The organism is Dysgonomonas sp. 37-18, assembly GCF_001899125.1.
GTDB lineage: Bacteria > Bacteroidota > Bacteroidia > Bacteroidales > Dysgonomonadaceae > Dysgonomonas.
This window is the reverse complement of the sequence record NZ_MKVC01000008.1, coordinates 1-57671: the sequence shown is the minus strand read 5'-3', so window position 1 is coordinate 57671 and position 57671 is coordinate 1. Positions and strand designations below refer to the sequence as shown.

The following is a 57671-nucleotide window of genomic DNA, read 5'->3' as shown; positions in this document are numbered from 1 at the left end:
TTTTTAGAAGTATATACAATTGTAAGTAATTTGGAGCAATCTAAACGCTTATCGCTATTAAGCCCTACACTCTTTTGAAACTTTATAATCTGGTCTCCTTCCCATGCATGAATCGTCGGTAAAGATTCGTTTACCTTTATTGCCGCCGGAGCAGTTACAGATGTTACATAAGGTATATTCTTTTGTATTGCAGCTACTGCTGCAGCAAATATCTGATGATCATTAATAATGATGTCAGGTTTATAAGCATCAATAAGTTTTTTTATGCCATCAAGCATACCCGCATTCATTGGAATTAATACCTCATCATACAGGAACTTCAAACTATCAAGACCATAAACAGCTTTTTTGCCTAGCTTCAGAATTTCATTTTTTATCTGTTCTTTATCGGCTTCACTTATATCTGCATCGAGTAAAAGAAATGTGCCGCCGTTGGGTATTCTTTCTTCTAATTGAGGATCAATGCTTATCCATGCCACTTCATGTTTATTTTTGAGCAATTCAGCCCCCAAACCTAAAGTAGGATTAACGTGACCTGTAAGTGGCGGAACTATAAATAAAAATTTGCCTTTCATTTCATAAATTCTAATAGTTTCTCAATAATCCATTGTGGTTTTTGAATAGGCAAGTTATGATCGCCACTCCCTTCTAATAAATAAGAATTTGGAATAATTTCTTTCAATAGATTTCCGGCTAATAAACAATCCGAATCAGAGCCATATAATAATAAGGTTGGCACTTTAATAGAATTGGTAGATAATATATCAAACAAATTATTATCTATATCAAAATCTTCCTTAATTGAAGTATGGTTGAATAAGTATTCATAGAGTTTTCTATTCTTTTCAATCTGCCTTTTTCCGGGCTGTAAAGATGTAGACTCAGCATAGTTATTCAAATACTGATCTATAAATTTATTTCCATATTTCTGGAGTACTTCAGGAGCATCACCTTCATCCGGCTTGGGAGACTCTATCAGGCTTAGTTTTTCCACCCTATCAGAGTAAAGTATTGCCGTTTTTAAGGCTATAAGACCACCATAGCTGTATCCAACCAAGTGTACTTTCTTTAAATTCAGAACATCAAGTAGAGCTATCAAGTCATCAGACATCGCCTCAAGATTATATCCACAGTCAACACGTTCACTCATACCGTGGCTTTGCAAATCATATAATACAACATGAAAATGTTTAGCCAGTTCGGGGGCCATGTTAAAGTAGAATACTGACATATTGGTAAACATACCATGAATCATCACAATAGCCTGAGATGCTTCACGATTCATTTCCAATACATGGATTTTCTTGTTATTTATCTGAATGATTGCCATCAACAATAAAGTTTACAATATCTCCTATATTCAACTTTACAATCTGATCAAGATCCATTGCTGACAACCATTTTGTAAAGTCTATATCCGTCCCGTATTTAATTCTAACTTTCTCAGCAAAAGCCACAAGCTCAATACTATCCATCTCCAAATCTTTTGTAAAATTGCTGTTTTGAGTTATATCAAGTTCTTCTGCTATATCCGCACCTATTATATCTGAAATAAACTGATGCAAAACTTCAAATACCAGATCTTTTTCTTCTTTTACGATTATTGTGTCCATCCTATTATGTAGTTTTTATATTTAAATATCCTTATTTCGCAATCTTCAATAAAAAGAATGTCATCATTTATTCTTTTTACTTCATATCGTTTAGGGTTCCCTTGAAGTCCCACGCCTAACATTTTTCCATAAGCTTCTTTTGCTACCCAAAAACGAGTGCTCCATTCTGTGATATCCTTGTCTTTAATCAATTCGAGTTCGTAAGGGGTGAATGAAATTTCCAAAAAGTCTTTTGTACGTTCCTCTATTGTTTCTATGTCGATACCAACAGATTTTTCTGAAACAATGCTCACACTGGCTCCATTCTTGTGGGCTAAAGAAATTTCTAATCCTTTTGTTTCTTCTATACCATACACATAAGGCTTGCCATAATCATCATATTTTATAAAGTATTCAATTGGATATGTTAATTTACCACTCTTATTCTGAACATACCACCTTAAACTATCTTTGAGAGCAATCCTGCTAGTAAGATAATCTTTCCGCTTATTTAGAGGCAGAGAAGCTTGTCGTTTCTTTTCGGGCTGATTTAAGTATCTTTTTCTAAGAAATTCTAAAACACCTGTTTTATTATATATACTTTCCGATAAAAATACTCCAGGTGCGATTTGTTGCGATATAAAATTTTTTCCAGGATTCAAAGTCATCTCCCATAGCAAACTATCAAATTCAAATCGTCTGTTTTGCCAGCCTTTGACAATACACCATACTTTACCTTCTCTTTTCAGTATCATTTCTGCTGTCGTAAAGTCTTTATCAATAGTTTTACTCAAACAGATACATTCAAATAATCCTTCTTGATCATGCATATCTTGATAAAAAGTAATTTCCTGAACTTTTACAGGAAAGGTTATATAGTTTATATCCAGAATAAGATGTAAATACAAACCATAAGTTTGCCCCATATTATCAAGGAGAGATCCTTTGCCTGCCTTTTTTCTTATATAAGATCTTATACCTTTTTCTGTGACATTTGTAACCATTTCTATTCCCTGATATTCAATTCCATGAAACATATACTTTTCATATATTTGCTCTGGTGTAGGTAATGGTCTGATATCTTCTCCCAGATCAATATAATCTTCATAATATGAATCAGGCTTAGAAAATGAGTTTCTTAATGTAACCTCGCCCGATGCATAATTCTTGATGTTTAAAGAAAGTAATTCATCAGACTTCCACACACCATTTATTTTCTGGACAAAGGGTGTATGAACTTCCATCCACTGATAAACACTGATAGGTCCAATTCTTACAATCTTTTTTGACAAATCCTGTCTATGTGCAGCTTCAGCTATCAACTCAAAGGTCATAGTCATTGGAATTACAGGGTTTAAGTCTTCCACATAGTTCCAATTTGCCGGTTGCTTAACTAATGAGTGCCCTATTAGTGTAGGGTGTGTATCTAATGATACGTATAAATCTTCTTCAAATGTTGATCCTGTCTTGGCCCCATTTCTTATAATGGTAGGTTTTAAATCTTTTTCGATAACAGGCGAAATGGTATTCGTGACTTGAGATTGAGTATTAGCAGAGATATTTTTATAGTTTATATTCCTTTCCTTTAATAGTCCGGCTAGTTCCATCTGCATTTGTGCCATCTCTTTGATATTCTCATTCAGAGCTGACATTATCGGATGAGAAGTTTCCATTGCTAATGAGTCAAAATCAACAGAAGTCGTTTTTTGTAGACGATTTCGGACATGTCCACTCAAAAGAGGAAAGTCTGATTGAAAGCCCATGAGCATTTGTAGATTCATTCCTTTTTTCTGTTTTTTCTTATTCAGTTTCTCTACATTAAGAAAAGACATATCAACATTCCGACCTTCTATATAAAGCAATGCCATCACGCGTCTCAATTGCTCTAATGTAGTTCTTTGTGTGCTGACCTCAGATATAGAACTATAGGGTTTGTTTACCAATATATCATCTACAAATCCGACAAGGCTTCCTCCTCCGACCTGAATAAATACGCGTACATTTTCCTCATCATAGAGTTTTTCAATAAGCTCTCTAAATCTCACACTTTCTATAAGATGTTTGACAGATAATGCTTTAATCTCATGAGATTCGGTTGGATAAGGTTCCAATGTATTCGATGACCACATTGGCACACTCGGATCAAGGAATTCGAGATGTTGGAACGAATCCTCAAGCAGATCAAGCCTGTCTTTTATGAAAGGAGTATGAAATCCAGATTGATATGGTAAAACCTGAAAGAAAATATCTTCCTGCCTAAGAGATTCGGACAACTTCTTAAGAGCATCTTCGGTAGCGCATAGTAATACTTGATTCGGACAATTATCATTAGACAAGTAAAGATTAGGTATTGAGTCTAGATACTTCTTAACCCTCTCCCGCCCTACACTGACAGCAATAAAGAAAACACCATCTATTTTATATTGACTCGCATCTAAGCAGTTGATAAGTTTTTTGATTGATTTACCTGATACCATACCTGATGCTTCCACACCGAACCACTCACCTAAGCTGTGTCCGACGTTCATATCTGATTTTATATTTAATACCTTCAACGACATATCCATCGCTTTGTTGATACGATACAATCTTAAGACATTGTCTATAATTTTACTTTCTGTTGATTTGTATTCCTCTTCAGGTAAAGAAAATTTAAAATAGTTAATCAGGCTCTCTATTTCAGGATTCACTCCGGGATCATAACCCGGATACATAAAAGCAATCTTTCCTCCATTCTTTATAAGTGGTTTATTTGTAAACCAAATATCTTGACGCCCTTTCCATATTAAATCTTTTTCAATAAACTTTATAGCTTTTTCTATCCTATCTGGAGTTGGGTTGAATAGAACCAAACGGTAGTCTCCTTCTTTATTAACAGATGCTGTTTGTCCATTACGTAAAGTCTTTATTAACTCTTCTTTGGAGGTAGAGCTAATCGCTATTACTTTATCATGAAATGGGCTTTTCTCAACATCATCGTCTAAAGATCGTTTATCTCCGTATGCTTCTAAGATCACATGTGCATTTATTCCTCCAAAACCAAAAGCATTTACCCCAGCAACTAATGGGTACTTATTTTCATCCCAATCCTGTAGTTTCTGTACAGGTCTGAAACGGGTATTTTCTATCCCTTTTAATGGATGCTCACAATGTAATGTTGGAGGAATCTTTCTAGTATATAAAGCCAAAACTGTTTTAATCAAGCCAAGAATACCTGCGGCAGGCATAGCATGACCAATATTAGATTTTACAGAACCAATCAGTACATCTTTGTCAGATTCTTCTTTTGGAAACACTTCTGATAAAGTTTGTAACTCTGTCTTATCTCCTATAGTTGTAGCAGTGCCATGTGCTTCTAAATAACCAATTTTAGATTTGTCTAAATCTCTATTAGCCCAAGCTTTTTCTATTGCAAGTTTTTGTCCCTTTACTGATGGAGCCATTACGGCAACTCCTGATCCATCACTACTCACTCCTACCCCTTTGATGACTGCATAAATACGATCTTTATCTGCAATAGCCTTATCCAGCGTTTTTAGAACAACGAAACCGCTACCTTCACCAATCAGTAGACCATCCGCATTTTCGCTGAATGGACAGATATGTTGTTTATGAGATAGAGCTCCAAGTTGTGAGAAAATACTCCAAAACGGAGCATTATGACCAACATGAACTCCCCCTGCAACTGCAATATCACATCTTCCACTTTCTAGTTCTTTCACACAATGATCCAATGCAATCAAAGAGCTGGCACAAGCTGCATCAACTACATATGACGGTCCCTGCATATCTAACTTGTTAGAAATAAGGGATGCTATCAGATTGGGTATAAGCCCAGGCATAGAATCCGCCTGATAACGCCCTCGTGACGCTTGATACTGTTCTTTTATTTTGTCGAGTTCTTCATCAGATAAATCGGGTAATGCTTTTTTTACTGCTTCTGTTATTTGATGACTGACATGAACAATATCCATAGCTCGCCATATAGCAGATCCCACATACGCTCCTTTTCCTATTACCAATGCGCATTTCTTTAAGGATATATTTTTTTCAAAGACCGATGCGTCTTCCAACGCTTCATAAACATTTTTTAATGCTAAAAGATGCGCCGTATCCATTCCTTCTACAGCCAATGGTAGGATCGAAAACTGCATGGGATCAAATAATATATCCGGAATAAAACCTCCTCGTTTGCAGTAAAATCGATCTACAGCCAGAGTCTTTGTCTCATCAAAATATCTAGGATCCAATCTATCTGCAGGAACATCCTTAATACAGTCCACCCCATTGATAAGATTGTTCCAATACTCAGTGTAATTACTTGCTTCAGGAGCAAAACAAGACATTCCTACTATTGCTATATCTTTTTTATTTTCCACTTCTGAGTCAATTATTTAAAAAGCTTTTCACATCATCTGCTCCACCCATTACCAGTATATGGCTCTCTTTTCCATATTTAAGCTCCTTTACAAAATATTCAGCTCCTTTTTTTAGAGGGATCAACGAAACTCCGCGTTTCTTGAATTCAGCTTCTAGTGTTTCATTCACCATCCCGGTTCCTTTCCAAGGTCCCCAGTTGATGGTTAGTATTCTGGCTTCAACTTTGTCATTTAGGATTGAAGCTATATGATCGAAAACACTATTTGCTGAAGCATAATCAGATTGTCCCTTGTTTCCATAAGCTGATGCAACGCTACTAAACATTACAAATAGCTTCAGGTCGGAACGTAGTTCATCCAATAAGACATGCAGTGGAGTAACTTTGGTAGAATACACTTTATAAAAAGATTCAAAGGTTTTATGTATAAATAATTTATCGTCCAACAAACCTGCCGCATGAAATATTCCGTCTATTCTGTTATAGGTATCATATGTTTTTTTGATAAAATCTCTCAGTGCTTCTTCATTTTTTATATCTAAGGATATATATGTTACTTTCGCTCCGTTTTGTTCTATTTTTGCAACATTTTCATTTATCTGATTAGTCTTGAATATCTTTTGTAGTTTCTTCTCTATTTCGCCGGGAGATTTCATATTTTCTTCAGTGATCAGATATCTGCGTATCTTATCCTTCGAGTCCAATGATTTATACTTATCAAATTCTTCTGTAGGAGCGTCAGAACGTCCTACAAGAATATAGTTACAGGGATATTCTTTTGACAGTTCGCTAATCAGTTCCGGCGTAATCCCTTGTGCACCGCCAAACACAACAACTACAGCATCTTTGTCGAGAGAAAAATGAGAACTTCCATTTTTGACAAGAGTGATAGGTTTAGGTTTTGCAAAATATCTCTTATTATCCTTATAGATTATTTCTGTATAAGTGTCATCTTCTGTTAATAATTCATCTACAGCAATTTGAGATAGAAGATTTGGGTCGAAGATAGAATGTGATACTATTGCCCGGAAATTAATTGTTGGAAACTCATGAGCAAGGCTCTTTATCAGTCCTGGGAAGCCTTGAATTTCTTTCAACTTAGATACCCCTTCGGTCATTTTAATATTACCAAGTACATCACTGAATGTATAGACCCATTTAATCTTAACAAGATCTACATTTTTGATCATACTAAACACTTCTTTGATACTGTATTTTCGAGGTGATTTAGAAGAGTTGAGTATAACAAGGCCATCATACTGAGTAAGATTCTCATCTCCTTGTATCAAGTCAACAATAGCTCCATTTGCCTCTATTGATGCTTTTATATTTTGAGCATATCCACCACCATCATCAGTAAGTGCAAACCGTTTTCCTTGTATCTGAATTTTTTCTGAGTTTAATGTTGTTTCTTCAAGTTCAAGGCTCATTCTTATCAATTCACCTTCAATGGTATCACTTTCTTTTACTGCTATCTGCTCAACTTGAATTGTTTGCCCTATTTGAGACTGGGATATAGAATCTTTATTCTCAACACCATTAGCCAACTCTCTTATCCAATCAATTAATCCATTAAGAGTTTTTACTGAAGCTAGTTTTTCAATTGTATCATCAGCATCCTCAATACTACCGGATATATTTAGTTTTTCTCTCAATGAGCCTATAATCTCCATACGTTTGATAGAATCAATACTTAGATCAGCTTCCAAATCCAAATCCAAACCAAGCATATCGGCTGGATAACCAGTTTTTTCACTAACGGTTTCAAGAAGCAAAGTCTTAATGTCATCAATTGTCACGGCTTGAGTTTGAATAGGAGCAACAGAATGAACTACATCTGGTATAATTGCACCTTGTGTCTGACTGATACTTGAATTGGCTAATTCCTTAATCCAATCGATCAAACCATTAAGAGTTTTTACAGAGGCAAGCTTTTCTACTGTATCTTCAGCATCTTCCATGCTCCCTGATATATTAAGTTTTTCTCTCAATGATCCAATAATTTCCATTCGTTTGATAGAGTCTATACTCAGATCTGCTTCTAAGTCTAAGTCAAGACCTAACATTTCGATCGGATAGCCCGTTTTTTCGCTAACGGTCTCGAGTAATAGACCTTTAATATCGTCTATAAATAAGGCTTGTGTTGATGTTCCAGCCGATTTAGAAGAAGATGTATTTATGTCCACAAATTCTTGTCTCTGCTCTACCTGTTGTGAAGAAGTGCTCATCGGTAACACTTGTACTTGTTGTACAGAGTTCGTTTGTATTGGAGTTGATATATTATTGTTAGGTGTATGTCCCAAATAGCCGAGCATGACATCACGCTGGCTTTGCATCATCATTCTCATACTATCCAGATACTCCAATATTACTTGATCAGAGGATGAAAGTCCTGAAGTGGAATTATTATTTAGATTATTCGTCATGTTTTTTAAGTTCATTATAGGTTGTGTTATCGGATATGCTCCTGTTGAAGGCATTCGTCCATTAGTAGGTATAGCATTATGACCATTAATATGCCAAACAATAGGACTCTTCTTATATTGTTCAGGCTTATCAATGTTTACTATAGATGTATTGCGCTTTTCAAAGAGTTTTTCAACGTCAACAGATTTTCCTGTTGACAAATATTTTGCAATAGTATGTAAGATGAAAGTTACTCCATTGAAACTTTTATTTTCTGTCTCAAAAGTAGAAACTTTGTCTCCTAATATGGATTGAACAAGTCCAGTAAGAACTCTGCCCGGTCCCACCTCAATAAACATACGTGCACCTTCATTGTACATATTTTCAACTTGCCGGTTAAAAAGTACAGGTTTAATAAGATGCTCCGCTAATCGATTTTTTATTTCTTGAGTTTTTTGAGGATAATGCTCTGCTGTTGTATTAGACCATACAGGTATATTTAGAGTCTTAAAGTCAACCTTGTGTAACACATCGGCATACAACTTTCTTGATTTGTGTAAAAGAGGACTATGAAATGCACATGCTACATTAAGCTCTTTATAAGCAATATTTTTATTACTTAGTTTTCGCATAAAAGAATTGATTCCTTCGGTAGAACCGGCTAGGACTATTTGTTTCGGAGAATTGAAGTTCACAGCCCATACATCCTTTTCACCATCTAGTAGCGTAATTATCTCTGTTTCGGGAAGACTAACGGCTATCATCTTTCCTTTGTCTTCTTCTATTGCATCTAATATAGATAAAGCTCTTTTATGACTTAATGGGACTAGCACTTCTGCATCAAAAGCACCAGCAAAACATAAAGCCGCCAATTCTCCATAGCTATGACCTGCTACCATATCAGGAATAATACCTAGTGATTTAAGAAACTCAGCAAAGGCAAAATCTACAATACCCAGTAATGGCTGGGCATTTAGTGTATCGGTGATAACTTTCTCTTGCTCTTTACGCGTTTCTTCATCGAAGGCTGAGTATGGAAATAGTATCTTCTCATATTCTTTATGCTTGGTAAGTAAGCGACGCATTGCGGGAAAGACAACAAACATATCCCGAGCCATATTTACTCTTTGGCTAACTTGTCCGGAAAACATAAATGCAACCTTTCCTTCTTTCGCATTTTTTAAATAAATTCCATATTCTTCTTTTCCGGCAAGAGCTACATTAATTCTATTGTGTAATTCTTTACAATCACTAGCAATTATAGACACTTGAACTTCTTTCTTGCTGTGTACTGCCAAACTGTAAGCGATATTTTTAATATTGATTGTATCATTGTAGTTTAGCAGTTCTTTTATTTTCTGTAATTGTTGTTTAGCTTCTATTAGTGAATCCCCGCGAAATACAAATAGTTCTGATGACCATAGAGGTAAACTGCTATTATGTTCTTCCTCTTTTTTATGATTTTCCATCACTACATGGAAATTGGTTCCGCCAAAACCAAAAGCACTAACTCCTGCAATTCTTTTTTCACTGTCCCAATATCCCGAGTGAGAATTAAACACAAAAGGACTGCTGTCCTTATCATAATAAGGATTTGGTTTATTCAGGTGCAATGTCGGCGGTTGAACTTTATAGTAGATAGACAAAGCAGTTTTGATAACGCCTGCAATACCTGCAGCACATTTAGCATGTCCTATTTGTGTCTTTACAGAACCTAGTAATGTTTGCCCTTTAATGGCGCCTGATTCAAGAAACATATCTGTTAATGCTCGCAGTTCTGTTCGGTCTCCTACTACTGTTCCCGTGCCATGAGCCTCTATCATTTCTACCTGTGATGGTAAAATTCCTGCATTCTGATAAGCTCTTTGTAATGCCTTTATCTGTCCTTTTCTGTTTGGAGCGGTCATTCCCAGGCTTTTTCCATCACTACTACCTCCCATTCCTTTGATAACAGCGTATATCTTATTTCCATCACGTTCAGCATCAGCTAACCGTTTCAGCACTAAAACGCCAATGCCTTCTCCCAAGGCAATACCATCCGAATCTGCATCGAATGAGGCAGAGTAACCTTTACGGGATAATGCATGCGTACATGAAAACATTAAGAAGTCGTTGATTCCGTTATGTAAGTCGGCTCCACCTAAAAGTACCATATCAGAGCGATTGGAGAATAACTCCTGACAGCCCAGATCCAATGCTGCAAGAGAAGAAGCGCAGGCTGCATCTACTGTATAGTTACGTCCTCCCAGATTTAAGCGATTGGCTATTCTACCGGATATCACATTTGATAATACTCCTGCAAAAGAATCTTCATTAAGGCGAGGTAGGGAGTTTTTCAATACATCGGGTAATTCTCCAAAAACCTGTTTTGCATAGCCTCTGAAACCATAACTTGCCGCTAGTTCTGTTGCTCCTTCTGCACCGAATATAACGGAAGTGTTTTCTAAATCAATTTCGGACAGGTTTTCATATCCTGCATCTGTTAATGCTTGCTTAGCCACCAAAAGGCTCAGTAATTGTGTTGGTTCTATAGATGCAAGTGATTGAGGTGTCATTCCGAACTCAAGAGGATCAAAATCTATGGATGGGATAAATCCGCCCCATTTCGAGACCACTTTATCTGTATCAGTAGAATTTGAATCATAATACAGATCTTTATTCCAGCGACTATCGGGAACCTCTGTGATACAATTTTTGCCAAGAACGATATTTCTCCAATATTCTTCAATATTATGCGCATCGGGGAAAATACTCGAAATTCCGACAATCGCTATATCTAATGGTTTTGTATTTGATGTTGGCAAAGCAATATCGGGCAGTTGAGAAAGTAGCTCGTTATTATCTACAGCTACATGCTTATGCAATTCATCCAGAGTCATTTCTTTTTGATTGAGAGCTGCTATTTGTCCTATCATGTAAAGACCTTTTTCTTTTTGCTCTTCCTCGTTCAATTTTACAAGATCAGTCCCTATACGTTCAATGCCTTTGGTTGCAATTCTTGAACGACCAAGATTAAGCTCCTCTAATCTGATCCAAATTTCTTTACTATCTAGGTTTTGCTGTTGTAGTTTTTCTTTTTCCTTACCGAAATATTCTGTAAATGGAGATTTTAGAGATTGTGTTTCTTGTCCGGGGGCAGCTTGCAGAATAACTGTTGCATTTTCTTCAATCGCCAACTTTTGGAATTCAGGGAGGATGGCTTTTGTCTCTACGGCTTCTTTTGTATAAAGATATGAAGACCCCATTAACACCCCTATTTTAGCACCTTTAGCATCGAGTGTGGAAGACATTATAGATACGAACGCAGAAGAAAATGCATCATGTATCCCACCCGCAAAAAAGACACTAAATGCAGACAGATTATCTTCTTTTAGTAATCTGTATATCTGTCTTTCCCATAAGATAAAGCTGGAAAGAGGGCCTATATGTCCCCCGCTTTCACGTCCTTCGAATACAAAGTTCTTCGCCCCTTCTTTAAGAAATATATCCAACAATGTTTGAGATGGAACATGAATAAAAGCTTTGATACCTTCTTTTTCAAATGGTTTTGCCAAAGCTGGGCTTCCTCCGGCGATAAGTACTACGGGTGGTCTGTACTCCAATATATATTTCGTTTGCTCTTCACGTTGTTTTGTAGGAATAAAGCCTAGTAGCCCCACGCCCCAGACTTTATCGTTGAGTAACCGACTGGATTCTGCTATCAGGTTGCGGGCGGCATCTCCGGTTGTCATACTCATGGCTATAAAAGGTAATGCTCCCGCATCAGCTACACTACAAGCAAATTCAGGGACATCGCTTACTCTAGCCATTGGCCCTTGTGCTATCGGGTATTTTATACCTAAGCTTTTTGCGAGTTTACTATCTGATTTGATTGTTTGCAGTCTTTTTGCTTGCTGTATATGACCGTATATAGCCTCATAGAAACTAGAAACGAAAGTGTTAAGGTTTTTATATTTTTCTACAAAGTCAATAGATAATGAAATATCTTGTCCCATAGGTAAGATATTCTTATTAATATCTAATCCTCCCAGTAATGGTATAACATCCGAATATTTAGTGTTTACAGGTAATTTAGGAGAATTTTTCCTCAACAATATTCTGAATTTGTCAATTACAGTAGTCTCACTCCCACTCAGTTTACTAAAAATATTTTTCTGATCTTTAGTTAATACACATTCAGGAAATAATGAAATCTGACTATCCAGAATAACCCCCTTTGCCCCTAAAGCTAGACAAGCGGCAGAAGTATGTATACCGATTCCTCCTTGTATATAAATATTTATTTCTTTTTTTAAATATTTATTCGCTATACTTTGGAAAAGGATGAATGAGGACTGCGCTGACACTTTTCCCGCTCCTTCATTTCCTTTTACGATAATATTACTGATACCGCTATCTATTACTCTTGCAGCTTCATCTAAAGAATGTACCTGACATAATTTTTCTATATTTTCGCTTACAGATATATCCATACCAGCAGGAAAAATCACTCTGCTTACATTCGGTGGAAGGTCTAATTTAAATGTAGTATTATCTACAAAACAAACCCCAAAAGATTCTGTTGTAGATTCACTCATGATATCTAAGGATTCTTGTGCTTTTTGCAGATTCCGACCAAGATGCAATACGGGATATGCACCGGTCTTGATCGTTTCTAAAGCTAAAGTAGTATTCGGTATCTCGAAAGGGGATACGATAAGTAGCTCTTTGTAATGTTGCATTATTAAATAGTTGTAGTTTGTTTTTGTTTGTCTTTCTTGTTTTATTATCTAATCTATTGCATATGTGTATTTTTCTTTAAGTTTATGTATTTGCCCAATATAAATAATAACAGCGAATATTGTTGATGCAACATCAGCTAATGGTATTGAAAACCAGACCCCATCCAATTGAAAAAAAAGAGGTAAAATAAACAACAACGGTACTAGAAAAAGAAATTGCCGTGTTAGACTTAGCATGATTGCTTTCGTGGGCATTCCTATAGATTGGAAAAAATTAGAAATGACCATTTGTAACCCACTAAGAGGTAATACAATCGTTATTATTTTTAAAACTCCGGAAGCTTTACTCGCCAATGCAGGAGTAGGATTAAATGGACTGACTGCAATATCTGAAAAGAATAATCCACCTATCAAACCGATAAATCCGATACCGATGCCGGCTTTTATTGCCTGATTTACTGTAGATATAACTCTTTCTATCTTGTTAGCTCCATAATTGTATCCAACTATAGGTTGCATCCCCTGTGTCAAACCAACAATAATAAGTACAATAATAAGATTTAATCTATTGGCTATGGCATATGCTTCTATGGCAATGCTGTCTCCATAAGTACTTAATCTGTTATTTATAAAAAAGACAACAATGGAAGCTGCTACTTGCATAAGAAATGGAGAGACACCAATACTCATTATAGCCCATACAATTTTTTTATCTAGATTTAACTTATGCTTATGTAGTGTTAATGTGTTATTTCTTTCAAGAAAATGAATCATAAAGATAACGAAGGAGATAAACGCTGCTATTGAAGTGGCAATTGCAGCACCTCTCATACCCCATTCGAATATAAAAATGAAAATAGGTGCAAGGATGATATTTAGAATAACACCAAGCAGCATAATATACATTGCTTTTTGAGGATAACCCGAAGCATGCATAACACTGCTCAATACGAACCCTAAATTAAGAAAGATACAACACGGTAGATAATAGATTAAAAACTCGCGAGCAAAATGATAAGTGTCTTGTGTTGCTCCGATTATATGTAATAGTGGATCGATAAAGATATAGGTCAAAAGAACGAAGAATCCTGTTAATAGTATTATCAAAACCAGAGCATTACCTAGTGCTCTATCCATCTTATCTTTGCAACCTTCACCCATATAAATAGCAACACGAGTGGCAGCACCTGTACCGACGAATGCTCCTAATGCAGTAAAGAATGTCATTATAGGAAAAACGAGTCCTAGCCCACCAATGGCATGATCTCCTAAATTAGGCCCATGTCCAATATAGATACTATCCACAATATTGTAGATGGCAACAACTAAGGAACCGATAATAGCCGAAATGGAATATTCTCTCAGTAGTTTTGTTGTTTGTTCTGATTCTAATCTATTTAGTATAGACCCCATTATTTTATCTGATTACTAAATGTTATCTAGGCAAAACATTAGTAATGTATGTAAAGTCAATGTTAAAGAAAAAATATATTTATAGTCTCAAGCCACAAACTTATATAAATATATTATACTAAACAAATAAAAATAATTATTGAACAAAGAATAAAGCCCCTACAAATTATCAGAGACGGAATCTAAATCTATGAAATTTATTGTTTTTTAATTTAAGGATATTATATCTACTTTCTTTTTGTATAGGTGCAAAAACATAAAAAGGACTCCTCTCTCTCCAGGATAAATAATCAGGTGAGAGAAGAGCATTTAGGGTTGTCTTATATATCTAAAAATATTAAATGAATAGATTTACATTCGCATTTTCTGCTCTATCGAGATAAGCGGCAACACCCCCAATCGTAATATTATCTATTAATTCCTCTTTTTTTATACCCATTACATCCATCGACATGGAACATGCAATAAATTCGACACCATTGTCTAAAGCCTGTTGCATAAGGCTTTCAAGGCTATCTACATTTTTGTTTTTCATGATACTACGCATCATTTTACTACCGATTCCTCCCATATTCATTTGAGATAGGCCTAGTTTTTTGCTGCTAGATGGCAACATCATGCCAAACATTTTTCCCATAAAGTCTTTTCTTACAGTAGGCTTTTTCTCCTTTTTTATTACATTCAGACCCCAGAAAGTAAAGAAGATACTTACTTTCTTTCCTGTCGCTGCAGCACCATTCGCTATCACAAATGAAGCTAAAGCTCTATCTAAATCGTCACTAAATACTATCAGCGTTTTATTATCTCTAGCGATAGCTGATGTGGTGCAAGAAGCATCTTCTTTTGCTATCTTTTCTACAATAGCAGTTATTACCCCACCGGAGTTATTCATACTTACTAGTTTTGCGCCAACCATACGGCACCAGCCATTTAAGTCTTCACCAAAAGCCTGATCTGTAACGCTGATTTCGAGGCGGTCGCCTAGATTTATTTCATCGTAATTTTTCTTCAATTGCATGATCGGACCGGGACATTGTAATCCACAAGCATCTATTTTGATTGTTTTAATCATTGTACTTTCTTTATTTTCCATCTCTCCATCATCTTTAATAAGTGTATCACAAAGACCTTCACTCGTTGTATTATCAGCAATAGCACAAGAGTAAGTTCGATATCCTCCCGAAAGATTATAAACGTCGGTATAACCGTGCTGCATAAGAATCCGCGAGGCAATATACCCTCGTAATCCAACAGCGCAATAAACTATAATCTTTTTATCTCTCGGCATTTCATTTAGACGACTTCTAATCTCATCGACTGGTATATTAATTGCTCCTTCAATATGTCCAAAATCATATTCTTCCTTTGTACGTGAATCTATGATCATAGCTTCTGCTTTATCTACGTTGAGGATGTCACGCCATTGTATAATATTTACTTTCCCTTTTAAAATATTCTCTGCTACAAATCCGGCCATATTTACCGGGTCTTTGGCTGACGAGTATGGGGGAGCATAAGCGTGTTCTATCTCCTGAAGATCATAAATTGTACCTCCTTTTTTTATAACCTGAGCAAATAGGTCAATACGTTTATCAACCCCATCATAACCTACAACCTGAGCTCCCAACAATCTGCCATCTTCAGGAGAAAAAATTATTTTGATAGATAATGGTAGTGCTTCCGGATAATAGCCAGCATGCGAACTTCCGTGCGTATATGATGATATATGCTCTATCTTCTCTCTGTTTAGTAATTTTGAAGAAGCTCCTGCTGCTGCGACAGTCAGATCAAAAACCTTAGCAATGGAAGTTCCTATAGTACCCTTATATATATACTTATTCCCTTCTAAAATATTATCGGCTACTATACGAGCTTGTTTATTTGCTGGTCCGGCTAGCGGAACTAGAGTATGTTTATCGATAATTGGATTAAATACCTCTGTAGCGTCACCTAGAGCATATACGCTACTATCTGATGTCTGCATATAGTCATCAACCTTGATGCCTCCCATAGAGCCAAGTTGCAAGCCTGCGTCTTTAGCCAATTTTACTTCGGGACGAACTCCGATGCTTAATATAACCATGTCTGCAGTAACTTTTCCTCCACTTTCCAATACGACGTTTATACCTCCCTCAATTGATTCGAACTGTGCAACACCCTCCTCGAGCAAAAGAGATACATTTTTTTGAATAAGGTGCCGGTGTACAATAGAAGCCATAGAAAAATCGATTGGAGCCATTACTTGGTTACTCTTTTCAATCAACGTTATATCTAATCCTGCATCATGTAGATTTTCTACCATTTCCAAGCCGATAAAACCACCGCCTATTACCACAGCTCTTCGGGGGTTATGTTGGTTTATATAGCTTTTTATTTTATCCATATCAGATACATTCCTTAAGGAGAATATACGACTATCTTCTATGCCCGGCATTGGAGGTTTGATAGGTTCTGCTCCTGTAGATATTATTAGTTTGTCATAACTTTCTGTATAATCTCTATTGGCGGCAATATCATGGACTTTTACTGTTTTATCTTTCAGGTCGAAACTTGTCACTTCGGATCTTACACGGATATCTATATTAAAACGATTGATAAAACCATCTACTGTTTGTACAAACAACCTGTCTCGTTCACTAATTGTACCGCCAATATAATAAGGAAGTCCACAGTTGGCATACGATACGTACTCTCCTCTTTCGAAGAGTATAATCTGAGCATTTTCGTCCATTCTTCTGAGTCGTGCAGCTGCTGTTGCACCACCTGCCACACCTCCAATTATAAGTATTTTCATAATTTATATTATAAATATTTGTTATTAGCAATTATGTGATTAAAAAATTATGCTGATATTTCTACCAGTTCTTTTATCAATGCAGATAAATTAATTTCATGTTTCATCATTTCTTTTATTTTCTTTCTCCCTTCCTCTGTCAAGGAAAAGATCATTTGTCTTTTATCTATTGAACCCATTTCTCGCAATATATACCCTTTTGTTTCTACAGTATTTATTATACGTGATACTCTGGAATTAGACAACCCCACAAATTCACAAATCTCATTTGCTGTTCTTGGCTTCTCATCCTTCATACAACATAAAACCATCCCTTCGTTAATGGTTATATTATTCTTTTCGGCAAACTCTTTCTCGAAAGTATAAAGAGATTTATATATGTTTTTTAGTTTACAAATTGACTCCATTAAAATATTTGCTATTGGAAAATATTTGCAAAGAAAAATAATATTTTTCTATTGACAAAATGTATATGAATAATATTCTAAATTTTTCAAAAGATGAAAATACTCCAATTTTATCGCATACCATACCTGCTATCTTTCTATTTAATATATGACTCTATGATTTATTTCAAATATGCTTTCTTCTGAAAAAAATTAGCAATACAAGGCTCCTTAAGCATATCAAAAAAATAAATTTATAAGCAAAAGTTGTATTTTCTAAATTTAATTATTCATCTTTATATCATCTAATTACAGAATTATATATTTTTTTAATGTTAAAATATCAAAAAGGTGTAACCTTTTTTAATTTTTAACGACATATATAGTAAATGTTTCTAGATACAATTTCATGAAACTTTATCAAAAGTTAATTCTGTGTGGCAGTAGGTTCTTCAAATATAATAAACAACAGCGAACGTGATAAGAATAAATAGTTTAAACAAAACTTATTGGGGAAAATCGCCTTTACATGTATTGAAAGGGATTAATATGGATGTGGAAAGAGGTGAGTTAGTCTCTATAATGGGAGCTTCCGGTTCCGGGAAATCCACCTTGCTTAATATTCTCGGCATTCTGGATACCTATGATACCGGTGAATATTATTTAGATAATGTCCTAATCAAAAATTTGAGTGAAACCCAAGCAGCTGAGTTGAGAAATAAAAAGATTGGTTTTATATTCCAGTCCTTCAACCTGATTACATTCAAAAATGCTGTAGAAAACGTAGCGTTACCGCTATATTATCAGGGAGTTTCTCGAAAAAAACGTAATAGCATAGCTATGGAATATCTGGATAAGATGGGACTAGCATCACATGCGAGCCATATGCCTAATGAACTCTCCGGAGGACAAAAGCAGCGTGTCGCAATTGCCCGGGCTCTAATAGCCCAACCCCAGATAATACTGGCCGATGAACCTACAGGAGCCTTGGATAGTAAGACCTCAAGAGATGTAATGCAATTACTTCGACAAATCAATAACGACGATGGTATAACCATGCTTATTGTAACCCATGAGCAATCTGTGGCTGATGCTACAGATCGAGTTATCCATATAAAGGATGGAATTATAGGTTCGATAGAAGTAAATGAGAACCCAGTAATAGCAATGTAAACCCGGATTACTTATGTTTGATTTTGATTCTATACGCGAAATATTTTCTACAATCGGCAAAAATAAGTTACGCACTTTTTTGACCAGTTTTGCTGTAGCATGGGGTATTTTTATGCTTATAATCTTATTGGCTGCAGGTAATGGGTTGAAAAATGGTGTTACTTCAAACTTTTCACGCAGAGCACAAAACTCTGTTACATTATGGCCCGGATGGACTTCAATGGCTTACAAGGGCCTTCCAACAAATAGACAAATAAAGTTTGATCAAAAAGATTATGATCTAATACGAAATAAGATACCGGAGGTAGAATATGTCTCTGTTCGCTTGAGCCAAAGAGTAACTCTATCTTATGAAAAAGAGTATGGTTCGTGGGATATAGACGGCGTGTCACAGGATGCTTCTATTATCAATAATCTGAAAGTTGCGAATGGAAATGGCCGATTTCTCAATAAAATGGATGTTGACAATCGTCGCAAAGTTATAGTTCTCAGCCCCGATATGAAAAAGGTATTATTTAAAGATAAAGATCCTATAGACCAATATGTGATTGCTGATAATAATATAGCTTATCAGGTGATTGGGGTTTATGATAATGAAGATATCTATGACAACAACCCTCCGGGCTATATTCCTTTCACAACAGCCCAGATGCTATATAACAAAGGTTATGGTTTTCGCAGGATTGACTTTACCGTAGTCGGATTGCCAACCAAAGAAGCAAACGAGAAATTTGTAGAAAAGCTCCGCCAACGAATGGGAACACTCCATAATTTTGACCCGGCCGACAGATCTGCATTGTATGTTCGCAATACGGCAGAAGACATGCTGGAAGCACAAAGTATATTCTTTATTATCACTGCTTTTATCATTGTCATCGGAATCGCTTCATTATTAGCGGGAATTGTTGGTGTAGGAAATATCATGCTTATAACGGTAAAAGAACGAACTAAAGAAATCGGTATTCGAAAGGCAATAGGAGCTACTCCTTTCTCTGTACTCAAGCTCATTATCTTTGAATCTATACTGATCACTACCGTAGCAGGCTACATTGGTATAGTCATTGGGGTTGGTATAACAGAAGGAATTAGTACAATTATGGCAAACGCACCATCGGATGGTCCTTCAATATTCAAAGATCCAACAGTAGATTTGTCTACTGTAATATGGGCAACAGTGGTTCTGATTGTTGCAGGAACAATTGCAGGTCTTATACCTGCCCTGAAAGCGACAAAAGTGAGTCCAATAGAAGCGATGAGAGCCGAATAATAAAAAAACCAGAACATGTTTGATTTAGACAATTTACAAGAAATATGGGTAACGATTACTCGAAATAAGCTTCGAAGTTTTCTTACTTGCATAGGCGTTTCGTGGGGTATTTTTATGCTTATTATCCTTATCGGTATCGGATATAGCTTTCAAGGTGGTATTATGAAAAACGTAAGCGGATTTGCATCCAACTCCTGCTTCTTTTGGACAGATGTTACCAGTGAACCGTATAAAGGATTCCGTAAAGGACGTTTCTGGTCGATGAACAGAAAAGATGTTACGCTGATCAGAGAGAAAGCCCAATCTGTGGAATATATTTCTCCTGTACTCTTTGGAAATAGCGGAGATAAAAATGTTGTACGTGGACGAAAATCAGGATCGTATGGAACAAGAGGTATATATCCCGATCATTTCAATATAGAACAACAGCACATACTCATGGGACGGGTATTCAACGAATTGGATATAGCGGGCACTCGCAAAGTATGCGTAATCGGACGAGAGGTTTATGAAACATTATTTCAGCCGGGGGAAAATCCCGAAGGACAATATATTAGAGTAAATGGAATATACTTTCAAGTAATTGGAGTGATTCGTCCTAAGTCGAACATGTCGATCGGCGGAGATGTAGAATCAACGGTTTTTATTCCATTCTCTACAATGCAACAGGCCTTTAACCAAGGAGACAAAGTATATTTTATGGCATGTACGGCTAAACCGGGTTATCCAGCCTCTGTTGTAGAAGAAGAGGTTACAGCGATAATAAAAACAGCGCATGACATATCTCCTACCGATGAAAAAGCCGTAGGTAGCTTCAATATAGAAAAACAGTTTCAGATTTTCAACAACTTATTTTTAGGTATTGATTTCCTTATATGGTTTGTGGGAATAGGAGCTTTGTTATCCGGCATTATAGGTATCAGTAATATTATGCTGGTAACAGTACGTGAACGAACCCGCGAAATTGGAGTGCGACGTGCTATCGGAGCGAAGCCAATAACAATAGTGAAGCAAATTTTAAGTGAAAGCTTTGTTTTAACGACAATCGCCGGATTTGCAGGCTTCTTTGCAGGAATAGCACTCATAGAAATCATCAGCTACGTCATGAGCAAAAATATAAGTGACGACGTATTTCTCATACCGCCACTTGTTTCATTTTGGACGGCAATAGCTGCATTAGGAGTATTGATCGTATCGGGCATACTTTCGGGATTGATGCCTGCAATGAGAGCACTGCGCATAAAAGCAATCGATGCTATCAGAGAAGAATAATTTACTGTAAAGAATAAAAAATAGAAAATTAAATAATATGAAAGCTTTAAAAATTATTGGACTAGTACTTATCGGATTAATTTTCGTTGGTACATTATATTTTCTTTTTAGAAAATCACAACCGAAGAAGATTGTTTATGAAATATCAACTGTAGAATCGGGAGATATAGAAAACACTACTGTAGCAACAGGTAAGGTATCACCCCGTGATGAAATTCTTATCAAGCCTCAGATTTCCGGGATTGTATCGGAGGTGCTGAAAGAAGCCGGTGATTTTGTAAAAGAAGGGGAAATTATCGCTACGGTAAAAGTAATACCAGAGGTTTCTCAGTTGAATAGTGCAGAATCGAGAGTTAATGTTGCTCGCATCAACCTGAACCAGATAAAAGCGGAATACGACAGACAGAAACAGCTTTTTGGTAAAGGTGTAATAGCCAAGGAAGAGATGGATAAATCGGAGGCAGACTACAAAAAAGCTGTAGAAGAGATGGATAATTCTAAAGATAATCTGGATATTGTAAAAAATGGGATTTCTAAAAAAACAGCTCAATATAGTAATACTCAGATCAGATCTACTATTACTGGTATGATACTAGATGTTCCTATTAAAGTCGGAAACTCTGTTATTCAGGCCAATACATTTAATGATGGTACTACTATAGCTAGTGTAGCCAATATGAACGATATGATCTTTATTGGAAAAGTAGACGAAACCGAAGTCGGACGTATACATACAGGTATGCCAATGAAACTATCTGTAGGTGCTATAGAAAACAAAAAATTTGATGCTGTTCTGGAATATATTGCACCAAAAGGAGTTGAAGAAAATGGAGCCATTTTGTTTGAAATAAAAGCTGCTGCTCGTATACCGGATACAGTACTTATTCGTGCCGGATACAGCGCAAATGCTGAAATCGTATTATCTAAGGCTGAGAAAGTATTATCTATACCGGAAAGTACAATAACATTCAGTAATGACTCTGCATATGTTTATGTGCTAAAAGATTCTATAGAACAATTATTTGATAAAAAACTAATTACGACAGGATTATCTGACGGAATAAAAGTAGAAGTAAAATCTGGGTTGAAAAAGGGAGATAAAATCAGAGGAAACGAAATTTCAGATAAATCTAAAAAAACAGCTCAAAAATAGACCGATAGGATAATGTATACAATTATGAAAAAAACAATAACACTCTGTGTCCTATTAAGTTTCTGTTTTACAATACAAGCACAAACGGTAAGAAAAAGGACATATGTAGAAAAGGCTGAGTCTCGTTCTGAAAAGACCTTAGATGAGACGGCAGATTCAACTAAAATATTAGGAGAACACTCGGCAGAATCTGTACAAGTAAAAACTCCACTTTTTTCTCAAGGAACCGGGAAGTGGACATTGAAACAGTGTGTTGATTATGCAGTAGAAAATAATATTGACCTTCGACAACAATCTCTGAATGTAAAAAGTGCAGAAATAGATCTGAGCACATCAAAGAATAGTCGTCTGCCAAATTTAAACGGAAATATTGGACAAGATTTTAACTTTGGTCGTTCTATCAGAACCACAACAAATGCTGTAGGAACAGGAAATACAGGCTCTACCAGCTTTGGTATATCAACATCTGTACCTCTATTTACAGGATTCCGTATTTCAAATCAAATAAAAGCGGATGAATTGAATTTGCAAGCTGCAGTCGAAGGATTGAAAAAAGCAAAAGAAAATCTAGAACTACAAGTAGTATCGTTATATCTAGATGTACTTTTCAAAAAAGAGATTCTAAAGGCATATAAAGACCAAGTATCTTATAGTTCTCAGCAAGTAGAACGCACACAGTTGTTACTTGAAGCTGGAAAGGTTCCGTCATCACAATTGTATGATATCAAAGCGCAGTTAGCTAAAGATGAACTAAATGTGACTATGGCAAATAACGACCTTGATTTATCTCTGCTAAATCTGTCACAATCACTAAATTTGCCAACAACTAAAGATTTTGATATAGAAGAACCTAATTTAGGAGATGTTGTATATGATAATATTTCTAGTATAATACCACCCGATCAGGTTTACACTATGGCATTAGAAACAAAACCCCATGTTAAAGAGGCTCAATATAAGCTAGGAAGCTCTCAAAAATTATTAAAGGTTGCTCAGTCAGGATACTATCCTACTTTAGATATGACTATGCGCTATGGTACCGGATTTGATCGTATTTATAAAAAAGGGGTGGATCAGGAAAGCATATCTAAACAACTTAGTCAAAATCAGACTAAATATATAGGATTCTCACTGAATATCCCGATCTTCAATCGCTTCCAAACACGTAATCAAGTGCGTAGCGCGCGATTAAGCATAGAAAACCAAACTCTAGCTTTAGACAATGTAAAACTAGCCTTATACAAGGAAATACAGCAAGCATATCAGAGTGCTGTCGCAGCTCAGGCTAAATACGGCTCTACAGATAAGGCATACGATGCAGCGGAAGAATCGTTCAAGTATGCACAAGAAAGATATGAAATAGGAAAATCTACTGTTTTTGAATTTAATGAAGCGAAAACTAAATTATTGACAAGTAGATCAGAACAGATTCAGGCGAAGTATGATTTCCTTTTTAGAAGTAAAATATTAGATTTCTACCAAGGAAAGCCTATACATTTGGAATAATTGAGTTTAATGTAGAATCAAGTGTTATCAGATTCCGTGAAATTATCTTACGTTTCACGGAATTTTTATTTTAAAAACATGCCTTTAGAGTCAATTCTCTAGCGAAAAAATTATATATTTGTATAAAGCTTAAATATAATTAACACCATTAACTAAAACCTATAATGAAAGAGTTTTTTGCTAATATGGATGGCACTCAACAGTTTTATTGGTATATAGCCATCGGAGCGAGTGTAATATTTATTATACAAACAATAATGACCTTTGTTGGAGCCGATGCGGATACAGGTGTTGATGCAGATTTTGATGGAAATCTAGATGGCGGAGATTCTCCTTTTCAGCTTTTTTCTCTTCGAAACCTAATTAATTTTCTTCTAGGATTTGGATGGGCTGGAGTATCACTTTACAATGTTATAGAAAACAATATTCTTTTAGCTATTGTCGCGTTTCTAGTAGGAGTCCTCTTCATTGCATTCTTTTTCTTTATTATGCGAGCGTTACTAAAACTATCAGAAGATAATAGCTTTAAAATAGAAGATACAATAGGTAAAACCGCAGATGTTTATCTTTCTATTCCTGCGGCAAAAACAGGAAAAGGAAAGGTCTTTATTAGTGTTAGGGGATCTACTCATGAACTTTCAGCTATCACCAACAGCGTTGATGAAATCAAAAACGGCTCATTAGTGAAGGTTGTGGGTATAGAAGGAGATATATTAATTGTTACTCCTTTAACACTCTAACAACTATTCTTTGATTGAACAAATACAATAAATTTTAAAATAAAACTCTTATTATGGAAGGATTATTTGAAGGAACAGGAGTTCTTTTTGTAGTGGCTATAATTGTAATATTTGTCCTCATTATGACAATGGTATCTAGGTACAAGCGTTGTCCGTCGGACAAAATATTAGTTGTATATGGCAAAACAGGAGGTGCTTCAGCCAAATGTATACACGGTGGAGGTGCTTTTATCTGGCCGGTAGTACAAGATTTTGCTTATTTAGATTTGAAGCCGATATCTATCGAGGCCAATCTGACTAGTGCATTGAGTAAACAGAACATTAGGGTCGATGTACCATGTCGATTTACTATTGCGATTTCTACCGAGAAGGAGAATATGAATAATGCGGCAGAGAGATTATTAGGCTTGACCACTTCGCAGATACAAGAATTGGCGAAAGATATCTTATTTGGTCAGCTTCGTTTGGTTATTGCCACAATGATGATTGAAGAAATCAATTCGGATCGTGATAAATTTCTGGATAATATTTCTAAAAATGTAGATACCGAATTACGTAAAATTGGTCTTAAGTTAATCAACGTAAACGTAACTGATATCAATGATGAATCAGGGTATATAGAAGCTCTAGGGAAAGAAGCTGCTGCTAAAGCCATTAATGAGGCGAAAGTGAGTGTAGCTGAACAAGAAAAAATGGGTGAAACAGGAAAGGCTGTAGCCGATAGACTTCGTGATGTACAAATAGCCGAAACACATCGGGATAGAGATGTACAGATAGCTATAGCTCAGAAGGACAAAGAGGTTAGCATTGCCGGAGCATTCAGAGATGAGTCGATTGGTAAAGCTGAAGCGACGAGAGATACTCGTGTAAAAACGGCTGAAGCAAATGCTGTAGCAGTAAAAGGAGAGAATATTGCAAAAATAGAAATTGCAGGCTCCGATGCTCTACGTCGTGAAAAGGAAGCTGAAGCCTTGAGACTTGCTGTTTCGTCCGAGAAAGTACAAGAAGCAAAAGCTTTGGAAGAAGCATATCAGGCAGAACAAAGAGCCGAGTTGGCTCGTTCTGAAAGAGAACGTTCTACTCAAATAGCTAACGTTGTAATTCCTGCTGAGATAGAGAAACAAAAAATCATTATTGAAGCTCAAGCTAAGGCTGAACAGTTGAGAGAACAAGCTCGAGGTGAGGCTGATGCTATATTTGCCAAAATGGATGCAGAAGCTCGAGGATTGTATGAAATACTATCTAAACAAGCGGAAGGTTATAAAGGTGTAGTAAATGCAGCCGGAGGCGATCCTGTAGCGGCATATCAGTTACTACTGATAGAAAAGCTTCCTGAACTGGTGAAAACTCAGGTTGAAGCGATCAAGAATCTTAAAATTGATAAGATTACTGTTTGGGATTCGTCAGGTAACAATAGCAATGGTCAAACAACTACAGCTAATTTTGTCTCGGGTCTTATGAAGTCGGTTCCTCCACTCAATGATTTATTCAAGATGGCCGGAATGAATCTTCCTTCGTATCTGAAAGGCGATGCAGAGAAAGCCGGAATTACCATCCCTCTTGCGCATCCTATAGAAGATGAAGACAAGAACGAAAAGGAAGAAACGAAGAAATAAAAATAAATAAAGACCATTCTTAAATCATAGAATGGTCTTTATTTTTAATCTATTATTCTAAAAAAAGAAGCCCTGTGCTTTATATACACAAGGGCTGCTTAGCAACTATAATAAAAAACACTAGATTTTAGCTCACGCTAAAGTTATTTCTTTATCCAAGTATACATCTTGTATTGTATTTATCAATTCAATACCTTCTTTCATTGGACGCTGAAAAGCTTTACGACCACAAATTAAGCCCATACCCCCTGCTCGCTTATTAACTACTGCTGTATAGACTGCATCTTTAAGATCTGACGCTCCATGCGATTCGCCACCGGAGTTAATTAGACCAACGCGTCCCATGTAGCCATTTATAACTTGATAACGGCACAAATCGATAGGATGATCGCTAGACAATTCTGTATACATACGTTCGTCCCACTTCGCAAAGTTAATGGCTTTGAATCCACCGTTATTCGTTGGAAGTTTTTGTTTAACTATATCTGCTTTTATCGTAACACCTATATGGTTAGCCTGAGATGATAAATCTGCAGCACTGTGATAATCAACACCATCTTTCTTGAAAGAGCTATTTCTAAGATAGCACCAAAGGATGGTTGCCATACCCAATTCGTGTGCATACTCAAAGGCTTTGGAAATATCTACTATTTGTCTGCGGCTTTCTTCCGAACCAAAGTATATTGTCGCACCTACAGCTGTAGCCCCCATATTCCATGCTTCTTTTATAGTACCAAAAAGCACTTGGTCATATGTATTGGGATATGTTAGCAGTTCATTATGATTAATTTTTACCACAAACGGTATTTTATGCGCATATTTTCGGGCTACTGACCCTAATACCCCATAGGTAGAAGCCACAGCACTACATCCCGATTCTATAGCAAGTTTTACTATATTTTCTGAATCAAAATAAATAGGATTTGGAGCAAATGAAGCCCCTGCCGTATGTTCAATATCCTGATCTACCGGCAAAATAGACAAATAACCCGTATTAGCAAGCCTGCCATGACTAAATAATCTTTGCAAACTGTTTAATGTAGGAATGTTACGATCCGAATCTATCCAAACATTATCTATCGCATTTGGACTTGGCGCATGTATAAGAGATTTGTCAACTGTCTTGCTTACATGCCCAAGAAGAAACTCACTTTGATCGCCTAAAATGTTTATAATTTTTGAATTAGCCATAATATATAAGTTTTGTATTTAGATTATGAATAATCAATCATGTTACTTTATATAGAACAACCCGATAGAGATTATGTTTAAAAATGCGACACAGATGTATACCGTATCAAAAGATTATTTAACATACATAAACCATATCTACCTTATCATATTAACTAAAAACTTAAATTTAATCTTTATCTTTGTTTGTTTCGTATCAAGAAACACTCTCTTTTTGTATTAATTTAACCATATATAAAACATTATGCTACATGAATTTACGCTTTCCAGAGGAAGAGCAATGATCAATTTTACATTAAAATATTGCGACACAAAGCAAAAACTTCTTAATAGCTATGGTTTTCGACGAGTAGTTGATTCTTTTATAAAACAATTTCTTAAGAAAGAAGAGGTTGTGATTTTCGATTATTATATTGAACATTTTGGCTCAGAAGACAATCTTGTAGATGCTTTTATCGAAGTATTTAAACTGCTTACTGTATTTGAAATTGAAGAAGTTGTAGCTGTAGATAACAAGTATTCAAAATTCTTTGAAGATAAAGACTTATTTATAGAAGTTACAGAATTGCTTTTTGAATATTGGAAAAGACTTGAGAGATATACAATCGTAAGAAATAACAGGCTGGGTGAAGGCCTGCAAAATGTTCGTTTTATTCAGGCCAATGATATGTTTAACGATCTCATATTATCAACAGGTCGTAGAATACAAACAACAGTGGTAGGAAGGGAATCCCGTATTTTTCGTCAATCTATAGCCGGAGCTAATGCCGGTCTGACATTAAACGATGTAAACTGGAATTGTCCGATCGAATATAAAGGGTTAACATCAATACCTTTTATTAGTACAGTAGTATTTCATCCTCCATATATTTCTTATACTAAGAGAAATACACGTGATGGCATTTTCCAAGAGCATCAACAAAATCCGATTGAAAATCTTGTGTTAAACGAAGACGACTGGTTCGTATTTCCGGCTAAAGTGGGTAACATGCTAACCTTCGTTTATTTCCATAAAGATTTTATGGTACATGGTGTAGGGCTCTCTAATCTTTTTGAAATAGCGACAGAAAATGAATATATAGGAAAAAAACCAGATATGATCTACATATTCGGTTATCCTGATGGTCATGAAGAGAAACGTACCTTCTATTACAAAGATAAAAAGAATGATATATTGATTGGATATGCAAACTATTGCGACGATATAGATTATTTTGGTTATATGAAGAAAATGCTTCTTACATTGCATAATGTGAAGCAAATTGAGAATGAAAGACTACCTATACACGGCGCTATGGTGAACATTGTTCTTCGTAATGGAAAAGAATCCAATATAATCATCATGGGTGACAGTGGTGCGGGTAAATCTGAAAGTCTTGAGGCTTTCAGAACTTTAAATGAAAACTATATCCGGCATATGCGTGTCATTTTTGATGATATGGGTTATCTTAAGAAAGAAGAAGATGGTACTATCAAAGCATATGGAACCGAGATTGGAGCCTTTGTAAGGGTAGATGATCTCGATCCGGCTTATGCCTTCGCTCAATTGGATAGAGGTGTTTATACCAATATGGATAGAGTAAATGCTCGTGTTACAATTCCGATATCGACATATGAAATTATATCCAGAGGATATCCGATAGATTATTTCCTATATGCCAATAATTACAATGAGGCCGAAAAGAAAATCCTCTTGTATAACGATTTGGATAAAGCTATTCCAATATTTGAAGATGGAGCACGTAAAGCAAAAGGAACGACAACAGAAAAAGGACTTGTGAAATCTTATTTTGCAAACCCATTTGGACCTGTTCAAGAACGAGAAGCGACCGAAAAGCTTGTACGCTCATATTTTAGTGATATGAAAAAAGCTGGAGTTAAAATCGGCGAAATACACACGTCTCTGGCAATTGAAGGTAAAGCAAAAGATGGCCCACGTGAGGCAGCCGAAGAGCTTTTCTCTTTGATTAATGAATAATAAATTATACATTTACAAAGCCTCTCGACTCATTATCAGAGGCTTTGTGTATATTTTATAATTCAGAATCAAAAAAAAATCATGAAAAAACTGAAGTTAACGCTGATCCTTTCTATCTATGTTTTATCCTGTTTTTCACTGCTTGGACAAAATTACCCTTTCCAAAACACCAACCTCTCTATTGATGAACGAGTCAATGACTTAGTGTCAAAATTAACATTAGAAGAGAAGGTTGCCCAGATGTTAAATAATACACCTGCAATAGAGCGGCTCAATATTCCGGCATACAATTGGTGGAACGAATGTCTGCATGGAATAGGCAGAACAGATTATAAAGTAACGGTTTTTCCGCAGGCTATAGGTATGGCCGCAGCTTGGAATAAAGAGTTGATGAAAGAGGTTGCTTCTGCTATATCAGACGAAGGACGTGCAATATATAACGACGCTACATCAAAAGGCAATAGAGAAATATATTACGGATTAACATATTGGACTCCTAATATTAACATATTCAGAGATCCTCGTTGGGGACGTGGACAAGAGACTTATGGCGAAGACCCGTTCTTAACCGGGGTATTAGGAAAGTCTTTTGTTGCCGGATTGCAAGGAGACGATACCAAATATCTAAAAGCTGCTGCTTGTGCCAAACATTATGCTGTACATAGCGGCCCCGAAAATACGCGTCATACATTCAATACATTTGTTACTGACTATGATTTATGGGATACTTACCTTCCTGCATTTCGGAATTTAGTAGTGGATGCCAAAGTTGCAGGAGTGATGTGTGCATACAATGCATATAATGGAGAACCTTGCTGTGGCAATAATTTTCTGATGCAAGAGATACTACGCGAGAAATGGAACTTCACGGGCTATGTAACATCGGATTGTGGTGCAATTGACGATTTCTATCAACATCACAAAACGCACCCTGATGCCAAATATGCAGCAGCTGATGCCGTATACAACGGAACGGATATAGATTGTGGTAACGAAGCTTATAAGGCTCTTGTAGATGCTGTAAAGACTGGTATAATTACAGAAAAGCAAATAGATATATCTCTTAAACGCTTGTTTACGATAAGATTCAGGCTAGGCATGTTTGATCCTGCGGAAAATGTTAAATACTCTCAGATATCGACATCTGTTCTTGAATCTCAGAAACATAAAGATTTAGCATTGAAAATAACAAGGGAATCTATTGTACTTCTAAAAAATGAGAATAATACATTACCTCTAAGTAAAAAGCTAAAGAAAGTAGCAGTTGTAGGCCCTAACGCAAATAATGAAGTTTCTGTTTTGGGTAATTATAATGGTTTCCCAACGGAGATAGTAACGCCATACGAAGCTATAAAACAAAAATTGAAAGGGACAGAAGTTATTTATGAAAAAGGAATAGACTTTGTTACTCCTTCAGCAAACAGTCAAGAAGAAGTTTCTGCATTATTAAAACGTCTAAAAGGTGTAGATATAGTTATTTTTGTAGGTGGAATCACTCCCGAGTTAGAAGGAGAAGAAATGCCTGTTAAAATTGAAGGCTTTACCGGGGGTGACAGAACTTCTATCAAGCTACCTAAAATACAAACAGATTTTATGAAAGCCCTTGTTGCTGAAAAAATCCCTACAGTGTTTGTAATGATGACAGGTAGCGCAATTGCAACAGAATGGGAATCACAAAGCATTCCAGCCATTGTCAACGCATGGTATGGTGGCCAGGATGCAGGTACAGCTATTGCTGATGTACTATTTGGAGACTATAATCCTTCAGGAAAGCTTCCTGTTACATTCTATGCAAAAGATAGTGATTTGCCTGCCTTCAATTCATATGAAATGAAAAACAGGACATATAGATATTTCAACGGAGAAGTTTTATATCCGTTTGGATATGGCTTAAGTTATACTAAATTTGAATATTCACCGATCCAAGTACCGTCAACAATAGATACAGGAAACAATGCTAAAGTATCTGTCAGCATTAAGAATACAGGAAAAGTAGAAGGAGAAGAGGTTGTACAGCTTTATATCTCTTACCCTGATACGAAAGGACAGAAACCTTTATATGCTTTAAAAGGCTTCAATAGGGTATCACTCAAAGCTGGAGAATCTAAAACTGTAGAATTCAATCTATCGCCAAGAGAGCTCGGTTTAGTAGATGATGCTGGCATATTAAAAGTTAGTGCGGGAAAAAGAAAGATATTTATCGGAGGAAGCTCTCCTACCCCAACCCATTCAGAAAAACTTCCACTCGTTGAGAAAGATTTTGATATAAAAGGAAGTGATTTTATTGTAGAATAAGTTTGATTAGATTGATTATAAAAAAAGCCTCTGAAGAAATATTCAGAGGCTTTTTTGTTTATTTTAAATCATGAAATACCTATCAACTAAGTCCTTCAATCATACCATTTACAATATCAATATGCTTTGCTTGCGGCTCTGCGGGTAACCCCGGCATTCGCATGATATCTCCGGCTATAGCAACAATAAATTCAGCACCATTGTTAATCACAATATCATTTATTGTAAATTCAAAATCTTTGGGAGTGCCATACAGGCTGGCATCGTCAGAAAAAGAATATTGCGTTTTTGCGATACAAATCGGATAATGAGTTATGCCCATTTTCTTAATCGTATCCAGTTTTCTTTTAGCTTTATTGCTAAATACAACAGAGGCTGCACCATATATTTTCTTTGCAACTTTATCTATCTTAGTATCAATAGCATCTTCATCATCGTATGTAAAAGTTAAACTTCTGGAAGGATTTAAGTCAATTTGTTCGACAACTTTCTTCGCTAATGCTATAGCTCCTTCGCCTCCTTTTACATAAGAATCATTCAAGGCAAATCCAACTCCCATTTTATCACAACATTTCTCTATCAATGAAATTTCTTCATCAGAATCGAAACCATATCTATTTAAAGATACAAGAACGGTCTGTCCGAAAGATTTCATATTTTCGATATGCTTGTTCAAATTTTCAAAACCTTTCAGCAGCCCATCTATATTTTTCTTCTTAATATCTTCCAAAGCTACTCCTCCATGCATTTTCAATGCCTGAGTAGTGATCACTATTATTGTAAGCTTAGGTGTTATACCGGCCTTACGACATTTAATATTAAAGAACTTTTCAGCACCCAGATCTGCACCAAAGCCGGCCTCAGTTATTACATAATCAGCATGAGACATTGCCATTTTGGTAGCAATTACAGAGTTACAACCATGAGCTATATTTGCAAAAGGCCCACCGTGTATAATAGCCGCAGAATGTTCTGTAGTTTGTACCAAATTGGGGTTTATCGCATTTTTCAATAAAACAGCAATAGCACCTGAAACACCGAGATCATTAACTGTAAAAGCATTATTTTCGACGGTATATCCCAGAATGATATTTCCTATTCTTCGCTTTAAATCATCAATATCTTTCGATAAACATAGAATAGCCATTATTTCTGAAGCCGGAGTAATTTCAAATCCGGACTCAGTGGGGATACCATTTGTTGTTCCATTCAATCCAGTGACGATATATCTTAAGCTCCTATCATTTACATCCAGTACCCTCTTCCATGTTATTTCCTTCAAAAAACCTTTTGTGCCCTTACTTCTATACAAATAGTTATCAAGTAAAGCGGTTATCATATTATGTGCAGATGTTATTGCGTGAAAATCGCCTGTAAAATGCAGATTAATATCTTCCATAGGCAAAACCTGAGCATGACCTCCTCCGGTAGCACCTCCTTTCATTCCAAAGCAAGGCCCTAATGATGGCTCTCTTAATGCAACAACTGTTTTTTTCCCTATTTTGTTTAAACCCAAAGCTAACCCAATAGAAGTTGTTGTTTTCCCTATTCCTGCTTTAGTGGGGGTTATTGCTGTAACTAATATGAGGTTACTATTAGCCACCTTCTGATCATTGATTAGAGATACAGGTATTTTAGCTATATATTTACCATAATTATATAGTTGCTCTTGAGATATTCCGAGCTTCTTGGCTATAATATTTATATTTTCTAACTCTATATTTCTTGCAATCTCAATATCTGTAATCATGTTATTATTGGGTTTAATGATATTAATAATTTTACGGGGAGCAAAGATAAATCTTTAAATTAAAGAATCAATAAAGATTTTTCAACACTGTAGTCCCTAATTAACACCCGTCCTCACATATATGTTCATATTCCACTATTTAGAACCAGTTTATATGTCTTTATTATGAAGGAAATAGAAAAAACAATAACAGAATAGATGTTGTAAAATAGATTTCTTTTATTATCTTTGCACAGGTTTATTGCAAATCTATCTTTGTCTAGCAAAAAAAATAAAATAATTATTTTCTCTTGTAAACAAAAAAGATTAGGGGTTGAATATCATCCCGACAGATAGCCAGCCAACAAACTAACTATTTAAATCTTAGATAATAACCTTAAATTATTATCTCCCTAAAGTTAAGTTCCATTAAAGTTATTATTATAAAGTTTTACAGAAAAGGCTTTACTCTAATTTATTAAAAATTCTCAAAAATCAATATTTTAATATAGATATACATGCGTATATACAACATTCTTGAGCTTAACGAGAAGCTCACTATCGAACTTAGAACCATCGCAAAGGAGCTTGGGATACGACGTCCTGATGCTTATAAGAAAGATGAGTTAATCTATAAAATTCTTGATGAACAAGCTATCTTAGAAGCAAAAAACAAAAACTCTGAGAGCTATCAAAGCGAAGATCGGATAGAACAACAACAAAGAAAATCCCAGTCTGCAGCTAAGAACAAACAAGAAAGACCCAAGAACCAACCGCAAGCGAAAAAAACAGAAAAACAAGACTCTAAACCTGCTGATGCCTCCCCTAAAAAAGAAGAGCCAAAACCTCAGGTAAAAGTAACACCTAAAGAGGCTCCTGTTGTGGAAAAGAAAAATGAACCGAAAGTAGTCATTGAAGAAAAAGAAAAGACCCCACAAAAAGAGGTGGTAAAAAAAGTGGAAGAAAAAGAGAAGGAAGCTAAGCCTGTCAGCAATGTAAAACAACAGCCAACAGCTGTAAAGCCGACTCAACTGGTTTTTCGCTCTAACAAAGTAAGAGAAGCTCAACCAGAAGAACCTGTTCCGGGATTACCACTTCTATCTCCATTAGAGGTTGATGCAGAGGTTCCGGCTGTGGAAATTATTACTGAAGTACTAGCTAAAACAAATAAACCCGCACAGCAACAAAATAATCAACAAAATCAAAAACAAAATAATCAGAATCAGGAAAAATCTTTTGATTTTGAAGGAATATTATCAGCTACAGGTGTTTTAGAGATTATGTCGGAAGGCTACGGATTCCTCCGTTCATCCGATTATAATTATATGTCGTCACCTGATGATATATATATATCCCAATCTCAAATACGCCTATTCGGCTTAAAAACCGGGGATATTGTGGAAGGACCAATACGTCCACCGAAAGAGTCTGAAAAATTCTTTCCTTTAGTTAAGGTAGATAGAATCAATGGACGCACACCGGATGAAGTACGTGACCGCGTTCCGTTTGATCATTTGAAGCCGCTATTCCCAGATGAAAAATTTAAACTAACAAAAGGACGTAATGACAATCTATCATGTCGTGTTGTAGATCTATTCTCTCCGATTGGTAAAGGACAGCGTGGTTTGATTGTTGCTCAACCGAAGACCGGTAAAACAACATTGCTAAAAGATATAGCAAATGCCATTGCAGATAACCATCCTGAGGTGTACATGATCGTTCTTCTGATCGATGAACGCCCTGAGGAGGTTACCGATATGGAACGTAGTGTAAATGCTGAAGTTATAGCATCTACATTTGACGAACCGGCAGATCGCCATGTGAAGATCGCCGAAATAGTATTGAATAAAGCAAAACGTATGGTAGAGTGCGGACACGACGTGGTTATCCTATTGGATTCTATCACTCGTCTAGCTCGTGCATACAATACTGTGCAACCGGCATCAGGAAAAGTATTAACCGGAGGGGTTGACGCGAATGCATTACATAAGCCAAAACGTTTCTTCGGAGCAGCGCGTAATATCGAAAATGGAGGATCTCTAACAATCATTGCAACAGCACTCACTGAGACCGGCTCTAAAATGGATGATGTTATCTTCGAAGAGTTTAAAGGTACAGGCAATATGGAGCTTCAGCTCGATCGTAAATTGTCTAACAAGCGCATATTCCCTGCAGTGGATATTATTGCATCAAGTACTCGTAGAGATGACTTGTTACTCAGCAACGATACACTAAGCAGAATGTGGGTTCTTCGTAACTTCTTATCTGACATGAACTCTGTAGAAGCAATGCAGTTCCTTGACGGAAGATTAAGAAAAACAATAAATAATGAAGAATTCCTTATCTCAATGAATGACTAGGTAAGAAGAATTATAATTCTAGATAACAGAAGCAAGGGAAAAAGAAGTAACTTTACCCTTGCTTTTTTATTTTAAATAATTCTAAATAAGAACGTATGAAACACGATCACAATCATAACCCCCACGAACATTCACATAGCGGGCATAGCCATGCACATAATGCCAATAAGAAGGCTTTAACGATTAGCTTCTTTCTGATAGCAGGATTTATGTTTGTTGAATTCATCGGAGGGTATTTAACGAACAGCTTAGCTTTAATATCTGATGCTGGGCATATGTTAAGTGATGCTGTTGCACTAGGATTAAGTTTAAGTGCTCTTATTTTCGGATCCAGAGCAGCAACCCCATCCAAAACCTATGGATATAAACGTTTTGAAATCCTAGCTGCGTTACTAAATGGCATTGTACTTGTCCTGATTTCTGTTTTTATATTCAAAGAAGCAATACATCGACTTTCAGAACCTCCTCATGTAATAGGCCTGGGTATGATGGTCATATCAGTCATTGGACTAATTATTAATATAATTGTCGCATATATCCTGCATTCACAAGGCTCGACCAAAGAAAACTTAAATATAAGAAGTGCCTTTCTGCACGTTATAGGCGATTTGTTAGGTTCTGTTGGGGCTATAGCTGCAGCAATACTCATCATGTTGTTTGGCTGGTATATAGCCGACCCAATAGCAAGTATGATTGTTTCACTCCTAGTTCTTTATAGTGGATGGCATGTCCTTAAAGAATCTGTTAACATATTGATGGAAGCTAAACCATCAGAGATAGACTCTGATGAAGTTGTAAATGCGTTGAAGTCAATAGAAGGCATAGAAGATATACATGACTTACATATATGGATGATAACGTCCGAATTTTCGGTATTAACAGTTCACCTAATAGTAAAACCAAATGTTGATCGTGACCTAATCCTAGAGAAGGCTAAGCGCTCTATTGATGAAAAATTTGGAATTAAGCATGCCACAATTCAGTTAGAAGGAAAGAATATTTGTTTGTCTGAAGACTCTTGTAATTAAAGTTTTTTTCAAAAGGAAATAATCAAAGAAAAAAAACGACAAAATCGGATAATGATTTCGTCGTTTTTTATTTAGTATCTATATATTTTATTCTATTCTTAAATCGAAAGAACCTTCAATGTTTCTACTAAATCCGGCTGAATTGGTTTATTCTTTTTGATTGCTTTGGAAAATGGAACATATACAATCACATCATTCTGAATACCAATCATTACATTGCGTTGACCATCAAGCAGAGCATCAATTGCGGAAGCACCCATTCGGCTAGCTAGTATACGGTCGTTTGCAGTAGGAGAACCTCCACGTTGTACATGCCCAAGAATAGTTACTCGTACATCGTACTGGGGAAATTCTTTTTTTACACGCTCAGCCATTGCCATTGCACCACCGGTGATATCTCCCTCTGTTACAAGAACAAGGCTACTATTTTTACTTTTACGAAATCCATTGGATATCAAATCTGCTAATTGGTCTTGTTGCATTGATCTCTCAGGGATAATGGCAGCTTCTGCTCCGGAGGCAATCGCTCCGTTAAGTGCAAGAATACCGCATTCACGCCCCATCACTTCAATAAAAAATAAACGTTCGTGCGAACTGGCTGTATCGCGAATTTTATCTACAGCTTGCATGATTGTATTCAACGCTGTATCATAACCAATCGTTAAATCTGTTCCTTGCAAGTCATTATCGATGGTTCCAGGTAGACCAACTATAGGAAAATTATATTCCTGTGCAAAAATACGGGCTCCGGTAAGTGAACCATCTCCACCTATAACGACCAAAGCATCAATATTCTCGCGTTGAAGTGTTTCGTATGCTGTCTGACGACCTTCTGTTGTTTCAAACTCTTTACAACGAGCTGTTTTAAGAATTGTACCTCCTTGCTGTATAATATTACTTACACTATTTGTTTTGAATGGTATAATCTCATCAAATACCAATCCCTTATAACCACGCATAACACCTTTAACTTCTATTCCGTTATAGATAGCTGAACGAGTTACTGCACGAATAGCTGCATTCATACCCGGAGCATCGCCTCCGGAAGTAAGGATACCAATACACTTAATGTTAGCCATAATGTTATTTATATTTATTCTTAAAGTCCCTTTTTCAAAATGAATTACAAAAATAAGAATAAATTTACTGATAAGGCTAATCTCAATATGTCAATTTGGTTAAATTAACACCGATCTTATTTCCTCTATTTTTGCTTCTACTTCTTCCATTTGCCATTTCGGAGTAGAAGTTGCACCACAAATACCTATTGAGGCTGTTTTGCTTACTAAATCAGGGTTTATATCTGATGGTGTAGTGATAAAATACGAGTTCGGATTATATTTTTTACACTCAGCAAATAAGACTTTTCCATTCGAACTCTTCTCTCCTGCCACAAAGAATATGATGTCATTATTCAGAGCAAATTCTTTGATGTTAGGAATACGGTTTGATACTTGACGACAAATAGTATCAAAAAATTCAAATTTAGCATCTCCCGTCATTCTGCCTTGAATAATATCAATTATCTCTTGAAATCCATCCAGCGGTTTTGTTGTCTGAGAGAATAAACAAATATTTTTAGAAAAATCGAGTTTTTCGAGATCTTCCTTCTTCTCAATAACAATAGCACTCGATTCAGTTTGTCCGAGTAGCCCATTCACTTCGGCATGCCCGTTTTTACCATAAATAACAATTTGTGTATTGTTATCTCTTTCACTGTCATATTTGTCGTGTATCTTTTTCTGAAGACGTAAAACAACAGGACATGAGGCATCTATGATCTCGATATTGTTTTCTTTTGCCGTTTGATAGGTTGAAGGTGGTTCGCCATGAGCCCTAAGTAAAACTCTTGCATTTTTCAGTTTTGCAAACTCTTCATGATTAATAGTCTTCATTCCAAGTTTTTCCAACCTGTCTACTTCTAGGTTATTGTGCACGATATCACCTAAACAATAAAGCATGCCTCCTTTGGCCAATTCTTCTTCTGCTTTCTTTATGGCATTAACTACCCCAAAGCAAAAACCTGACTTAGCATCTATTTCTATATTACTCATTTAATTTGTAGTTATTTGTTTGAACTTTTGTACCAACCATTGCATTTGATCGTCAATGGTCATATATGAATTATCTAGAAGAATGGCGTCATCCGCTTGGATTAAAGGGCTTTCTGCCCGCGTCTGATCCATATGATCTCTGGTTCTTAAATTTTCCAACACTTCTTCGTATGTCGTTTTCGTATCACCCTTCGACTGCAATTCATCAAAGCGTCTCTGTGCTCTAATTTCAGCTTTTGCTGTCACAAAAACTTTCATTTCGGCATCAGGAAAAACAACAGTTCCTATATCTCTCCCATCCATTACGATTCCTTTCGCCTTACCCATTTCTTGTTGGAGAGCCACCATTGCATGGCGTACAAAAGGAATTGCACTAACAATACTCACTTTAGACGATACTTCCATACTGCGTATCAGACTTTCAACATTCTGTCCATTCAGGTATGTCTCAGGAGTTCCTGTATCCTTATTTAAGTGAAACTGTATCTTTATATTTTCTATTTCGTTACGCAATTTTTCTTCATCCAGCGTTTCGCCATTAAAGAGGTTATGTTCTATGCAATATAGCGTTACAGCCCTATACATGGCTCCACTATCTATATAGATATACCCTATCTCCCTTGCCAAACTTTTGGCCATAGTACTCTTACCATTCGATGAAAACCCATCTATTGCGATAACTATTTTTTTCATTACTTACTTCTATTAAACATCTAAGCGATATAAATGTTTATGTTGATTCGTTATAAATTATATTCCTAATAAAGACAGGGCAAAGATAATTCTAATTTTTCATTATAAATCCTCCTTCGTTTTATAACGAGAAAGATGTTGCCGAAAAAAACTATTGTATTACAAAAAAATGTGTATTTTTGCAGCTTGAAACATTTTTATATATAAATGATAAATCGCGTTCTTATTCGTATCAGGGTTGTTCAAATACTGTTCTCATGCAGTCATAGTGAAACCACAGATTTGAGAAAGGCAGAAAGTGAGTTAATGCTTAGCCTACAAAAATCATATGATTTGTACTTTTATCTGTTATCGTTGATGGTAGAGTTGACTAATACTTATGCTCAGAGAGTAGATAGTCGTAAATCGAAGCTATTGCCCACTAAAGAGGATATGAGCCCAAACACAAAGTTGTTGAATAATAAATTCATATCTCAACTCAGTCAAAACACAGAACTGATAAAATACCTGAACGATAGGCCTTTCTCATGGGCAGAACATGATGCCTTCATCCGCAACCTATTGGATAATATCTTAAACTCTGACATATATAAAGAATATACAGAAAATCAATCTCAAGAATATACTGACGATCGTGAATTTTGGCGTAAAGTTTTCAAGCAAATTATATGCACGACTGAAGATTTGTACTCCATCCTTGAGGACGAAAGTCTTTATTGGAACGACGATATCGAAATTATTCAATCTTTTGTTTTAAAAACGATTAAACGCTTTGAAGAAAACAAAGGAACAGAACAAGAGTTGCTTCCTATGTTTAAGGATGAAACGGATAAAGAGTTTGCAGTAAAATTATTGAGAGAGTCCTTATTCAACGGAAATGAATATAAAGAGCTGATTGATAAATACACTAAGAATTGGGAGTCGGAACGTATTGCTCTGATGGATATGGTTATAATGCAGATTGCAATAGCCGAAATCATCGAATTCTCATCTATCCCAATTAGTGTTTCCTTAAATGAATATATCGATATAGCGAAGTCATATAGTACTATAAAAAGTGCTTCTTTTATAAATGGAATTTTGGATGCAATTGTAAAAGAGCTGAAAGAAGAAAAAAAGATAATTAAGAAATAATAGCATTTATCATATTTTCGCATAAAGCCTATTTCAAAATATTCACTTATATTTGTAAAAACTTATTCAAAAAAAGTAACTGAAGTAAGAATAATATAAATCAATATTAAAGAACAATTATGACTTTATTAAATGTATTGTTACAAGCTGCAGATGGTGGAGCTTCTCCTGCCGGAGGTTTATTAGGCGGAAGTACCGGCATGATTATAATGATGGTACTGCTCTTCGGAATTATGTACTTCTTTATGATCAGACCACAGCAGAAGAAACAAAAAGCTCTACAAGAAGCAAGAAACGCCATTAAGGTAGGTGACAAAGTTATTACAGCCGGAGGTGTTCACGGAAAAGTGAAAGAAGTGGGTGATACATATTTTATTCTTGAAATAGCAGAGGGAGTAAAAATTAAGATTGAAAAATCTTCTGTATATGTTTCAGCCGAAGATACTAAGAAACAATAATTTTTTTATTACGGTAAATATCCGGGTATAGCTTATGAGCGATACTTACGATAAGGAAATATTTGCACAAAAGGTCAAAGCTTTTTTCAAGACAATTCGGTGGAAAAAGATTTTGACCTTCATGTTTTTTGTGCTTTTATCTTTTATTTTCTGGATGATGCAAGTGTATCGCCAAAAATACGAGGCCACCCTTGCTATACCTGTTAAATACATAAATGAGCCAGATAGTATAGTCTTTGAGAATGAACTGCCAACTACGGTTTATGCCCGAATCAAAGATGATGGTGCTACCCTATTCCGATATTACCTGACCAGACGTAAAGACTCACTGGTGGTTGATGTCAGAGAGGTTATAAAGAATTCACCGGACAAGGTTATTCAAGGACGTAATTTTGAGCAATTAATCCGTTCAAAGCTTTTTGTCACATCCGAACTAATTAGCTACTCACCTACTCGGGTATCATATTCATACGCATTATTACGAAGCAAGAAGTTACCTGTTATTTTTAACGGTAGCGTAAGTCTCGATGCCGGTTATATGCTCGACGGAGACTTGATAACCCAGCCGGATTCTGTTATGGTATACGGCAGTAAAGCTTCATTAGATACTATTTTCTTTGCTTATACAGAATCGGATACATTAAGGAATATCAAATCGGCAAAGAAAGTAAAAATAAAGATGAAGCCTATACTAGGAGTCAAATATGTTCCGAGTGAAGTAGAATTGAACATTCCAATCGATGAGTTTATAAAAAAGGAAGTTGAAGTACCTATTACCTGTATCAATTTACCAAGCAACTTAGAAATAAAACTATTTCCGTCTGCTGTCAAAATTGAATTTTTTGTAGGCAAGAGAAGACCTGATAATATAACCAGTAGTAATTTCGAAGTTACTATAGACTACAACGATATAAAAGAGCTGAAAGATGCAACTATACCTGTACGTATAACCGATAGTCCTGATTATATACGCACAATGACACCTGTACCTTCAGAGGTAGAGTTTGTACTCGAACAATAATAACAATTATTATGATCAAACTAGGTATAACCGGTGGTATAGGCAGTGGAAAATCAACTGTCTCTCAGATATTTTCACTTAGTGGTGTGCCTGTTTACATTGCTGATATAGAAAGTAAAAGGTTAGTTGCCACATCTCCTACAATTCGAAAAAAGCTAATTAATCTATTTGGTGAAGAACTATATAGTGGTGCAGTACTAAATAAACCATTGCTTGCTTCTCATATATTTAATGATAAGAAAAAACTGGAAACAGTAAATGCAATTATTCATCCCGAAGTAGAACGTGATTTTATTGAATGGGTAAAAAAACATGCACAATGTGACATTGTAGCGCATGAAGCTGCGATCCTCTTTGAATCTGGATTTAACAGAATGATGGATAGGGTGTTGATGGTATATACGCCTTTAGACATAAGAATCGAGCGAACAATGTTACGAGACAACCTCCCTAAAGAAAAGGTGATGGAACGTATACAAAATCAGATGTCGGATGAAGAAAAAGCTAAACTTTCTGACTTTGTAATTGTTAATGATAACACAAAATCATTGATCGAACAGGTAACGAATATAATACAAGAACTTAAAACCTCAGAAAACTAGATGCAAATACAAGAATCATATCAGAAAATTTTTGCAGAAAACAAAAAATGGGTTGAGAATAAGAACAAAGAAAATCCGGATTTCTTTACCCATCTTGTAAAAGAGCAAAACCCTGACTATTTATATATAGGATGTTCGGATAGTCGTGTACATGCAAATGAAATAATGGGATTGCAACCGGGAGAAGTATTCGTTCATCGCAATATAGCCAATATGGTTGTAAATAATGATCTGAATGTATTGTCTGTTATTAACTATGCTGTAGAATATTTGAATGTAAAGTATATAATTGTTTGCGGCCACTATAATTGCGGCGGAATAAAAGCAGCTATGCAACCGAGAGATTTAGGTATCCTGAATCCATGGTTAAGAAATGTACGAGATGTATATCGTTTACACGAAAAAGAGCTAGATGCTATTCCTGATATGAAAGACCGCTACAATCGCTTGGTAGAACTTAATGTATACGAACAGTGTCTGAATGTTATAAAAACAGCAGAAGTGCAAAAATCATATTTGGAATCAGGATATCCACGTGTAGCAGGTTGGGTGTATGATCTTAACGATGGCACTTTGATAGACCTGAACATTGACTTCAAGAAAGAACTTGATCACATTCGTAAAATATACGACCTAACGAAGGAAAAGTAAAATAAGACTATATTAAATAATGAAACATAGACATACATATATAGCTTTATGTTTGGGAATACTTACACTTGCTTTATTACAAGGTTGTAAACCTTCAACAAAAGCTGAAGACTCTAAAATACTGATGGTCACGATAGAACCGCAGAAGTATTTTTTAGAGGCTCTTGTCGGGAATCACTTTAAAGTAGAATGCATTATTTCTCCCGGAATGAATCCGGAAAGTGCAGACTTTACTCCTTCACAGATGATGAATCTTGACAAAAGTACAGCTTATTTCAAGGTGGGTTACCTTGGTATAGAGAACTCTCTGATAAATAAAGTTGCGGCAAGTAATCCTGCGTTTAAAGTAATTGATTGTTCGGATGGTATAGAATCAACATGTGAAGACCACAATCATCACGAAGGGCATGATCATAGTCATCATGGACATGTAGGAGGAGATCCACATACATGGAGTTCTGTCGTTTCTGCTAAAATCATTGCAGAAAACATGTACAAAGGGCTTATTGAAATAGACAGAGTAAATGAAGCTGATTACAAAGCAAATTACGATAAACTTCTCTCTGAAATAGACAAGACCGATAGTATAATAAAATCGTATCTGGAAAAAGCACCAAGCAAAGCTTTTATCATTTACCACCCTGCGCTTAGCTATTTTGCTCAAGAATATGGACTGACACAGTATTCCATTGAGCATGAAGGAAAGAACCCTTCTCCTGCGCAATTGAAAGAACTGATAGATAAAGCAATAGCTGAAAGTATAAAAGTTGTCTTTATTCAAAAAGAATTTGAAACAAAGAATGCTGAAACAGTAGCCCAAGCTATTGGCGGAAAAGCTATACCTATCAATCTGCTGTCTTATAATTGGAGTGAAGAAATGATTAAAATAGCTAGAGCTATGGCTTTAGAAGATTAATTGATGAGTAAAATTCTTGAGATAAAAGATCTTTCTGTAGGATACGACGGCAATCCTTATGTATTGAAGAATGTCAATCTGGACGTTACCAAGAATGATTTTCTTGGTATTATCGGCCCAAACGGAGGAGGTAAAACAACTCTTCTGAAAACACTCATGGGGTTGGTCAAACCGACTTCGGGTAAAATATCTTTTTACAGGAATAATATAAAGGTTGATAAAATAAACATCGGTTATTTACCTCAGATCAACCAGATTGATAAAAAATTTCCAATATCTGTATCTGATGTTATCTTGTCTGGGTTAACCGTAAAAAAAGGCCTTTTCTCTTCTTATACAAAGGAACAAAAAGAAAAGGTGAGCGTCATTGCCGAAAAAATGGGGTTGGAACAGCTTATACACCGTTCGATAGGTGCGTTATCAGGGGGACAGTTGCAACGTACATTACTAGGAAGGGCAATTATCGATGACCCCGATTTGTTGGTTCTTGATGAGCCGAATTCCTATGTGGATAAACGTTTTGAAAGTAATTTCTACAAATTGCTAGAAGAGATAAATCTGGATACGGCTATCATACTGGTATCTCATGATGTTGGAACCGTTATTTCACTCGTGAAGAATATAGCATGCGTAAACGAAGGACTGCATTATCATTCAGGCACGAATATCTCGACCGACTGGCTTGAAAAATCATACAATTCGTGTCCTATTGAAATAATTGGACATGGAGATTTTCCTCACAGAGTTTTAGAGAAACATGAGGGTTGTGACTGTTGCAAAGAAGATTAGCAATTCATTATCTCCTTTTTTCAAAAATCACTATAAATTGATATTACTCTATATCTGAGAACTAAACACATGCTTAGAACGTTAAATAGGTTATAAAACAATTATATTATGAAAAAGATATTTTTTGCATGCCTTGTTGCATTTACACTTGCAGCTTGCGGACCAGTTTACAATACACAACTAAAACAAGTAGAACTGGGAATGACACAACGAGAGATCGTCTCACTTATGGGTGATAAATATTCAGTTGTCGACCAAAGAAGTAATGGAGACCAGACTTTAGAATATGTAGATAAATTTAAAAACCACTGGTACTTTGTTTTTGTTAACGGACAGCTAAATAAATGGTATAAGGAAACAGAAAAATAAAATTATATCAGAATAAAGAAATAGGATGTATCAATAGTACATCCTATTTTTATTATATATGGACATAGTTTATATACAGAATGATAATGCATTTATTTCTCATGATCCAATCTTTCTTTAAAGTCTCTGAATTCTGTTTCTCGAATAGCCCTGTATTTTATATCTTTTTTGTATATTTGCAGCCTAATTTGGGGTAGTATATTTACTTCAAATCGATACACCAAAAAGAAGATTTATTATAGAATGGATAAAATACGAAATTTTTGCATTATAGCACATATTGATCATGGTAAAAGTACCCTTGCTGACAGGCTTTTAGAATATACAAAGACTGTTGAAGGCAAAGACTTGCAAGCTCAGGTACTTGACAACATGGATCTGGAACGTGAGCGTGGCATCACGATAAAAAGCCATGCTATCCAGATGGAATATGTATATAAAGGCGAAAAATATATTCTTAATCTGATAGATACTCCCGGACACGTTGACTTTTCGTATGAAGTTTCGCGCTCTATAGCAGCATGTGAAGGCGCTTTGTTGATCGTAGACGCAGCACAAGGTATACAGGCACAAACAATATCAAACCTGTATATGGCAATTGAGCATGATCTTGAAATTATTCCTATTCTGAACAAAATAGACCTGCCAAGTGCTATGCCTGATGAAGTTGAAGATCAGATCATAGAACTGTTAGGTGTAAAAAAAGAAGATATAATACGAGCCAGTGGTAAAACAGGAGAAGGCGTTTATACCATACTGGATTCGATTATAGAACGAATTCCGGAACCACAAGGAGACCCCGAAGCTCCATTGCAAGCACTTATTTTCGATTCAGTTTTTAATTCTTTCCGTGGTATCATTGCCTATTATAAAGTAGTGAATGGAACAATAAAGAAAGGTGATCTCGTAAAATTCTTTGCAACAGGTAAAGAATATGACGCTGATGAAGTAGGTGTACTAAAACTGGATATGTCTCCGCGCAATGAAGTTAGATGTGGCGACGTTGGTTATATAATTTCAGGGATTAAAACTTCGAAAGAAGTAAAAGTTGGTGATACTATCACACATGTAAAAGGAGCGTGCGATAAGGCTATTGATGGCTTCGAGGAAGTAAAGCCAATGGTTTTTGCCGGAGTTTATCCTATCGATAGCGAAGACTTTGAAGACCTACGCTCATCGTTAGAGAAACTTCAGTTGAATGATGCCTCTCTTACATTTCAGCCGGAATCATCTGTTGCCTTAGGGTTTGGTTTCCGTTGCGGATTCTTAGGTCTATTACATATGGAGATTATACAGGAACGCCTCGACCGGGAATTCAACATGGATGTGATCACAACTGTTCCGAACGTATCTTATATAGTTCACGACAAGAAAGGGAACACGAAAGAGGTTCACAATCCGGCAGGACTCCCCGACCCTACCCTGATAGATTATATAGAAGAACCTTATATACGTGCTTCGGTAATCACCAATACCACCTATATAGGGGCTATTATGACTTTATGTCTCGGCAAACGAGGTATCCTTATCAAACAAGAATATATCTCAGGAGATCGTGTTGAGATTATATATGATATACCATTAGGTGAGATTGTTATCGACTTTTACGATAAGCTGAAAAGTATTTCGAAAGGATACGCTTCTTTCGATTATCATATGCACGACTATCGTGAATCGAAGCTTGTAAAACTTGATATACTATTAAATGGTGAATCTGTAGATGCCCTCTCTACACTAACTCATGTTGACAATGCCGTAAACTTCGGTCGTCGCATGTGTGAAAAATTGAGAGAACTTATTCCCCGTCAACAATTTGATATAGCAATACAGGCTGCTATCGGTGCTAAAATTATTGCCCGTGAGACGATCAAGGCCGTACGTAAAGATGTTACGGCGAAATGTTATGGTGGTGATATCTCTCGTAAGCGTAAACTTCTCGAAAAACAAAAAGAAGGTAAAAAACGCATGAAGCAGGTAGGAAACGTAGAAGTTCCTCAAAAAGCCTTCTTAGCTGTATTGAAACTCGATTAAATTATCTTTAGACAGACCATTAGAATTAGTTTAGAAATAAAAAAGTGACATCTAGAAACAGTATAAAAACTGTTGCTTTTGTTACTTTTTAATTGAAAACGATATTGACAATTGCTAAATCATGACATCCTTTGAAAAAATAGATATAAAAGATTTTACTCCCGATTCATTTGGGTTAAAAAACAAATGGATGCTCGTTACTGCATCTAAGCCCGATGGAACAGTGAATACAATGACTGCTAGTTGGGGTGGGTACGGTGTGATGTGGAACAAAGAAGTAGTATTTGTTGTTATACGTCCTCAAAGATACACAAGGGAGTTTGTAGAAAGTACTGAATCTTTTTCTCTTACTTTCTTTGATAAAAAATACTTAAAGGACTTAAGTTATTTAGGTAAAGTATCGGGACGTGATGAAGATAAAATCTCAAAAGCCGGACTAAATATTGCTTTCGATAAGAATATACCATATTTTATGGAAGCCGAAACAGCTATTTTTGTCAAAAAGCTCTTTGTCCAGCGCATTCAAGAAGATGCTTTTTTAGAGAAAGACATCATCGAAAGATGGTATCCCGAAAAGGATTTTCATTACTTGTATATTGCTGAAGTAACAAATATCTTAAAGAGGAAATAAGGATGAATCGTGAAGAAGTCACTCTGACTAAGTTTGTGGTTGTTGGAATATCTGTCCGTACTACGAATCAGAATCATCAATCGCAAGAGGATATTGCAAAACTATGGGAAGTTTTTTTCCGTAATGCTTACATTCAGCAACTGATGCCGAATAAGGTATCTAACGATATCTATTGCATTTATACTGATTATGAGAGTGACTATACAGGAGAATACACGACTGTATTAGGTTATAAAGTTTCCAGTGTTGAAGGGATACCTACAAATTTGGGATTGACTTTCAAAGAAATACCGGAATCGAAATATTATAAGTACCTTTCGGAAGGTGAACTGCCTTATGCCATAGGTAAAACTTGGGCACATATTTGGCAGTCTAATATAAAAAGACGTTATTTAGCAGATTTCGACATCTATGGTGAGGAGTCGAAAGACCCTAAAAATGCTAAAATAACAACATATTTATCTATTTAAATAAATTTCACTTTACACAAAGAATGAGAAAATGGCGCATCGAAGACTCAGCTGAGTTGTATAACATCGCAGGCTGGGGTATTAATTACTTTTCTGTTAATGAGAAAGGTAACGTTGTTGTAACTCCGAGAAAAGACGGGGTGGCTGTTGATTTAAAAGAACTGATGGACGAATTGCAGCTTCGCGATGTGTCAGCTCCTGTTTTGATTCGTTTTCCGGATATCCTGGATAATCGTATCGAGAAAATTTCCACGTGCTTTAAACAGGCTGCCGAAGAATATGAATATAAAGGGCAAAACCATATAATATACCCTATCAAGGTAAATCAAATGCGCCCGGTAGTAGAAGAACTTATCAGCCATGGGAAAAAATTCAATATCGGACTGGAAGCCGGTTCTAAGCCGGAACTTCATGCCGTTATCGCAATCAACACCGATTCTGATTCGCTTATAATCTGTAATGGATATAAGGACGAAAGTTATATTGAGTTAGCTTTATTGGCTCAAAAAATGGGTAAGCATATATTCATTGTAGTTGAGAAACTGAATGAGATACCGCTAATTGCCAAAATAGCTAAAAGGCTAAAAATAACACCTAATATTGGTATCCGTATCAAACTAGCTAGCTCCGGTAGTGGTAAATGGGAAGAATCAGGAGGCGATGGAAGCAAATTCGGTTTGAATTCGAGTGAGCTGTTAGAAGCTTTAGCATATCTTGAAAAAGCAAATATGCAAGATTCTTTACGTCTTATTCACTTCCATATCGGAAGCCAGATTACCAAAATTCGCCGGATAAAAACAGCTTTACGTGAAGCCGCTCAATTCTATGTACAGCTACATGCAATGGGCTTTAAGGTGGAGTTTGTTGATATTGGTGGAGGACTGGGCGTTGACTACGATGGCACACGTTCTTCTTATAACGAAAGTAGTGTAAACTACTCCATACAAGAGTATGTGAATGACTCTATCGCTACAATGGTAGATGCAGCTGATAAGAATGGCATTCCACACCCTAATATTATAACAGAATCGGGCAGATCGCTTACGGCACATCACTCTATTCTGGTATTTGAAGTGTTGGAAACAGCTACTTTGCCGGAGTGGGACGAAGATAAAGAGTTGTCGGAAGATGACCATGAACTCGTTAAGGAGCTGTATCAAATATGGGACGATCTTAGCCAATCGCGTATGTTAGAAGCTTGGCACGATGCACAACAGATTCGTGAAGAGGCTCTCGACTTATTCAGTTTAGGAATGCTAACATTGAAAACGAGAGCGCAGGTAGAGCGTCTTTACTTCTCTATTGCCCGTGAAATATTCCAAATTGCAGGCAGAGCAAAACATGCTCCTGAAGAGTTGAAACAATTATCAAAATTATTACCGGATAAATATTTCTGTAATTTCTCTCTATTTCAGTCGTTGCCGGACTCTTGGGCTATTGACCAGATTTTCCCGATTATACCAATTCATAGATTGGACGAAAAGCCAGATAGAACAGCAACATTACAGGATGTAACTTGTGACTCTGACGGAAAGATAGATAACTTTATCTCTAATGGTAATCAGTCATCATACTTGCCGGTACATAGCATGAAGAAGAACGAATCGTATTACCTCGGAGTATTCCTAGTGGGTGCTTATCAGGAGATATTAGGCGACCTTCATAACCTGTTTGGAGATACAAATGCGGTTCATATATCAGTTGATAAAGACGGATACAAAATAGAGCAAATGATAGATGGTGAAACCGTTGCAGAAGTATTAGACTATGCTCAATACAACGCGAAGAAGCTTGTTCGTACAGTTGAAACATGGGTTACATCAAGTGTTAAACAAGGGACAATAACAGTAGAAGAAGGAAAAGAATTCCTATCAAACTATCGTTCAGGTCTTTACGGATACACTTACCTTGAGTAATTAATTGTAAGAAAATATAATCAGATCCTCTTTACGCATTTGCATAAAGAGGATTTTTTATTTAGGCTAATCACCTTATTTACTTCTTGATTGAATATTTTGTACGCCTATGAGGCTGTCGTAACGTTGTCCGGAAGGGCGATAGTAGACAAATATCTGATATTCATTTTCCGTTTCAAAATAATTACCTTCTATTTTTGCTGTTGAGTAACTGGCTCCCGACTTAGTCAGATATTGATAATTATACAAACCTTGCTTTAAACGCAGATCTATATAATATTGTCTGTGCTCTTCATCATATTTCATTCTGTATTTGTCGGTAAAGTTATTATCAGTAAAATTTCCATTAATAAAAATATCCTCACCTATCGGGTTGTCCATTGGTAGAGTAAATACCGTATTAAAGTAATCAGACTCTATCTCACTATCATTCGTATCGTTACTTCTAATATAAAATCTTCCATTTTGATCTTGATCATAACTATATGACCTACCGGCTCTGATTTTATCCGGAACGATGTACATCGTATAATTAGGGCGATTATATTCAATGTGCTCTACATTCAGACCATTGTATCTATAACTTGACGTTTCAAATCGACGGTATTCATTTCCAGCCTCAAATATCAGATTTCGATTGTGCTCATATATTAGTTTATCGGCACTAACGTAAGTAGGCTTTATTTGGTGCCTTTCAGTGTCGAGGCGATTGTTTTGCCAAGCAAAGATTTTCAATTCAGTAAAAGGGTCTCTTATATTAAGATTCTGATGCAATATACTAAAGGACAACTGCTGATGACCTTTATTTGTATCAATATCCGTATTAGATGTTATACTTGGAGCGATACTTACTTGTGAATCTACGACAGAGAAACAAGCAGTAAGTAAAACTTCGTCGGGAGTACCATCTTCGTAAACTTCAACAACATAATTTCCTGATAATTTGACATTCACATCATTATTAGGTATATTAATAGCAAAGTGGGTATATTCTACGGTTGTATTTAAAGAAGAGTCATAATCATCTATCGGGTTATCATTGAATCCACTTAGATAATCTATCTCGGATATGCCACTGCTTCTTTTCCAGTATGCATCGCAGTGGATTATCCGATAACGTAAACGATTCATTGAGTCTTCAGAAATACGATCGAAACTGATATGTACATAATCATTGCCATTCAATGCTATGATGGGATATGAACTCCAATCGTTATTTTTATTTACCTGTACCGTATATATATCATCAGATATTGCCTGGGTATGATAGACTTGTGAAAAAGTATATATATTCGTTAGGCAAAAGATTATAGATAGCAATAGTTTATTATTATTCATTATTCTAAACTTAATTGTTGCATAGTCTTTTTTCAAAAAGTGACAAAAGTAACAGGTAATTGTCTATTTTTTCATGTCACTTTTTAGCTATAAAAGTAAACTACAATTCTATTATTAGATAATTTAAATTCTTAAAAATAATACTTGAGCAAGCGCTTAATATCGATCTTTCCAGAGTTTCTTGAGCCATTCCACAATTTTACTTTCAGCTGTATTCTGCTGGGGTTTCCAAAATTGTCTACCCTTTATCTCTTTAGGTACATAATCTTGTTGTACAAAATTATTTTCAAAACTATGTGCATATTTGTATTCCTTTCCGTAATTCAATTCCTTCATCAAATTTGTAGGCGCATTACGCAAATGTAATGGTACAGGTAGATTTCCTGTTTCGTTGACTAAAGCTATGGCTTCATCTATCGACATGTATGCCGAATTACTCTTAGGAGATGTTGCCAAATATATAGTAGTTTCAGCCAGTACAATACGTCCTTCCGGCCAACCTATTTTATGTAATGTCTCAAAACAAGCATTAGCTAATAATAAAGCATTCGGATTTGCCAATCCAATATCTTCTGCAGCAGAAATAACAAGACGCCGTGCTATAAATTTCGGATCTTCGCCTCCGGCCACCATCCGTGCCAACCAATAAATAGCAGCATCGGGATCGCTCCCTCGTATCGACTTTATAAAAGCAGAAATAATGTCATAATGCATTTCCCCTCCTTTATCGTATGCTGCCGGATTTTCTTGCAAGCGTTCTGTTACCAGTTTATCGGTTATTGTGATTTTATCGTTTACTTCGGAAGAGATTACTAAATCAAGTATATTCAATAGTTTACGGGCATCACCTCCTGAAAAACGCAATATCGCATCGGTTTCTTTAAGTTCGATATCCCGATCTTTAAGTATTATATCCTGTGTTAAAGCCCTATGAGCCAGTTCTTCCAAATCCTCTTTACCTAAGGATTGTAAAACATAAACCTGACAACGTGACAACAGCGGGCGAATAACCTCAAATGAGGGATTCTCTGTTGTAGCACCGATCAATGTTATTACTCCTGTTTCTACAGCACCGAGCAAAGAATCTTGTTGTGATTTAGAAAAACGATGGATTTCATCAATAAATAAAATTGGGCTTTTGGTATTAAAAAACTGATTTTTTTTAGCCAATTCAATTACTTCACGCACATCTTTTACACCGGAGTTTATGGCACTAAGAGTATAAAAAGGCGTATCAAGTGTATTCGCTATTATCTGAGCCAATGTAGTTTTACCCACTCCGGGAGGACCCCATAGTAAAAATGAAGGGACTCTACCCGATTCTATCATCTTTCGAAGAATAGCACCCTCTCCTACTAAATGTTTTTGTCCTATATACTCTTCGAGATTACGCGGACGTAACCGCTCTGCTAAAGGTTGGCTCATTGATATATATGTTTAAGCTCTAAATATCTTCAAATCTACAAAAAGTTTGATTTAATAACAAGCCGGATTGCTATCCAACGGAAGAGAAATGTATTAAAGCTTGATTAAGTTATTATTAAATATTTTCTTATTTGTGTCTTGATATATTATACTTATATATAGTTTATAGTAGTCACTAAAATATATATAAAACAGAAAAAAAGACAAATAAACACCTATAAATAAAAACATTAAACACACCTAATAGAATCACCATCAATTCTGACAAATCGTCATATTTTATTTTTTTTATTGTCATCCTATATTTTGGCATAGCTTTTGAACAAAGGCTAATGTCATTGAAATATGAATTGAAAGAAATAATAATAGAAATTAATTAGAAACAATATAATAATATAATAAGATGGGAAAAATAATAGGAATTGACTTAGGTACCACAAACTCTTGTGTTGCCGTGTTGGAAGGTAACGAACCTATCGTTATCACAAACAACGAAGGAAAAAGAACAACACCTTCTGTTGTTGCTTTTATTGAGGGAAATGAACGTAAAATTGGTGATCCTGCAAAACGTCAGGCTATCACAAATCCGGAAAAAACAATATACTCCATAAAAAGATTTATGGGAGAAACATGGGATCAAGTTCAAACCGAAGTAACCCGTGTACCTTATAAAGTAGTGAAAGGAGATAACAATACACCACGTATAGACATTGACGGACGTCTTTATACTCCTCAGGAAATTTCGGCGATGATCCTTCAAAAGATGAAAAAGACAGCTGAAGACTATCTTGGACAAGAAGTAACAGACGCAGTTATTACTGTACCTGCATACTTTAGCGACTCGCAACGTCAGGCAACAAAAGAAGCCGGAGAAATTGCAGGTCTTAAAGTTCAACGTATTGTTAATGAGCCTACAGCTGCTGCACTTGCTTACGGTCTTGACAAGGCTCACAAGGATATGAAAATTGCAGTATTCGACCTTGGTGGTGGTACATTTGATATCTCTATCCTAGAATTAGGAGACGGTGTATTTGAAGTTAAGTCAACCAATGGGGATACTCACCTTGGTGGTGATGATTTCGACCAGGTAATTATCAATTGGCTGGCTGAAGAATTCATGAATGAAGAAGGCTTAGATCTACGTAAAGATCCAATGGCTTTACAGCGTTTGAAAGAAGCTGCTGAAAAAGCGAAAATAGAGCTATCAAGCACGACTTCTACTGAAATTAACTTGCCATACATTATGCCGGTTAATGGTATACCAAAACATTTGGTAAAAAATCTAACTCGTGCTAAATTTGAGCAATTAGCAGACTCACTTATTCGTAAGTGTATCGAACCATGTCGTCAATCGTTGAAAGATGCAGGATATTCTCCATCCGATATAGATGAAGTGATCTTAGTCGGAGGTTCTACACGTATACCTGCTGTACAAGCAGAAGTTGAAAAGTTCTTCGGAAAGACACCATCGAAAGGTGTAAACCCTGATGAAGTTGTTGCTGTAGGTGCTGCTATACAAGGTGCTGTATTAACAGGAGAAGTAAAAGATGTATTGTTGCTTGATGTTACTCCGCTTTCTCTTGGTATAGAAACAATGGGGAATGTGATGACTAAGCTAATTGAGGCTAATACAACTATTCCTACGAAAAAGAGCGAAACATTCTCTACCGCTGCCGACAATCAACCGTCTGTACAGATTGTTGTACTTCAAGGAGAACGTCCAATGGCGAGGGATAATAAACAAATAGGAGTCTTCAACTTAGACGGTATATTACCTGCACGTCGTGGTGAGCCTCAAATTGAAGTTACATTTGATATTGATGCCAATGGTATTCTTAGTGTATCGGCAAAAGATAAAAAGACCGGCAAAGAACAATCTATTCGGATAGAGGCTTCATCGGGTCTTACTGACGCAGAAATCCAACGAATGAAGGATGAAGCAGCAGCTAATGCAGAAGCAGATAAGAAAGAAAAAGAAAAGATAGACAAGTTGAATCAGGCAGATTCAGTTATTTTCCAAACAGAAAATCAATTGAAAGATCTTGGAGATAAAATTCCAGCCGATCAGAAAGCTTCTATCGAAGGTGCTTTAAATAAACTAAGAGATGCTCACAAAGCTCAAGATATTCCGGCTGTTGATTCTGCTATGGATGAATTAACTAAATTAATGCAGGAGTTGAGCCAAAATATATACAATCAGCAACAAGCAGGTGCTAATCCGGGACAAGAAGCCGGAGGTAATACTGGTAGCCAATCTAATGGAGGCGACAATAATGTAACTGATGTAGATTTTGAAGAAGTGAAATAAGCAAATAGAAACAGATAGCTATATTTATTAAAAAGCTCATTATCCTATATTAGGTATAATGAGCTTTTTTATATTGTATATAGCGTCTCTTTTATTTATTAAATTTTACTCCACAACTCAGAAAATAAAGCTAAAGAAGATTCTATTCGAGCCATTGCACTTCTTATATCTTGATGGTCGTATTGGCATTCTTCCAAATTGGAAAGAAGCTCTAAAAACATTTTAGGTTGAATACCACCCCATTCATGAAAATAATTTAACAATTCTTCTTTTTTTTCTGAAGATATAGAATGAATGAAAACAAAGCACACACGAGCAAAAGCAGAAAATACATTGGCTATTTCTATAGGTTGATAAAAACGTCCTCTATTAGTATAGTTAAAACGAATCTCTGCAATATAAATGAGTATCTTTTCGCATAGAGATATCATATTATTTGTTAGATCAGAATCACTGTCTTTATCTTGTATTTTTTGAATAATACTTTGAGATGAAATTTCAATCTCATTAAGGTATTTTCCAAATAGTTCATAATATTTTTCTAGATCAGGATGGCTGCTCATCATTACGCTTGGAGGAATATAGTTCGAATCCATACTGTAATTATTATCTTCTTTAATAATCCGTCCTAGAATAAGATGATATATTCCGAATTCGTCTTCCGGAATTTGTCCTATTGGTTGTATAGACAAATGATAGGTTTGTTTATAATTAGATGATGTTTCTTGAGTGTTTACAATACCTTGACACTTATTATAAAATGGTTCTACAACTAAAACAACATTCCAATGTTTATTATCTTCAATCTCTTGACTAAAATCATAATCTAGTAGCACAAAGTCAGAATGATTAATAGGCTTTATATCTATACGACCACCTCTAGAGGTAATAGCATTACATTGTTTCAACTCTATTTCTATTTTATCTCCATTTTTTTCTTTGATTTTCAGATCACATGATGATTTTTCACCTTTGCTAGGAGGCAATAAACCATAGCTGAAATTAGTAAATCTCCCACTATTAAAATCACGAATCGCATCTGCATAATTACCCTCTGTTTGTTGCAAATGAGCTATTGATATCTTATTACTACCTACCAAATTACCCATTCTCTTCTTTATAGGATTAAGCATATTGTTACCCTTTATTGTTGTTTGTTTATGATCAAATATAAGTATAGTTCTCCTGTACTTTTCTAATTCGTTTGTATCGGTCTTATTATAATCTTGTAAAAGTCTCTGAAATCATATACAATATATTATACTTCTTTGCTTGATTTTCTGTCTCCTTTATTCAATGATATATCCTAATATATTCAGAAATAGCAAAATATATAATATTTTTATTTTATGTCTAAATTATAATTAGATGGTATATCCTCCTAAAAAGATAATCAATACATTATCTGCTCAATAAAATGATCAATAAATCCTCTTTTTCTGAACAATTTTTTCAATATCAAACATATGCATAAAATTCATTGGAGCTTAATATAGCTTCATTAGTTTGCGTTATAAAACTTTTAATAGTTTGATTATTGAATATTTATGATAATGCAGAGCGTGCAAAGTTAGAAAAAAATATGAGAATTTATCTTTTAATTATTTGAAACTATATTAAGGTTTCTAAAAAAGGTAAAATAGAGGATGTAACATAAGAATAATTTAAAGATGAATATATTAGTATTTATTTCCATCATCTAAATAAAAGATCTCATTGGCTTATGAGATCCTTCTTCTTTGTATGTATTTGTATCTTTCTATCATTCTTTGTATGCTTGGATTGTATTAATAGCAAAAGTCCGTATACAATTAGATGTATACGGACTTTGCGTTTAAAACGGCGGTAACCTACTCTCCCACTTTTA

General features: G+C 35.8%; 40 protein-coding genes (1 of these 40 running past the window's edge). 24 read left to right on the top strand and 16 right to left on the bottom strand.

Annotated elements, in window-relative coordinates:
* From BGO84_RS03220 to BGO84_RS03185, 8 genes are all read right to left on the bottom strand, one after another.
* Positions 1 to 575: the 5' end (the start) of a nucleotide disphospho-sugar-binding domain-containing protein gene (locus tag BGO84_RS03220; RefSeq protein ID WP_291027578.1), read on the bottom strand. Its footprint begins 628 nt before the window's first position; the window shows 575 of its 1203 coding nt (coding positions 1–575); the start codon lies at positions 573 to 575; its stop codon lies beyond the left edge, outside the window.
* A complete protein-coding gene (locus tag BGO84_RS03215) occupies positions 572 to 1330 on the bottom strand; it encodes an alpha/beta hydrolase (protein WP_291027576.1) in 759 nt (252 codons plus the stop codon). The genes BGO84_RS03220 and BGO84_RS03215 overlap by 4 nt, the downstream gene beginning before the upstream one ends.
* The gene (locus BGO84_RS03210) at positions 1308 to 1613 is read right to left on the bottom strand and encodes a phosphopantetheine-binding protein (protein ID WP_291027574.1); all 306 of its coding nucleotides are present in this window, start codon (positions 1611 to 1613) and stop codon (positions 1308 to 1310) included. Before BGO84_RS03210 ends, BGO84_RS03215 begins: the two co-directional genes overlap by 23 nt.
* Positions 1601 to 5971, bottom strand: a complete 4371-nt coding sequence (locus BGO84_RS03205; protein WP_291027572.1) for a beta-ketoacyl synthase N-terminal-like domain-containing protein — start codon at positions 5969 to 5971, stop codon at positions 1601 to 1603. Before BGO84_RS03205 ends, BGO84_RS03210 begins: the two co-directional genes overlap by 13 nt.
* A gap of 7 nt (positions 5972 to 5978) precedes the next feature.
* A complete protein-coding gene (locus tag BGO84_RS03200; RefSeq protein ID WP_291027570.1) occupies positions 5979 to 13097 on the bottom strand; it encodes a type I polyketide synthase in 7119 nt (2372 codons plus the stop codon).
* A gap of 48 nt (positions 13098 to 13145) precedes the next feature.
* Complete coding sequence (locus BGO84_RS03195; protein WP_291027568.1) at positions 13146 to 14510, bottom strand: MATE family efflux transporter; 1365 nt, start codon at positions 14508 to 14510, stop codon at positions 13146 to 13148.
* A gap of 337 nt (positions 14511 to 14847) precedes the next feature.
* Positions 14848 to 17304 carry a DsrE/DsrF/DrsH-like family protein gene (locus tag BGO84_RS03190; protein WP_291027566.1) on the bottom strand — a complete coding sequence of 819 codons (2457 nt, stop codon included), beginning with the start codon at positions 17302 to 17304 and terminating at the stop codon, positions 14848 to 14850.
* A 47-nt stretch (positions 17305 to 17351) separates the two neighbouring features.
* A complete protein-coding gene (locus BGO84_RS03185; protein ID WP_135106387.1) occupies positions 17352 to 17711 on the bottom strand; it encodes a winged helix DNA-binding protein in 360 nt (119 codons plus the stop codon).
* 456 nt (positions 17712 to 18167) lie between these two features.
* On the opposite strand from BGO84_RS03185, the gene BGO84_RS03180 reads away from it, so the two are divergent.
* The 7 genes from BGO84_RS03180 (at position 18168) to BGO84_RS03150 (ending at position 26417) form a co-directional block, all read left to right on the top strand.
* Complete coding sequence (locus BGO84_RS03180; protein ID WP_252637334.1) at positions 18168 to 18863, top strand: ABC transporter ATP-binding protein; 696 nt, start codon at positions 18168 to 18170, stop codon at positions 18861 to 18863.
* 13 nt (positions 18864 to 18876) lie between these two features.
* On the top strand, positions 18877 to 20130 hold the full coding sequence (locus BGO84_RS03175) for an ABC transporter permease (protein WP_291027564.1): 1254 nt from the start codon (positions 18877 to 18879) through the stop codon (positions 20128 to 20130).
* A gap of 15 nt (positions 20131 to 20145) precedes the next feature.
* On the top strand, positions 20146 to 21402 hold the full coding sequence (locus BGO84_RS03170; protein ID WP_135106393.1) for an ABC transporter permease: 1257 nt from the start codon (positions 20146 to 20148) through the stop codon (positions 21400 to 21402).
* Between the two features lie 37 nt (positions 21403 to 21439).
* Positions 21440 to 22555 (top strand): efflux RND transporter periplasmic adaptor subunit, encoded by a 1116-nt coding sequence (locus BGO84_RS03165; RefSeq protein WP_291027562.1) that lies wholly within the window; start codon positions 21440 to 21442, stop codon positions 22553 to 22555.
* A gap of 24 nt (positions 22556 to 22579) precedes the next feature.
* Positions 22580 to 24061: a TolC family protein gene (locus BGO84_RS03160; protein ID WP_291027560.1), complete on the top strand. Its 1482-nt coding sequence runs from the start codon at positions 22580 to 22582 to the stop codon at positions 24059 to 24061.
* 164 nt (positions 24062 to 24225) lie between these two features.
* Positions 24226 to 24801 carry an NfeD family protein gene (locus BGO84_RS03155; RefSeq protein WP_135106399.1) on the top strand — a complete coding sequence of 192 codons (576 nt, stop codon included), beginning with the start codon at positions 24226 to 24228 and terminating at the stop codon, positions 24799 to 24801.
* 53 nt (positions 24802 to 24854) lie between these two features.
* Positions 24855 to 26417 carry a flotillin family protein gene (locus BGO84_RS03150; protein ID WP_291027558.1) on the top strand — a complete coding sequence of 521 codons (1563 nt, stop codon included), beginning with the start codon at positions 24855 to 24857 and terminating at the stop codon, positions 26415 to 26417.
* Positions 26418 to 26549: 132 nt separating this feature from the next.
* On the opposite strand, the gene BGO84_RS03145 is transcribed toward BGO84_RS03150, so the two are convergent.
* Positions 26550 to 27608, bottom strand: coding sequence for a class I fructose-bisphosphate aldolase (locus tag BGO84_RS03145; protein ID WP_135106403.1), 1059 nt, complete (start codon positions 27606 to 27608; stop codon positions 26550 to 26552).
* Positions 27609 to 27852: 244 nt separating this feature from the next.
* Between BGO84_RS03145 and BGO84_RS03140 the strand changes: the two genes are divergently transcribed.
* Together BGO84_RS03140 and BGO84_RS03135 are read left to right on the top strand one after the other, a co-directional pair.
* On the top strand, positions 27853 to 29586 hold the full coding sequence (locus BGO84_RS03140; RefSeq protein ID WP_283687318.1) for a phosphoenolpyruvate carboxykinase: 1734 nt from the start codon (positions 27853 to 27855) through the stop codon (positions 29584 to 29586).
* Positions 29587 to 29667: 81 nt separating this feature from the next.
* On the top strand, positions 29668 to 31881 hold the full coding sequence (locus tag BGO84_RS03135) for a glycoside hydrolase family 3 C-terminal domain-containing protein (RefSeq protein ID WP_291027556.1): 2214 nt from the start codon (positions 29668 to 29670) through the stop codon (positions 31879 to 31881).
* Positions 31882 to 31963: 82 nt separating this feature from the next.
* On the opposite strand, the gene BGO84_RS03130 is transcribed toward BGO84_RS03135, so the two are convergent.
* Positions 31964 to 33631, bottom strand: a complete 1668-nt coding sequence (locus tag BGO84_RS03130; RefSeq protein ID WP_135106409.1) for a formate--tetrahydrofolate ligase — start codon at positions 33629 to 33631, stop codon at positions 31964 to 31966.
* Positions 33632 to 34128: 497 nt separating this feature from the next.
* Here BGO84_RS03130 and rho point away from each other — a divergent pair, with 497 nt between their 5' ends.
* Positions 34129 to 35970: a transcription termination factor Rho gene (rho, locus tag BGO84_RS03125; protein WP_291027554.1), complete on the top strand. Its 1842-nt coding sequence runs from the start codon at positions 34129 to 34131 to the stop codon at positions 35968 to 35970.
* Positions 35971 to 36065: 95 nt separating this feature from the next.
* Complete coding sequence (locus BGO84_RS03120) at positions 36066 to 36998, top strand: cation diffusion facilitator family transporter (protein ID WP_291027552.1); 933 nt, start codon at positions 36066 to 36068, stop codon at positions 36996 to 36998.
* Between the two features lie 98 nt (positions 36999 to 37096).
* Here the strand turns inward: BGO84_RS03120 and pfkA are convergent, their stop codons facing one another.
* The 3 genes from pfkA to cmk all read right to left on the bottom strand — a co-directional run bounded on the left by pfkA (position 37097) and on the right by cmk (position 39745).
* On the bottom strand, positions 37097 to 38077 hold the full coding sequence (pfkA, locus tag BGO84_RS03115) for a 6-phosphofructokinase (protein WP_252637317.1): 981 nt from the start codon (positions 38075 to 38077) through the stop codon (positions 37097 to 37099).
* Between the two features lie 99 nt (positions 38078 to 38176).
* Complete coding sequence (locus BGO84_RS03110; protein ID WP_006844467.1) at positions 38177 to 39052, bottom strand: 4-hydroxy-3-methylbut-2-enyl diphosphate reductase; 876 nt, start codon at positions 39050 to 39052, stop codon at positions 38177 to 38179.
* Positions 39053 to 39745: a (d)CMP kinase gene (gene cmk, locus BGO84_RS03105; protein ID WP_291027550.1), complete on the bottom strand. Its 693-nt coding sequence runs from the start codon at positions 39743 to 39745 to the stop codon at positions 39053 to 39055.
* Positions 39746 to 39952: 207 nt separating this feature from the next.
* On the opposite strand from cmk, the gene nusB reads away from it, so the two are divergent.
* The 12 genes from nusB to speA all read left to right on the top strand — a co-directional run bounded on the left by nusB (position 39953) and on the right by speA (position 50733).
* Positions 39953 to 40879 carry a transcription antitermination factor NusB gene (gene nusB, locus BGO84_RS03100; RefSeq protein ID WP_291027548.1) on the top strand — a complete coding sequence of 309 codons (927 nt, stop codon included), beginning with the start codon at positions 39953 to 39955 and terminating at the stop codon, positions 40877 to 40879.
* Between the two features lie 119 nt (positions 40880 to 40998).
* Positions 40999 to 41337 carry a preprotein translocase subunit YajC gene (gene yajC / locus BGO84_RS03095; RefSeq protein ID WP_291027546.1) on the top strand — a complete coding sequence of 113 codons (339 nt, stop codon included), beginning with the start codon at positions 40999 to 41001 and terminating at the stop codon, positions 41335 to 41337.
* A gap of 34 nt (positions 41338 to 41371) precedes the next feature.
* On the top strand, positions 41372 to 42358 hold the full coding sequence (locus BGO84_RS03090; RefSeq protein ID WP_252637313.1) for a YbbR-like domain-containing protein: 987 nt from the start codon (positions 41372 to 41374) through the stop codon (positions 42356 to 42358).
* 11 nt (positions 42359 to 42369) lie between these two features.
* The gene (gene coaE, locus BGO84_RS03085; RefSeq protein WP_291027544.1) at positions 42370 to 42960 is read left to right on the top strand and encodes a dephospho-CoA kinase; all 591 of its coding nucleotides are present in this window, start codon (positions 42370 to 42372) and stop codon (positions 42958 to 42960) included.
* Positions 42961 to 43611 carry a carbonic anhydrase gene (locus tag BGO84_RS03080; protein WP_283687331.1) on the top strand — a complete coding sequence of 217 codons (651 nt, stop codon included), beginning with the start codon at positions 42961 to 42963 and terminating at the stop codon, positions 43609 to 43611. It begins immediately after the preceding gene.
* A 19-nt stretch (positions 43612 to 43630) separates the two neighbouring features.
* Positions 43631 to 44527, top strand: a complete 897-nt coding sequence (locus tag BGO84_RS03075; RefSeq protein WP_291027542.1) for a zinc ABC transporter substrate-binding protein — start codon at positions 43631 to 43633, stop codon at positions 44525 to 44527.
* 3 nt (positions 44528 to 44530) lie between these two features.
* Positions 44531 to 45316, top strand: a complete 786-nt coding sequence (locus BGO84_RS03070; protein WP_135106429.1) for an ABC transporter ATP-binding protein — start codon at positions 44531 to 44533, stop codon at positions 45314 to 45316.
* Between the two features lie 108 nt (positions 45317 to 45424).
* A complete protein-coding gene (locus BGO84_RS03065; protein ID WP_135106431.1) occupies positions 45425 to 45685 on the top strand; it encodes a hypothetical protein in 261 nt (86 codons plus the stop codon).
* Between the two features lie 243 nt (positions 45686 to 45928).
* Positions 45929 to 47716 (top strand): translation elongation factor 4, encoded by a 1788-nt coding sequence (gene lepA / locus BGO84_RS03060; RefSeq protein WP_283687338.1) that lies wholly within the window; start codon positions 45929 to 45931, stop codon positions 47714 to 47716.
* A gap of 121 nt (positions 47717 to 47837) precedes the next feature.
* Positions 47838 to 48347 carry a flavin reductase gene (locus tag BGO84_RS03055; RefSeq protein ID WP_291027540.1) on the top strand — a complete coding sequence of 170 codons (510 nt, stop codon included), beginning with the start codon at positions 47838 to 47840 and terminating at the stop codon, positions 48345 to 48347.
* A gap of 2 nt (positions 48348 to 48349) precedes the next feature.
* Complete coding sequence (locus BGO84_RS03050) at positions 48350 to 48817, top strand: GyrI-like domain-containing protein (protein WP_135106436.1); 468 nt, start codon at positions 48350 to 48352, stop codon at positions 48815 to 48817.
* Positions 48818 to 48840: 23 nt separating this feature from the next.
* Positions 48841 to 50733, top strand: coding sequence for a biosynthetic arginine decarboxylase (gene speA / locus BGO84_RS03045; RefSeq protein ID WP_135106438.1), 1893 nt, complete (start codon positions 48841 to 48843; stop codon positions 50731 to 50733).
* Positions 50734 to 50808: 75 nt separating this feature from the next.
* Here speA and BGO84_RS03040 read toward each other — a convergent pair whose 3' ends face one another.
* Together BGO84_RS03040 and BGO84_RS03035 are read right to left on the bottom strand one after the other, a co-directional pair.
* Positions 50809 to 52071 (bottom strand): DUF5103 domain-containing protein, encoded by a 1263-nt coding sequence (locus BGO84_RS03040; RefSeq protein ID WP_291027538.1) that lies wholly within the window; start codon positions 52069 to 52071, stop codon positions 50809 to 50811.
* A gap of 156 nt (positions 52072 to 52227) precedes the next feature.
* The gene (locus tag BGO84_RS03035; protein WP_291027536.1) at positions 52228 to 53496 is read right to left on the bottom strand and encodes a replication-associated recombination protein A; all 1269 of its coding nucleotides are present in this window, start codon (positions 53494 to 53496) and stop codon (positions 52228 to 52230) included.
* A 403-nt stretch (positions 53497 to 53899) separates the two neighbouring features.
* On the opposite strand from BGO84_RS03035, the gene dnaK reads away from it, so the two are divergent.
* Complete coding sequence (gene dnaK / locus BGO84_RS03030) at positions 53900 to 55804, top strand: molecular chaperone DnaK (protein ID WP_252637303.1); 1905 nt, start codon at positions 53900 to 53902, stop codon at positions 55802 to 55804.
* Positions 55805 to 55902: 98 nt separating this feature from the next.
* On the opposite strand, the gene BGO84_RS03025 is transcribed toward dnaK, so the two are convergent.
* A complete protein-coding gene (locus BGO84_RS03025; protein WP_291027534.1) occupies positions 55903 to 56937 on the bottom strand; it encodes a hypothetical protein in 1035 nt (344 codons plus the stop codon).
* Positions 56938 to 57671: the final 734 nt, after the last annotated feature.

Coding starts and splice junctions, on each gene's coding strand:
- BGO84_RS03215 (WP_291027576.1), bottom strand. CDS start 1,330: ATGGCAATCATTCAGATAAATAACAAGAAAATCCATGTATTGGAAATG.
- BGO84_RS03170 (WP_135106393.1), top strand. CDS start 20,146: ATGTTTGATTTAGACAATTTACAAGAAATATGGGTAACGATTACTCGA.
- BGO84_RS03195 (WP_291027568.1), bottom strand. CDS start 14,510: ATGGGGTCTATACTAAATAGATTAGAATCAGAACAAACAACAAAACTA.
- BGO84_RS03175 (WP_291027564.1), top strand. CDS start 18,877: ATGTTTGATTTTGATTCTATACGCGAAATATTTTCTACAATCGGCAAA.
- pfkA (WP_252637317.1), bottom strand. CDS start 38,077: ATGGCTAACATTAAGTGTATTGGTATCCTTACTTCCGGAGGCGATGCT.
- BGO84_RS03055 (WP_291027540.1), top strand. CDS start 47,838: ATGACATCCTTTGAAAAAATAGATATAAAAGATTTTACTCCCGATTCA.
- BGO84_RS03135 (WP_291027556.1), top strand. CDS start 29,668: ATGAAAAAACTGAAGTTAACGCTGATCCTTTCTATCTATGTTTTATCC.
- BGO84_RS03140 (WP_283687318.1), top strand. CDS start 27,853: ATGCTACATGAATTTACGCTTTCCAGAGGAAGAGCAATGATCAATTTT.
- cmk (WP_291027550.1), bottom strand. CDS start 39,745: ATGAAAAAAATAGTTATCGCAATAGATGGGTTTTCATCGAATGGTAAG.
- BGO84_RS03185 (WP_135106387.1), bottom strand. CDS start 17,711: ATGGAGTCAATTTGTAAACTAAAAAACATATATAAATCTCTTTATACT.
- BGO84_RS03160 (WP_291027560.1), top strand. CDS start 22,580: ATGAAAAAAACAATAACACTCTGTGTCCTATTAAGTTTCTGTTTTACA.
- BGO84_RS03090 (WP_252637313.1), top strand. CDS start 41,372: ATGAGCGATACTTACGATAAGGAAATATTTGCACAAAAGGTCAAAGCT.
- BGO84_RS03050 (WP_135106436.1), top strand. CDS start 48,350: ATGAATCGTGAAGAAGTCACTCTGACTAAGTTTGTGGTTGTTGGAATA.
- BGO84_RS03190 (WP_291027566.1), bottom strand. CDS start 17,304: ATGAAAATACTTATAATTGGAGGTGTGGCAGGTGGTGCAACAGCAGCT.
- BGO84_RS03080 (WP_283687331.1), top strand. CDS start 42,961: ATGCAAATACAAGAATCATATCAGAAAATTTTTGCAGAAAACAAAAAA.
- rho (WP_291027554.1), top strand. CDS start 34,129: ATGCGTATATACAACATTCTTGAGCTTAACGAGAAGCTCACTATCGAA.
- BGO84_RS03145 (WP_135106403.1), bottom strand. CDS start 27,608: ATGGCTAATTCAAAAATTATAAACATTTTAGGCGATCAAAGTGAGTTT.
- coaE (WP_291027544.1), top strand. CDS start 42,370: ATGATCAAACTAGGTATAACCGGTGGTATAGGCAGTGGAAAATCAACT.
- BGO84_RS03200 (WP_291027570.1), bottom strand. CDS start 13,097: ATGCAACATTACAAAGAGCTACTTATCGTATCCCCTTTCGAGATACCG.
- BGO84_RS03155 (WP_135106399.1), top strand. CDS start 24,226: ATGAAAGAGTTTTTTGCTAATATGGATGGCACTCAACAGTTTTATTGG.
- BGO84_RS03110 (WP_006844467.1), bottom strand. CDS start 39,052: ATGAGTAATATAGAAATAGATGCTAAGTCAGGTTTTTGCTTTGGGGTA.
- BGO84_RS03025 (WP_291027534.1), bottom strand. CDS start 56,937: ATGCTTAATCCTATAAAGAAGAGAATGGGTAATTTGGTAGGTAGTAAT.
- BGO84_RS03120 (WP_291027552.1), top strand. CDS start 36,066: ATGAAACACGATCACAATCATAACCCCCACGAACATTCACATAGCGGG.
- BGO84_RS03065 (WP_135106431.1), top strand. CDS start 45,425: ATGAAAAAGATATTTTTTGCATGCCTTGTTGCATTTACACTTGCAGCT.
- BGO84_RS03130 (WP_135106409.1), bottom strand. CDS start 33,631: ATGATTACAGATATTGAGATTGCAAGAAATATAGAGTTAGAAAATATA.
- lepA (WP_283687338.1), top strand. CDS start 45,929: ATGGATAAAATACGAAATTTTTGCATTATAGCACATATTGATCATGGT.
- speA (WP_135106438.1), top strand. CDS start 48,841: ATGAGAAAATGGCGCATCGAAGACTCAGCTGAGTTGTATAACATCGCA.
- BGO84_RS03070 (WP_135106429.1), top strand. CDS start 44,531: ATGAGTAAAATTCTTGAGATAAAAGATCTTTCTGTAGGATACGACGGC.
- dnaK (WP_252637303.1), top strand. CDS start 53,900: ATGGGAAAAATAATAGGAATTGACTTAGGTACCACAAACTCTTGTGTT.
- BGO84_RS03040 (WP_291027538.1), bottom strand. CDS start 52,071: ATGAATAATAATAAACTATTGCTATCTATAATCTTTTGCCTAACGAAT.
- yajC (WP_291027546.1), top strand. CDS start 40,999: ATGACTTTATTAAATGTATTGTTACAAGCTGCAGATGGTGGAGCTTCT.
- BGO84_RS03210 (WP_291027574.1), bottom strand. CDS start 1,613: ATGGACACAATAATCGTAAAAGAAGAAAAAGATCTGGTATTTGAAGTT.
- BGO84_RS03150 (WP_291027558.1), top strand. CDS start 24,855: ATGGAAGGATTATTTGAAGGAACAGGAGTTCTTTTTGTAGTGGCTATA.
- nusB (WP_291027548.1), top strand. CDS start 39,953: ATGATAAATCGCGTTCTTATTCGTATCAGGGTTGTTCAAATACTGTTC.
- BGO84_RS03075 (WP_291027542.1), top strand. CDS start 43,631: ATGAAACATAGACATACATATATAGCTTTATGTTTGGGAATACTTACA.
- BGO84_RS03035 (WP_291027536.1), bottom strand. CDS start 53,496: ATGAGCCAACCTTTAGCAGAGCGGTTACGTCCGCGTAATCTCGAAGAG.
- BGO84_RS03165 (WP_291027562.1), top strand. CDS start 21,440: ATGAAAGCTTTAAAAATTATTGGACTAGTACTTATCGGATTAATTTTC.